General features: G+C 72.5%; 50 protein-coding genes and 2 pseudogenes. 34 read left to right on the top strand and 18 right to left on the bottom strand.

The window, feature by feature from the left end; all coding sequences use genetic code 11:
• Nucleotides 1-192 (top strand): annotated as a pseudogene (locus tag ABZ783_RS32985) (phytochelatin synthase); the annotation flags it as partial.
• Between the two features lie 144 nt (nucleotides 193-336).
• Here the strand turns inward: ABZ783_RS32985 and recQ are convergent.
• Nucleotides 337-2190, bottom strand: coding sequence for a DNA helicase RecQ (recQ, locus tag ABZ783_RS32980; protein ID WP_357445519.1), 1854 nt, complete (start codon nucleotides 2188-2190; stop codon nucleotides 337-339).
• A 384-nt stretch (nucleotides 2191-2574) separates the two neighbouring features.
• On the opposite strand from recQ, the gene rapZ reads away from it, so the two are divergent.
• The 8 genes from rapZ to ABZ783_RS32940 all read left to right on the top strand — a co-directional run bounded on the left by rapZ (nucleotide 2575) and on the right by ABZ783_RS32940 (nucleotide 9684).
• On the top strand, nucleotides 2575-3483 hold the full coding sequence (rapZ, locus tag ABZ783_RS32975; RefSeq protein ID WP_357445516.1) for an RNase adapter RapZ: 909 nt from the start codon (nucleotides 2575-2577) through the stop codon (nucleotides 3481-3483).
• A complete protein-coding gene (gene yvcK, locus ABZ783_RS32970; RefSeq protein ID WP_357445513.1) occupies nucleotides 3480-4454 on the top strand; it encodes a uridine diphosphate-N-acetylglucosamine-binding protein YvcK in 975 nt (324 codons plus the stop codon). The genes rapZ and yvcK overlap by 4 nt, the downstream gene beginning before the upstream one ends.
• 54 nt (nucleotides 4455-4508) lie before the next feature.
• Nucleotides 4509-5489 (top strand): DNA-binding protein WhiA, encoded by a 981-nt coding sequence (gene whiA, locus ABZ783_RS32965; RefSeq protein ID WP_073837989.1) that lies wholly within the window; start codon nucleotides 4509-4511, stop codon nucleotides 5487-5489.
• A 262-nt stretch (nucleotides 5490-5751) separates the two neighbouring features.
• Entirely contained in the window at nucleotides 5752-6756 is a 1005-nt protein-coding gene (gene gap / locus ABZ783_RS32960) for a type I glyceraldehyde-3-phosphate dehydrogenase (protein ID WP_073837988.1), read from the top strand.
• Nucleotides 6757-6865: 109 nt separating this feature from the next.
• Entirely contained in the window at nucleotides 6866-8065 is a 1200-nt protein-coding gene (locus ABZ783_RS32955) for a phosphoglycerate kinase (RefSeq protein ID WP_357445509.1), read from the top strand.
• Nucleotides 8065-8856 carry a triose-phosphate isomerase gene (gene tpiA / locus ABZ783_RS32950; protein ID WP_073837986.1) on the top strand — a complete coding sequence of 264 codons (792 nt, stop codon included), beginning with the start codon at nucleotides 8065-8067 and terminating at the stop codon, nucleotides 8854-8856. The genes ABZ783_RS32955 and tpiA overlap by 1 nt, the downstream gene beginning before the upstream one ends.
• 94 nt (nucleotides 8857-8950) lie before the next feature.
• Nucleotides 8951-9211 (top strand): preprotein translocase subunit SecG, encoded by a 261-nt coding sequence (gene secG, locus ABZ783_RS32945; RefSeq protein WP_073837985.1) that lies wholly within the window; start codon nucleotides 8951-8953, stop codon nucleotides 9209-9211.
• Nucleotides 9212-9342: 131 nt separating this feature from the next.
• Nucleotides 9343-9684 (top strand): RNA polymerase-binding protein RbpA, encoded by a 342-nt coding sequence (locus ABZ783_RS32940; RefSeq protein WP_357445504.1) that lies wholly within the window; start codon nucleotides 9343-9345, stop codon nucleotides 9682-9684.
• Between the two features lie 127 nt (nucleotides 9685-9811).
• Here the strand turns inward: ABZ783_RS32940 and pgl are convergent, their stop codons facing one another.
• From pgl to tkt, 6 genes are all read right to left on the bottom strand, one after another.
• Nucleotides 9812-10582, bottom strand: a complete 771-nt coding sequence (gene pgl / locus ABZ783_RS32935) for a 6-phosphogluconolactonase (RefSeq protein ID WP_357445501.1) — start codon at nucleotides 10580-10582, stop codon at nucleotides 9812-9814.
• Nucleotides 10583-10668: 86 nt separating this feature from the next.
• Nucleotides 10669-11685: a glucose-6-phosphate dehydrogenase assembly protein OpcA gene (locus tag ABZ783_RS32930; protein WP_357445498.1), complete on the bottom strand. Its 1017-nt coding sequence runs from the start codon at nucleotides 11683-11685 to the stop codon at nucleotides 10669-10671.
• A 22-nt stretch (nucleotides 11686-11707) separates the two neighbouring features.
• The gene (zwf, locus tag ABZ783_RS32925) at nucleotides 11708-13222 is read right to left on the bottom strand and encodes a glucose-6-phosphate dehydrogenase (protein ID WP_357445495.1); all 1515 of its coding nucleotides are present in this window, start codon (nucleotides 13220-13222) and stop codon (nucleotides 11708-11710) included.
• A 38-nt stretch (nucleotides 13223-13260) separates the two neighbouring features.
• Nucleotides 13261-14907 (bottom strand): glucose-6-phosphate isomerase, encoded by a 1647-nt coding sequence (locus ABZ783_RS32920; RefSeq protein ID WP_357445492.1) that lies wholly within the window; start codon nucleotides 14905-14907, stop codon nucleotides 13261-13263.
• Nucleotides 14908-14980: 73 nt separating this feature from the next.
• Entirely contained in the window at nucleotides 14981-16159 is a 1179-nt protein-coding gene (gene tal / locus ABZ783_RS32915) for a transaldolase (RefSeq protein WP_357445489.1), read from the bottom strand.
• A gap of 16 nt (nucleotides 16160-16175) precedes the next feature.
• Nucleotides 16176-18314, bottom strand: coding sequence for a transketolase (gene tkt, locus ABZ783_RS32910; RefSeq protein ID WP_357445486.1), 2139 nt, complete (start codon nucleotides 18312-18314; stop codon nucleotides 16176-16178).
• 264 nt (nucleotides 18315-18578) lie between these two features.
• Between tkt and ABZ783_RS32905 the strand changes: the two genes are divergently transcribed.
• The 3 genes from ABZ783_RS32905 (at nucleotide 18579) to ABZ783_RS32895 (ending at nucleotide 21035) form a co-directional block, all read left to right on the top strand.
• Entirely contained in the window at nucleotides 18579-19538 is a 960-nt protein-coding gene (locus ABZ783_RS32905) for a heme o synthase (RefSeq protein ID WP_357445483.1), read from the top strand.
• 245 nt (nucleotides 19539-19783) lie between these two features.
• Entirely contained in the window at nucleotides 19784-20116 is a 333-nt protein-coding gene (locus tag ABZ783_RS32900) for a hypothetical protein (protein WP_357445480.1), read from the top strand.
• 7 nt (nucleotides 20117-20123) lie between these two features.
• On the top strand, nucleotides 20124-21035 hold the full coding sequence (locus tag ABZ783_RS32895) for a hypothetical protein (RefSeq protein ID WP_357445477.1): 912 nt from the start codon (nucleotides 20124-20126) through the stop codon (nucleotides 21033-21035).
• Nucleotides 21036-21258: 223 nt separating this feature from the next.
• Here ABZ783_RS32895 and ABZ783_RS32890 read toward each other — a convergent pair whose 3' ends face one another.
• A complete protein-coding gene (locus tag ABZ783_RS32890; RefSeq protein WP_357445474.1) occupies nucleotides 21259-22221 on the bottom strand; it encodes a COX15/CtaA family protein in 963 nt (320 codons plus the stop codon).
• A 98-nt stretch (nucleotides 22222-22319) separates the two neighbouring features.
• Here ABZ783_RS32890 and ABZ783_RS32885 point away from each other — a divergent pair, with 98 nt between their 5' ends.
• The 11 genes from ABZ783_RS32885 (at nucleotide 22320) to ABZ783_RS32835 (ending at nucleotide 34956) form a co-directional block, all read left to right on the top strand.
• A complete protein-coding gene (locus tag ABZ783_RS32885) occupies nucleotides 22320-23120 on the top strand; it encodes a transcriptional regulator (RefSeq protein ID WP_357445471.1) in 801 nt (266 codons plus the stop codon).
• Nucleotides 23117-24547: a Fe-S cluster assembly protein SufB gene (gene sufB, locus ABZ783_RS32880; RefSeq protein ID WP_357445468.1), complete on the top strand. Its 1431-nt coding sequence runs from the start codon at nucleotides 23117-23119 to the stop codon at nucleotides 24545-24547. Before ABZ783_RS32885 ends, sufB begins: the two co-directional genes overlap by 4 nt.
• Before the next feature lie 139 nt (nucleotides 24548-24686).
• Nucleotides 24687-25829, top strand: coding sequence for a Fe-S cluster assembly protein SufD (sufD, locus tag ABZ783_RS32875; RefSeq protein ID WP_357445465.1), 1143 nt, complete (start codon nucleotides 24687-24689; stop codon nucleotides 25827-25829).
• Entirely contained in the window at nucleotides 25829-26173 is a 345-nt protein-coding gene (locus tag ABZ783_RS32870) for a non-heme iron oxygenase ferredoxin subunit (protein ID WP_357445462.1), read from the top strand. The genes sufD and ABZ783_RS32870 overlap by 1 nt, the downstream gene beginning before the upstream one ends.
• Nucleotides 26173-26946 carry a Fe-S cluster assembly ATPase SufC gene (gene sufC, locus ABZ783_RS32865; protein WP_357445459.1) on the top strand — a complete coding sequence of 258 codons (774 nt, stop codon included), beginning with the start codon at nucleotides 26173-26175 and terminating at the stop codon, nucleotides 26944-26946. Before ABZ783_RS32870 ends, sufC begins: the two co-directional genes overlap by 1 nt.
• Before the next feature lie 20 nt (nucleotides 26947-26966).
• Nucleotides 26967-28271, top strand: coding sequence for a cysteine desulfurase (locus tag ABZ783_RS32860; protein ID WP_357445456.1), 1305 nt, complete (start codon nucleotides 26967-26969; stop codon nucleotides 28269-28271).
• On the top strand, nucleotides 28271-28747 hold the full coding sequence (gene sufU, locus ABZ783_RS32855; protein WP_357445453.1) for a Fe-S cluster assembly sulfur transfer protein SufU: 477 nt from the start codon (nucleotides 28271-28273) through the stop codon (nucleotides 28745-28747). Before ABZ783_RS32860 ends, sufU begins: the two co-directional genes overlap by 1 nt.
• Nucleotides 28744-29160 (top strand): metal-sulfur cluster assembly factor, encoded by a 417-nt coding sequence (locus ABZ783_RS32850; protein ID WP_357445450.1) that lies wholly within the window; start codon nucleotides 28744-28746, stop codon nucleotides 29158-29160. Before sufU ends, ABZ783_RS32850 begins: the two co-directional genes overlap by 4 nt.
• Nucleotides 29161-29498: 338 nt before the next feature.
• Entirely contained in the window at nucleotides 29499-30125 is a 627-nt protein-coding gene (locus ABZ783_RS32845) for a LysE family transporter (RefSeq protein ID WP_357445447.1), read from the top strand.
• 371 nt (nucleotides 30126-30496) lie between these two features.
• Complete coding sequence (locus tag ABZ783_RS32840) at nucleotides 30497-34207, top strand: M12 family metallo-peptidase (RefSeq protein ID WP_357445444.1); 3711 nt, start codon at nucleotides 30497-30499, stop codon at nucleotides 34205-34207.
• A 95-nt stretch (nucleotides 34208-34302) separates the two neighbouring features.
• Entirely contained in the window at nucleotides 34303-34956 is a 654-nt protein-coding gene (locus ABZ783_RS32835) for an acVLRF1 family peptidyl-tRNA hydrolase (protein ID WP_357445441.1), read from the top strand.
• Nucleotides 34957-35078: 122 nt separating this feature from the next.
• On the opposite strand, the gene ABZ783_RS32830 is transcribed toward ABZ783_RS32835, so the two are convergent.
• Nucleotides 35079-35993: a neutral zinc metallopeptidase gene (locus ABZ783_RS32830; RefSeq protein ID WP_357445438.1), complete on the bottom strand. Its 915-nt coding sequence runs from the start codon at nucleotides 35991-35993 to the stop codon at nucleotides 35079-35081.
• A 246-nt stretch (nucleotides 35994-36239) separates the two neighbouring features.
• On the opposite strand from ABZ783_RS32830, the gene ABZ783_RS32825 reads away from it, so the two are divergent.
• The 4 genes from ABZ783_RS32825 to ABZ783_RS32810 all read left to right on the top strand — a co-directional run bounded on the left by ABZ783_RS32825 (nucleotide 36240) and on the right by ABZ783_RS32810 (nucleotide 41233).
• Nucleotides 36240-37847 carry an ABC-F family ATP-binding cassette domain-containing protein gene (locus ABZ783_RS32825; RefSeq protein WP_357445435.1) on the top strand — a complete coding sequence of 536 codons (1608 nt, stop codon included), beginning with the start codon at nucleotides 36240-36242 and terminating at the stop codon, nucleotides 37845-37847.
• A 246-nt stretch (nucleotides 37848-38093) separates the two neighbouring features.
• Nucleotides 38094-38321, top strand: coding sequence for a helix-turn-helix domain-containing protein (locus ABZ783_RS32820; RefSeq protein ID WP_007462679.1), 228 nt, complete (start codon nucleotides 38094-38096; stop codon nucleotides 38319-38321).
• A gap of 46 nt (nucleotides 38322-38367) precedes the next feature.
• Entirely contained in the window at nucleotides 38368-39135 is a 768-nt protein-coding gene (locus ABZ783_RS32815) for an enoyl-CoA hydratase/isomerase family protein (protein ID WP_357445432.1), read from the top strand.
• A 115-nt stretch (nucleotides 39136-39250) separates the two neighbouring features.
• Nucleotides 39251-41233 carry an ABC transporter ATP-binding protein gene (locus ABZ783_RS32810; RefSeq protein ID WP_357445525.1) on the top strand — a complete coding sequence of 661 codons (1983 nt, stop codon included), beginning with the start codon at nucleotides 39251-39253 and terminating at the stop codon, nucleotides 41231-41233.
• A gap of 31 nt (nucleotides 41234-41264) precedes the next feature.
• On the opposite strand, the gene mug is transcribed toward ABZ783_RS32810, so the two are convergent.
• The 6 genes from mug to ABZ783_RS32780 all read right to left on the bottom strand — a co-directional run bounded on the left by mug (nucleotide 41265) and on the right by ABZ783_RS32780 (nucleotide 45726).
• The gene (mug, locus tag ABZ783_RS32805; protein WP_357445429.1) at nucleotides 41265-41948 is read right to left on the bottom strand and encodes a G/U mismatch-specific DNA glycosylase; all 684 of its coding nucleotides are present in this window, start codon (nucleotides 41946-41948) and stop codon (nucleotides 41265-41267) included.
• Nucleotides 41945-42706 (bottom strand): SDR family oxidoreductase, encoded by a 762-nt coding sequence (locus ABZ783_RS32800; protein ID WP_357445426.1) that lies wholly within the window; start codon nucleotides 42704-42706, stop codon nucleotides 41945-41947. Before ABZ783_RS32800 ends, mug begins: the two co-directional genes overlap by 4 nt.
• 32 nt (nucleotides 42707-42738) lie before the next feature.
• Nucleotides 42739-43290, bottom strand: a complete 552-nt coding sequence (locus ABZ783_RS32795) for a hypothetical protein (protein ID WP_357445423.1) — start codon at nucleotides 43288-43290, stop codon at nucleotides 42739-42741.
• Nucleotides 43287-44105, bottom strand: a complete 819-nt coding sequence (locus ABZ783_RS32790; RefSeq protein ID WP_357445522.1) for a DUF692 domain-containing protein — start codon at nucleotides 44103-44105, stop codon at nucleotides 43287-43289. The genes ABZ783_RS32795 and ABZ783_RS32790 overlap by 4 nt, the downstream gene beginning before the upstream one ends.
• Nucleotides 44106-44128: 23 nt before the next feature.
• Nucleotides 44129-45049 carry a TIGR04222 domain-containing membrane protein gene (locus ABZ783_RS32785; protein ID WP_357445420.1) on the bottom strand — a complete coding sequence of 307 codons (921 nt, stop codon included), beginning with the start codon at nucleotides 45047-45049 and terminating at the stop codon, nucleotides 44129-44131.
• Between the two features lie 104 nt (nucleotides 45050-45153).
• A complete protein-coding gene (locus ABZ783_RS32780) occupies nucleotides 45154-45726 on the bottom strand; it encodes a TetR/AcrR family transcriptional regulator (protein WP_073837960.1) in 573 nt (190 codons plus the stop codon).
• Between the two features lie 102 nt (nucleotides 45727-45828).
• Here ABZ783_RS32780 and ABZ783_RS32775 point away from each other — a divergent pair, with 102 nt between their 5' ends.
• From ABZ783_RS32775 to ABZ783_RS32765, 3 genes are all read left to right on the top strand, one after another.
• The gene (locus ABZ783_RS32775; protein WP_357445416.1) at nucleotides 45829-46671 is read left to right on the top strand and encodes a carbon-nitrogen hydrolase family protein; all 843 of its coding nucleotides are present in this window, start codon (nucleotides 45829-45831) and stop codon (nucleotides 46669-46671) included.
• A gap of 57 nt (nucleotides 46672-46728) precedes the next feature.
• Complete coding sequence (locus ABZ783_RS32770) at nucleotides 46729-47373, top strand: HAD family hydrolase (protein WP_357445413.1); 645 nt, start codon at nucleotides 46729-46731, stop codon at nucleotides 47371-47373.
• A 177-nt stretch (nucleotides 47374-47550) separates the two neighbouring features.
• Nucleotides 47551-48480 carry an RIO1 family regulatory kinase/ATPase gene (locus ABZ783_RS32765; protein WP_357445410.1) on the top strand — a complete coding sequence of 310 codons (930 nt, stop codon included), beginning with the start codon at nucleotides 47551-47553 and terminating at the stop codon, nucleotides 48478-48480.
• A 105-nt stretch (nucleotides 48481-48585) separates the two neighbouring features.
• Here ABZ783_RS32765 and ABZ783_RS32760 read toward each other — a convergent pair whose 3' ends face one another.
• On the bottom strand, nucleotides 48586-48834 hold the full coding sequence (locus ABZ783_RS32760; RefSeq protein WP_357445407.1) for a DUF2630 family protein: 249 nt from the start codon (nucleotides 48832-48834) through the stop codon (nucleotides 48586-48588).
• Between the two features lie 363 nt (nucleotides 48835-49197).
• On the opposite strand from ABZ783_RS32760, the gene ABZ783_RS32755 reads away from it, so the two are divergent.
• A complete protein-coding gene (locus ABZ783_RS32755) occupies nucleotides 49198-49362 on the top strand; it encodes a hypothetical protein (RefSeq protein WP_357445404.1) in 165 nt (54 codons plus the stop codon).
• A gap of 66 nt (nucleotides 49363-49428) precedes the next feature.
• The gene (locus tag ABZ783_RS32750) at nucleotides 49429-49854 is read left to right on the top strand and encodes a roadblock/LC7 domain-containing protein (protein WP_357445401.1); all 426 of its coding nucleotides are present in this window, start codon (nucleotides 49429-49431) and stop codon (nucleotides 49852-49854) included.
• Between the two features lie 93 nt (nucleotides 49855-49947).
• On the opposite strand, the gene ABZ783_RS32745 is transcribed toward ABZ783_RS32750, so the two are convergent.
• Nucleotides 49948-52803, bottom strand: a complete 2856-nt coding sequence (locus ABZ783_RS32745; RefSeq protein WP_357445398.1) for an aconitate hydratase — start codon at nucleotides 52801-52803, stop codon at nucleotides 49948-49950.
• Nucleotides 52804-52961: 158 nt separating this feature from the next.
• On the opposite strand from ABZ783_RS32745, the gene ABZ783_RS32740 reads away from it, so the two are divergent.
• Both ABZ783_RS32740 and ABZ783_RS32735 read left to right on the top strand, forming a co-directional pair.
• Nucleotides 52962-53318 (top strand): glyoxalase, encoded by a 357-nt coding sequence (locus ABZ783_RS32740; protein ID WP_073837993.1) that lies wholly within the window; start codon nucleotides 52962-52964, stop codon nucleotides 53316-53318.
• A gap of 221 nt (nucleotides 53319-53539) precedes the next feature.
• Nucleotides 53540-54196, top strand: a complete 657-nt coding sequence (locus ABZ783_RS32735) for a DedA family protein (protein WP_357445396.1) — start codon at nucleotides 53540-53542, stop codon at nucleotides 54194-54196.
• A gap of 106 nt (nucleotides 54197-54302) precedes the next feature.
• On the opposite strand, the pseudogene ABZ783_RS32730 reads toward ABZ783_RS32735, so the two are convergent.
• A pseudogene (locus ABZ783_RS32730) lies at nucleotides 54303-54393 on the bottom strand (phytochelatin synthase); the annotation flags it as partial.

Raw genomic sequence — 54393 nt, 5'->3', positions numbered from 1 at the left:
GGCACCACCACCGACACCGACGGCAACACCCACTCCTTCGAAGGCGGCCACTACATCAGCGTCGTCGGCTACCACGACAACGGCAAGACCGTCACGATCGCCGACTCCGCCAACCCCAACACCGCCTCCTACCGGATCAGCGTCGACAACCTCGCCGACTGGATCGCCACCCGCGGCTACTCGGCCTCCTGACACAAGAGACAACCCGAAGGGCCGGCCCCACCAAAGGGGCCGGCCCTTCGACACACCCAGAAACGGCCGACCCCCAACCAGGGGCCGGCCGTTCGGCGTCTCCCGATGCCGGCCAGTCGAACCGGTGGCGGCGGCGTGTGGCGGTCAGGCAGGTGCGTCGGCCTCGGCGAGTACGGCGAGGATCTGCTCGCCGTACTTCGCGAGCTTGTTCTCGCCGACGCCGTTGATCCGGGACAGCTCGGTCAGCGAGGCCGGCGCCTCGGTGGCGATCTGGCGCAGGGTCGCGTCGTGGAAGATGACGTACGCGGGCACGCCCTGCTCCTTGGCGGTGGCCGCCCGCCAGGCCCGCAGCCGCTCGAACACCGGGGCCGCGGCGGGGGTGAGGTCGGCGACGACGGTGGCCGCGCCCCGCGGTTTCGCCGACCGGGCGGACACCGGCTTCTCCGGCTCCCGCCGCATGGTGACCGTACGCCGGCGGCCCAGCACCTCGGCGCTCGCCTCGGTCAGGGCGAGGGTGCCGTAGTCGCCCTCGACGGCGAGCAGGCCCTCGGCGAGCAGTTGCCGCACCACGCCCCGCCACTCCGCCTCGCGCAGCTCGGTGCCGATGCCGAAGGTGGTCAACGAGTCGTGGCCGTACTGGTCGATCTTGTCGGTGCGTTTGCCGAGCAGGATGTCCACGCAGTGCCCGGCGCCGAACCGCTGGTTGCGTTCCCGGTCCAGCCGGTAGACGGTGGAGAGCAGCTTCTGCGCGGCGACCGTGCCGTCCCAGGACTCCGGTGGTTCGAGGCAGGTGTCGCAGTTGCCGCAGCCGCCCGCGCCGGTCTCGCCGAAATACTCGAGGAGCTGCGCCCGGCGGCAGCGGACCGTCTCGCAGAGGGCCAGCATCGCGTCCAGGTGGGCGGCGAGGTTGCGCCGGTGCGCCAGGTCGCCCTCGGAGGTCTCGATCATCTTGCGCTGCTGGACCACGTCCTGGAGCCCGTACGCCAGCCAGGCCGTCGACGGCAGGCCGTCCCGCCCGGCCCGGCCGGTCTCCTGGTAGTAGCCCTCGACCGACTTCGGCAGGTCGAGGTGGGCGACGAAGCGTACGTCCGGCTTGTCGATGCCCATCCCGAACGCGATGGTGGCGACCATGACCAGCCCGTCCTCGCGCAGGAAGCGCTGCTGGTTGGCGGCCCGGGTCCGGGCGTCCAGCCCGGCGTGGTACGGCAGGGCCGGGATCCCGTTCGCCACCAGGAACTCGGCCGTCTTCTCCACCGACGCACGGGACAGGCAGTAGACGATGCCCGCGTCGCCCGGGTGCTCGTCGCGCAGCAGGCTCAGCAGCTGCCTGCGCGGCTCCCGCTTGGGCACGATCCGGTACTGGATGTTGGGCCGATCGAAGCTGGCCACGAAGTGTCGGGCGTCGGTGAGCTGGAGCCGGGTGGCGATCTCCGTACGGGTGGCCTTGGTCGCGGTGGCGGTGAGCGCGATCCGCGGCACCCCCGGCCAGTGCTCGTGCAGCATCGAGAGGTTGAGGTAGTCGGGGCGGAAGTCGTGCCCCCACTGGGAGACGCAGTGCGCCTCGTCGATGGCGAACAGCCCGATCCGGCCCCGCTCCAGCAGGCCGACCGTGGCGCGGCCGGCCAGGGCTTCCGGGGCGAGGTAGAGCAGGTCCAGCTCGCCGGCGAGGAAGGCGCTCTCCACCCGCCGCCGCTCCGCCGGCTCCTGGGTCGAGTTGAGGAACCCGGCGCGGACGCCGACGGCGGTGAGCGCGTCGACCTGGTCCTGCATGAGGGCGATCAGTGGCGAGACGACCACCGCGACCCCGTCCCGGACCAGCGCGGGGATCTGGTAGCAGAGCGACTTGCCGCCCCCGGTCGGCATCAGCACCAGCGCGTCTCCGCCGGCCACCACGTGCTCGACGACCTCCTGCTGGAAGCCTCGGAAGGCGTCGTAGCCGAACACCCGGCGCAACACCCGCAGCGCGTCCTCGGTCCGCTCATCGGTGGGGGAGACCATCCGCGCAGTCTACGAGCGGCCTCCGACAGCGGCCCGCTCCGGCGAGCGCGTCGCGGGGTCCGCGGGGCCCGGCCGGCCCGGGCCACGTCGGGCCGGCTCGGTCGGGCGGCCAGGGTGGGCACACTCACCGGTGGCGCGCGAGCGGTCACCGACCGTCAGCAGTGGCTGACGGTGTCGGAAGTGCGACCGTCTCCGGCGGGACCTGGGGAAACCGATACCGAGACGACGACAAACCGGACAAGTAGCTGTTCCGGTCGTCACCCCGTGGAATCCCGGGCCGGGTCGCAGCCGTTAGAGTCGCTGACTGACCACGCGCGGCCGAGCGGCCGCGGCGCCACGGCTTGGGGGTAACGGGTGAGCGAGGCGCGGACGCCGGGAGACCTGGTGCCGACAGGTACGGAGACAGCCCTCGGACGGCCGGCGCCGGCCGAGGTGGACACCACCCTGGTGGTGGTGACCGGCCTTTCCGGCGGTGGCCGCAGCACGGTGGCCCGGGCGCTGGAGAACGTGGGCTACTACGTGGTCGACAACCTGCCCCAGGCGCTCATGCTGGACATGGCCGAGCTGGCCTTCAAGGCCGGCGGCGCGGCCCGGCGTACGGCCATGGTGCTGGACGTCCGCTCCCGCGCCTTCTCCACCGACCTGGCCGGCGCGATCCGGGAGCTGCGGGAGCGTGGCTTCCAGCCCCGGGTGGTCTTCGTCGACGCCGACGACGAGGTGCTGATCCGCCGGTTCGAGAGCGTCCGGCGCTCGCACCCGCTGCAGGGTGACGGGCGGCTGGCCGACGGCATCGCCGTCGAGCGCGCGCTGCTGGAGGAGGCCCGGGACCAGGCCGACGTGATCATCGACACCAGCCATCTGAACGTCAACCAGCTCCGGCGCCGGGTCGAGGAGCTGTTCGGCGGGGAGGACTCCCGTCGACTGCGGATCACCGTGCTCTCCTTCGGGTTCAAGTACGGCCTTCCCCCGGACGCCGACTTCGTGATGGACGCCCGGTTCCTGCCCAACCCGTACTGGGTGTCGGAGCTGCGCGAGCACACCGGGCGCGAGGAGGCGGTCAGCGCGTACGTGCTGGGCCAGGAGGGCGCGGAAGCCTTCGTGACCGGCTACGCCGATCTGGTCAACGCCACCACCGCCGGCTTCGAGCGGGAGGGCAAGCGCTACCTGACCGTGGCGGTCGGCTGCACCGGCGGCAAGCACCGCAGCGTCGCGATCGCCGAGGAGTTGGCCGCCCGGCTGCGTCAGTCCGGCATCGCCGCCCACGCGCAGCACCGGGACCTGGGGCGGGAATGATCCCGACCAGGGTGGTCGCCTTCGGCGGCGGGCACGGGCTCTCGGCGTCCCTGCGGGCGCTGCGGCACTGCGTACCCGAGCTGGACCTGGACATCACCGCGGTGGTCACCGTCGGCGACGACGGCGGCTCGAGCGGCCGGCTGCGGGCCGAGCGCGGCGGGCTGCCGCCGGGAGACCTGCGGCAGGCGCTGGTCGCGCTGGCCGGCGATCACCCGGCCACCCGGCGCAGCGCGGCGCTCTTCCAGCACCGCTTCGCCGCCGGCGACGGCGCGGGAGCGGGCGATTCGCTGGCCGGGCACGCGGTCGGCAACCTGCTGCTCAACGGGTTGACGGAGCTGCTCGGCGATCCGGTGGCCGCGCTCGACCACGCCGGTGCGATGCTCGGCGCGGTGGGCCGGGTGCTGCCGATGTCCTGCCAGCCGGTCGACATCGAGGCCCGGGTGCGCGGCGCCGATCCGGGCCACCCCGACGAGGTACGCACGGTGCGCGGCCAGCATCAGGTGGCGGTCACCTCCGGCCGGGTCGAGTCGCTGCGGCTCACCCCGGCCGCGCCGGCGGCCTGCCCGGAGGCGGTCGCCGCGGTACGCGCGGCCGACTGGCTGATCTTCGGGCCGGGCAGCTGGTACACCAGCGTGCTGCCCCACCTGCTGGTGCCGCAGTTGGCCGACGCGATCGTCTCCAGTCCGGCGCGGCGGCTGGTCACGCTCAACCTGGTGGCGGAGAAGGAGACCCACGGGCTCTCCCTGGCCGACCATCTGGACACCCTGCGGCGCTATCTGCCCGAGCTGAAGGTGGACATGGTGCTGGCGGACTCCACGGCGGTGGGTGACCCCGAGGCGGTTGCGGGTGCGGCAGAATCGCTGGGTGCCCGGCTGGTCCTCGCCCCCGTCGCCGTCCTCGACGGCGCGCCCCGTCATGATCCAGCCGCCCTGGGCGCCGCGCTGGTGCCTGTCCTGGGTGCCGATCGTTAGACACGTACGTAATCAACGGCGACACGCCGGAACCGGTCCGTGAGGGGGCGCACTATGGCGATGACGGCGGCGGTCAAAGACGAGCTGAGTCGGGTCGACGTGCCCAAGCCGTGCTGCCGGCGGGCGGAGATGGCGGCCCTGCTGCGTTTCGCGGGCGGCCTGCACATCGTGTCGGGTCGCGTGGTGGTCGAGGCGGAGCTGGACACCGGCGCGGTCGCCCGGCGGCTGCGGCGGGAGATCGCCGAGGTCTACGGCTACCCGAGCGAGATCCACGTGCTCGCCTCCGGCGGGCTGCGCAAGGGCAGTCACTTCATCGTGCGGGTGGTCAAGGACGGCGAGGCGCTGGCGCGCCAGACCGGTCTGCTGGACGTCCGGGGCCGCCCGGTGCGCGGCCTGCCGCCGCACGTCGTCGCGGCCAACGTCTGCTGCGCGGTCTCCGCGTGGCGGGGCGCCTTCATGGCCCACGGCTCGCTCACCGAGCCGGGCCGCTCCAGCGCGCTGGAGATCACCTGCCCCGGCCCCGAGTCGGCCCTCGCCCTGGTCGGCGCGGCCCGACGGATCGGGATCACCGCCAAGAACCGCGAGGTCCGTGGGGTGGACCGGGTGGTGGTCAAGGACGGGGACTCGATCGCCGCCCTGCTCACCCGCATCGGCGCCCACGCCAGCGTGCTGGCCTGGGAGGAGCGCCGGGTGCGCCGGGAGGTCCGGGCGACCGCCAACCGGCTGGCGAACTTCGACGACGCCAACCTGCGCCGCTCGGCCCGCGCCGCGGTGGCCGCCGCCGCCCGGGTCACCCGGGCCCTGGAGATCCTCGCCGACGACGCCCCGCACCACCTCACCTCCGCCGGAAGGCTGCGGCTGGAGCACCGGCAGGCGTCGCTGGAGGAGCTGGGCGCCCTCGCCGATCCGCCGCTGACCAAGGACGCAATCGCCGGCCGGATCCGCCGGCTCCTCGCGCTGGCCGACAAGCGGGCCCGGGACCTGGGCATCCCGGATACGGAAGCGGCCGTCACGCCGGACATGCTCGTGGTCTGATAGGACGGTGAGGCGTCACCTGCCGGCGGGTTCACCACCCGCCGCAGCGCGATGCGGCACGCTCGGATAAGGTCGCTGCGTACGGCAAGGGGGCCGGCACAGGCACCCCTCGCCGTGCTCACCGCCTCGGGCGGTCAGGTCCTCAGGACCGCGGCGGGGTGGCCGAGATGAACCGTCAACGGCCGGCTCCAACGGTCGGCGCACACACCTCCGCCGGCCCTGTTCTGACGCCGGCGGACCAGAACGCGAGGAGATGGGACCTGTGACCATCCGGGTTGGCATCAACGGCTTCGGCCGGATCGGCCGCAACTTCTTCCGGGCAGTGCTGGCGTCCGGCGCTGACGTCGAGGTCGTGGCGGTCAACGACCTGACCGACAACGCGACGCTCGCCCACCTTGTCAAGTACGACAGCATCCTGGGCCGTCTCCCGCACGAGGTGAAGGCCACCGACGACGAGATCAGCGTGGGCGGTCACACCATCAAGGCGTACGCCGAGAAGGACCCGGCCAAGCTGCCGTGGGGCGAGGCCGGCGTCGACGTCGTCATCGAGTCCACCGGTTTCTTCACCGACGCCACCAAGGCGAAGGCGCACATCGACGGTGGCGCCAAGAAGGTCATCATCTCCGCTCCGGCGAAGAACGAGGACGTCACGGTCGTCATGGGCGTCAACCAGGACCAGTACGACCCGGCCAAGCACACCATCATCTCGAACGCCTCGTGCACCACCAACTGCCTCGCCCCGATGGCGAAGGTGCTGCAGGACACGTTCGGCATCCAGCAGGGTCTGATGACCACCATCCACGCGTACACGCAGGACCAGAACCTGCAGGACGCGCCGCACAAGGACCTGCGCCGGGCCCGGGCCGCCGCGCTCAACATCGTGCCGACCTCGACCGGCGCCGCCAAGGCGATCGGCCTGGTCCTGCCGGAGCTCAAGGGCAAGCTGGACGGCTACGCGCTGCGCGTGCCGATCCCGACCGGCTCGACCACCGACCTGACCGTCACGGTCGGCCGGGAGACCACCGTGGACGAGGTCAACGCCGCGATGAAGGCCGCCGCGAACGGTCCGCTCAAGGGCATCCTGGTCTACAACGAGGACCCGATCGTCTCCGCCGACATCGTCACCGACCCGGCGTCCTGCATCTTCGACGCGCCGCTGACCAAGGTGATCGGCAACCAGGTCAAGGTCGTCGGCTGGTACGACAACGAGTGGGGCTACTCGAACCGCCTGGTCGACCTGGTCAAGCTGGTGGGTAGCTCCCTGTGAGTGCGAGGAGTGAGCTTGCGAGCCCCAGTCGCGAGCGCGAGGAGCGAGCGGAGCGAGCCCCGCAGTCGCGAGCTGAGGCAGGCCCAGTCACGAACGGAGGGCTAGCTCTGTGAGCATCCGCAACCTCGACGACCTGCTCGCCGAGGGGGTGTCGGGTCGGCGCGTGCTGGTGCGCGCCGACCTGAACGTCCCACTCGACAAGCAGACCGGTGAGATCACCGACGACGGCCGGATCCGGGCCGTCCTGCCGACGCTGAGCGCGCTGGTCCAGGCCGGCGCGAAGGTGGTCGTCTGCTCGCACCTGGGCCGCCCGAAGGGCGCGCCGGACCCGCAGTTCAGCCTCCGCCCGGTGGCCGGCCGGCTGGGCGAGCTGCTCGGTGCCCCGGTCCAGTTCGCCGAGGACACCGTCGGCGACTCGGCCCGCGCATGCGTGGAGGGCCTCGCCGACGGTCAGGTCGCCGTGCTCGAGAACCTCCGCTTCAACAAGGGTGAGACGAGCAAGGACGACGCCGAGCGGGGCGCCTTCGCCGACCAGCTCGCCGCCCTCGGCGAGGCGTACGTCGACGACGCCTTCGGCGCGGTGCATCGCAAGCATGCCAGCGTCTACGACGTGCCGGCCCGGCTGCCACACTTCGCCGGCCGGCTGGTGCTGCGCGAGGTGGAGGTGCTCAGCAAGCTGACCGGCGACCCGGAGCGGCCGTACGTGGTGGTGCTGGGCGGCTCCAAGGTCTCCGACAAGCTGGCCGTGATCGAGGCGCTGCTGCCGAAGGTCGACCGGCTGCTCATCGGCGGCGGGATGTGCTTCACCTTCCTCAAGGCCCAGGGCCTGGAGGTGGGCAGCTCGCTGCTGGAGGAGGAGATGGTCGAGACCTGCCGCAACCTGATGGAACGCGAGCCGGGCAAGATCATGCTCCCGGTCGACGTGGTGGCCGCGGTCGCCTTCGCGCCGGACGCCGAGCACCACACGGTCCGGGTGGACGGCATCCCGAACAAGCGGGTCGGGCTCGACATCGGCCCGGAGACCGTGGCCGGGTTCGCCGCCGCCCTCAAGCAGGCGCGGACGGTGTTCTGGAACGGCCCGATGGGCGTGTTCGAGATGGCCGCGTTCGCGAACGGGACCCGCGGGGTTGCCGAGGCGATCGCGAAGTCCGGTGCGTTCAGCGTCGTGGGCGGCGGTGACTCGGCGGCGGCGGTGCGGACGCTCGGGCTCGACGAGTCGGCGTTCGATCACATCTCCACCGGCGGCGGCGCCTCCCTGGAGTATCTGGAGGGCAAGACCCTCCCCGGCATCGCGGCCCTGGAGAAGTGATGGCGAGCCCCACCCGCCGGCCCCTGATGGCCGGCAACTGGAAGATGAACCTGAACCACCTCGAGGCCAACCTGCTGGTGCAGAAGCTGGCCGCGAGCCTCACCGAGAAGCAGCTCACCGAGGTCGAGACGGTGGTCCTGCCGCCCTTCACCGACCTGCGGACCGTGCAGACGGCGGTGGACGGCGACAAGCTGCTGATCGGCTACGGCGCGCAGGACCTGTCGCCGTACCAGTCGGGCGCGTACACCGGGGACATCGCCGGGTCGATGCTCGCCAAGCTGGGCTGCACCTACGTGGTGGTCGGCCACTCGGAGCGGCGGCAGTACCACAACGAGGACGACGCACTGGTCAACGACAAGGTGAACGCCGCGTTGGCCAACGGGCTCACCCCGATCCTCTGTATCGGCGAGGGGCTGGAGGTCCGGGAGCAGCTCCGGCACGTGCCGCACTGCTGCGACCAGCTTGACGGCGCGCTCCGCGGGCTCACCGCGGAGCAGGTCACCAAGGTCGTCGTGGCGTACGAGCCGGTCTGGGCGATCGGTACCGGCAAGACGGCGACCCCGGAGGACGCCCAGGAGGTCTGCGGCGAGGTGCGCAAGCGGCTCGGCGACACCTTCGACGAGGCCACCGCCCAGCAGGTCCGGATCCTCTACGGCGGCTCGGTCAAGGCGTCGAACATCGCCGCGATCATGGCCCAGCCGGACGTGGACGGGGCCCTGATCGGCGGTGCCAGCCTGGACGCCGAGGAATTCGCGCAGATCTGCCGGTTCCCGGAGCACATCGCTCGCTGATAGCTCGCTATCCTTGACGCTGCCCGTCCGCCGGTCGGTGCCGCCGTGCCCGACAGGACGGGCAGTGATCGCAACGAGAGGACAAACCCCCGCCATGCCGATCTGGTTCGCCTACACGATGATCGTGTTGCTGGTCATCACGAGCGTCCTGCTCACGCTGCTGATCCTCCTGCACCGCGGCAAGGGCGGCGGGCTGTCGAGCATGTTCGGCGGCGGCGTCAGCTCCAGCCTGGCCGGCTCCTCGGTCGCCGAGAAGAACCTCGACCGCTACACCGTTCTGGTCGGGATCATCTGGTTTGCGTGCATCGTCGGGATCGGGCTCTGGCTCCGGCTCCAGCTGAGCAGCGGCGCCTGAGTCAGCGCGTCGAGCGTACAATCTGCGCGCGGTCCGTCACGGACCGCGCGCAGTTTGTTTTCCCGCTGCACCGCGTCGCCCGCCGTCCACCCCCGTGCGGCGGTCCCCTCCGACGACAGGAGCAAGCAGCAATGCCCGGTGACAACGTCGTCCGCGGCACCCGGATCGGGTCCGCCCCCGAGCGCTTCGACCAGCGGTACGAGCCGGCCCCGCGCCGGCCGGTCACCTACTGGTGCGGCAACGCTCACGAGGTCCGGTTCCTCATCGCCGCCGACGCGGAGGCGCCGGCGGCGTGGGACTGTCCCCGGTGCGGCCAGCCGGCCGGCCCGGACCCGGGAAACCCGCCGGGCCGGCCGCGTTCGGAGCCCTACAAGAGCCACCTGGCGTACGTGCAGGAGCGGCGTACCCCGGAACAGGGGGAGGCCCTCCTCGCCGAGGCCCTGGCCGCGCTACGCCGCCGCCGGGGCGCCTGACCGCGCCGCCTCGCCCTCCGCCCCCTGAGGGGCCTGATTCAGGGACCGAGTGGCTCTCCGCCGCGGCACAGCCCCTCGTTCCGGGAAGCTGCGCGCAGCGGGCGGCGAGGAGTGCCGCGACGGAGGTTCAGCGGAGGCTGCGCAGCCGGGGCGGCACGTCGGCCGCCGCCGCCCGGTCGAGCAGCCAGAGGGTACGGGACACCCCGTGCACCCCGGCCGCGGGAAGCTGCACCGGCCCGGCCCCGGCGAGGGCCATGCCCACCGCCCGGGCCTTGTCCGCGCCGGCGGCCACCAGCCAGACCTCCTCGGCGGTGTTGATCGCCGGCAGGGTCAGCGTGACCCGCACCGGCGGGGGCTTCGGGCTGCCGCGTACCGCGCTGACCGGCCGGCTGTCGTGGTGCACCGGGTGCTCCGGAAAGACCGACGCCACGTGCCCGTCCTCGCCGACGCCGAGCATCAGCACGTCGAAGTGGGGGAGCGCGGCGGTGCCGGGCCGCGCAGCCCGGGCCAGCTCCTGCGCGTATCCGGCGGCGGCCGCCTCCGGGTCGTTGCCGGCCGGCCCGTCCGAGGCCGGCATCGGATGGATCCGCGCCGGGTTCAGCGGCACCGCGTCCAGCAGCGCCGCCCGGGCCTGCGTCTCGTTGCGTTCCGGGTCGCCGGCCGGCAGGAACCGCTCGTCGCCCCACCAGACGTCGACCCGGGACCAGTCGACGGCGTCCCGAGCGGGTAGCTCCGCCACCGCCCGGTACACCGCCGCGGCGATCCGCCCGCCGGTCAGCACCACCGACGCCTGGCCCCGGTCCGCCTGCGCGTCGAGCAGCTTCACCACCAAGCGGGCCGCCACCGCCTGCGCCAGCAGGTCGGGGTCGGCGTGTACGGCGACACTCGCCTCACTCATCCATCGTGCCTTCGTGCTCCGACCGCCCCATGGCGGTCACCGGTGCTGTCCGGCCGCCGGGCAGCCCCTGCCGCCCGGCGGTCCGTTCACTGGTTGGCGGTCGCGCCGGCGTGCGCGCTGATTCCGGCCTCGGCCCGCTGGGCGGTCGCCGGGTCCTTCCACACGTGCACCCGCTGGGTGGGGCGTTCCTCCAGCCCGGAGATGCCGGCGGTCGCGCCGAGCGCCTCCGCGTACACCTGGTCGGCGTCGAGGCGGCGCAGCTCCTCGGCCAGCTCGTCGCCGAGCGGGCGGCGGACCAGCGGCAGTGTCCGGTCCTGCTGGCCGGTACGCCGGAAGGTCGCCACGTTGTCGTCCCGGGTCAGGGTCAGCTGGTCGCCGTTGGCGCAGCGCAGCTGCACCTCGCGCATCCGCGGGAACTCGTCGGTGCGTACCCAGGCCGGGTCGATGTCGAGCCGCGACGCGAGCCAGCCGCGCATCAGCGCCGCCGTCGGATCGGACCCGGGCCCCACCACGGTCGCCTCGGTGACCTTGGCCTGGGCGGTGTCGAACGCCCCGGCCACCAGGGTGCGCCACGGGGTGATCCGGGTCCAGGCCAGGTCGGTGTCGCCCGGGGCGTAGTCCGCGGCCCGCTGCCGCAGCGCCGCGACCGGGTCGGCGGCCTGCGCCGAGTCGGTGATCCGCCGGTCGGCCACCACGCCGAGGAAGTCGGTCGAGATCTCCTCCGGCGGCTCGCCGTGCCACCAGGTCACCACCGGCACGTCCGGCACCAGCAGCGGCAGCACCACCGACTCGGCGTGCAGGGCGAGCCGGCCGTACATCCGCGTGACCACCGCCTCGCACGGGCCGAGCCGGCCGCCGACGACGATCTCCGCGTCCAGGCGGTTGCGGTCCCGCTCGACGTCGGAGCGGACCACCACGAGCAGCCGGCACGGGTGGGCGGCGGCCGCTATGGTCGCCGCGGCCTCCGCCTCCCGGACCCGCTTCTCGTCCACCACCACGATCAGGCTGAGCGCCATGCCGCTGGCCACCCCGCCCGCGCTGCGCCGCTCGGCGGCGAGCGCCTTGACCACCTCGTTACCGGTGGTGTCCCACAGGCCGATCAACGGAACCTCCCGGTGTGCTCGGTCATGCCCGCCGCCAGGAGCGGTCGTCGCGGGCCAGCATCTCGTCCGCCGCCCGGGGCCCCCACTCGCCGGCCCGGTACGACTCCGGCTTGGTGCCCGCCCAGGCGTGCTCCAACGGGTCGATCACCTGCCAGCTCTGCTCCACCTCGGCGGCGTCCGGGAACAGCGTCCGGTCACCGATCAGCACGTCGAGCACCAGCCGCTCGTACGCCTCGGGGCTGGACTCGGTGAACGCCTCGCCGTACTGGAAGTCCATCGCGATGTCCCGGACCTCCATCGCGGTGCCCGGCACCTTGGAGCCGAACTTCAGCACCACACCCTCGTCCGGTTGCACCCGGACGACGAGCTGGTTGTTGCCGAGCGACTCCACGTCGGCCGGGTTGAACGGCAGGTGCGGCGCCTTCTTGAAGATGATCGCCACCTCGGTGACCCGCCGGGGCAGCCGCTTGCCGGCCCGGATGTAGAACGGCACCCCGGCCCAGCGCCGGTTCTGGATGCCCAGCTTCACCGCCACATACGTCTCGGTGGTGGAGTCCGGCGGGATGTCCTTCTCCTCCAGGTAGCCGACCGCGCGTTCGCCGCCGACCCACCCGGGCAGGTACTGGCCCCGGACGGTGTCCCGGGCCGCGTCCTTCGGCACCGTGATGGCCTTGAGCACCTTCAGCTTCTCGGTCCGGATCTCGTCGGCGTCGAAGCTGGTCGGCTCCTCCATGGCCACCAGGGCGAGGAGCTGGAGCAGGTGGTTCTGCAGCACGTCCCGGGCCGCCCCGGCCGAGTCGTAGAACCCGGCCCGGGTGCCGATGCCGACGTCCTCGGCCATGGTGATCTGCACCGAGTCGACGTACTTGCCGTTCCACAGCGGCTCGAAGAGGTTGTTGGCAAAGCGCAGGGCGAGGATGTTCTGGACGGTCTCCTTGCCCAGGTAGTGGTCGATCCGGAAGACGTCCTGGCGGGTGAAGACGTCGTCGACCAGGTCGTTGAGCGCCTTCGCCGAGGGCAGGTCGTTGCCGAACGGCTTCTCCACCACCACCCGGCGCCAGCCACCCGACTTGGCGTTGTCCGCCATGCCGGTACGGGCGAGCTGCTTGAGCACCACGGGGAAGGCTGCCGGGGGGATGGAGAAGTAGAACGCGGCGTTGCCGTCGATGCCGTGCGAGTCGCGCAGTTCGTCCAGGGTGGTGGCGAGCTGGTCGAACGCGGCGTCGTCGTCGAACGAGCCGCCGACGAACTTGATGTTGCCGGCCAGCCGCGCCCACACCTCCTCCCGCCACGGGGTGCGAGCACCCTTCTTCGCCGCCTCGTAGGCCAGCGACTCGAAGTCGCCGTCGCCCCAGTCACGCCGGGCGAAGCCCAGGACCACGAAACCGGGCGGCAGCAGCCCCCGGTTGGCCAGGTCGTAGACCGCCGGCAACAGCTTCTTGCGGGCCAGGTCACCGGTGACCCCGAAGATCACCAGAGCGCACGGCTCCGGGATCCGCGGCAGCCGCCGGTCCTGCGGGTCGCGCAGCGGGTTCATGCCGCCTCCTCGCTCCGCTGATGTCACGTCAATCATCGTCACGTCCCTGTCCGTCCGGCCGCATCCAGTAGCTGGGCGACGCCCGCCGCCCGCTCGGTCAGGTGCAGTCGCAGCACCGGCCGCCCCCGGCCGGCCAGGGCCTGCCGGTCACCGGCGGCCTGGGCCACCTGCAGCGTCCCGAAGGTGTACGGGCGGCCGGGCACCGGCAGATCATCGTTGACCGCGCCGGTCACCTGAAGGTAGCTCCCGACCGGCCGGCCGCCCTTGTGGTACTGGCCGGTGGAGTGCAGGTAGCGCGGCCCCCACCCGAAGGTCACCGGGCGGCGGGTCGCCCGCGCCAGCACGGGTCGCAGCCCGGCCACCGCCGCGTCCCCACGGCGGTCCAGGTATGCCGTCACCGCCAGGAACCCGTCGTCGCCCAACCCGTCGAGGAGCCGGCGCAGCATCCCGGCCAGGTCGGCCGGCGCGCCGGGCGGGGCGTACACCTCGATGGCGCCCTCGGTGAACGACGGCGTCTCCGCCGGCGGCCCGGCGGCGAGGATGCGCTCGGTGTTCTGCTTGCTCTCGGCGACGTCGGGCTGGTCGAACGGGTCGACCCCGAGCACCACCCCGGCGATCGCGGTGGCGTACTCCCAGGTCAGGAAGTGGGCGCCGAGGGGCCCGTTGACCGCCACGTCCGCGCTGCCGGCACCGGGCGCCACCCCGGGGCCGAGCGCGCCGCCGTAGCTGACGGTGAGCACGTCCGGGCCGGCGGCGCCGGGAGCGTCCGGGGATTCCACCACCACCGGCAGCAGGCCCACGCCGGCCTTGCCGGTCGACTCGGCGAGCAGCTGCTCGGCCCAGTCGCCCAGCCCTTCGACGCCGGTGCCGTCGGAGGTCAGGGCGACCACGTCCCGACCGGTGGTGGCCGCCGCGCCGAGGGCCGCGCCGAGCGCCAGGCCGGGGTTGTCCCGGTCCCGGCCCAGCGACTCGGCGAGCGCGTCGGCGTCGTCGAGCAGGTCGGTCACCGGTACCCCGGCCAGCGCCGCGGGGACCAGCCCGAACGCGGTGAGCGCCGAGTACCGGCCGCCCACCTCGGGGTCGGCGGGGATGGTGACCAGCCCCGCCTCCGCGGCGGTCGCCGCCAGCGGCGAGCCCGGGTCGGTGACCACCACGAAGTGCCGGGCCGCCTCCGCCTCGGTCATCCCGGCGTCCAGGAACGCCTGCCAGTACGCCCGCCGGTGGCTGTCGGTCTCCACGGTCGTGCCGGACTTGCTGGAGATCACCACCACGGTCCGCTCCAGCCGGTCGGCCAGGGCCGCCCGGACCTGCCCGGGGTCGGTGGTGTCCAGCACGGTCAGCGGGCGGCCGAGGGTGCGGGCGATCACCTCGGGCGCGAGCGACGAGCCGCCCATCCCGGCGAGCACCACGTGGTCGAGGTCGGCCAGTTCGTCCGTCAACTCGGCGAGCTGGGGGAGGAGCTCCCGGCTGCGGTGGTGGGTGTCCACCCAGCCGAGGCGTACCCGCGCCGTCGCCTCCGCGTCGGAGCCCCACAGGGTCGGATCCTTTGCGGCGAGCCGGGCGGGGACGTCCCGGGCGACCAGGTCCGCGCGCACCGACGCCGGCGCGGACCGGTCGACCGCGTCCGCGCCGTGCACGGCCAGCCCGGCGGCGATGTCCGCCGGGCCGGCCAGCAGGTCGCTCACGGGGCCACCTCTGGGGTGACGACGGCGTGGCGTGTCCCGGGGCGGCGCCCCGGGACACGTCGCACACCGTTCGTCACGCGTTGCCCCCGGCCCGCTCGGCGGCCGTCGCGCTGCTCTTGGCCGCCTTGCCCGGCCGCCCGGTGCCCTTGGCCGCCTCGGCGAGCGACTTCTTCACCCCGTCGAGCAGTTCCAGCCAGCTCGCCTCGAACTTCTCCACGCCCTCGCGCTCGAGGACGGCGACCACGTCGGCCAGGTCCACCCCGACCGCCTGCAGGTCGCTGAAGACCTTGCGGGCGTCGTCGTAGCAGCCGGTGACGGTGTCACCCCGGACCTCGCCGTGGTCGGCGACGGCGTGGATGGTCGACTCCGGCATGGTGTTCACCGTGCCGGGGGCGATCAGCTCCTCGACGTACATGACGTCCCGGTAGTCCGGGTTCTTCGTCGAGGTGGAGGCCCAGAGCGGGCGCTGCGGGTGCGCGCCGGCGTCGGCGAGGGCCTGCCACCGGTCGGAGGAGAACACCTCGCCGTACCGCTCGTAGGCGAGCCGGGCGTTGGCGATGGCGGCCTTGCCGCGCAGCGCCTTGGCCTGGTCCGAGCCGATCTTCTCCAGCCGCTTGTCCACCTCGCTGTCGACCCGGGAGACGAAGAACGACGCGACCGAGCCGATCTTGGACAGGTCGTGCCCGTTCGCCTTCGCCTGCTCCAGACCGGCCAGGAAGGCCTCCATCACCTGCGAGTACCGGTCCAGACTGAAGATCAGCGTGACGTTGACGCTGATCCCCTGGGCCAGGGTGGCGGTGATCGCCGGCAGGCCCGCCTCGGTGGCCGGGATCTTGATGAAGAGGTTGGGCCGGTCGATCAGCCACCACAGCGCCCCGGCCTCGGCGACGGTCCGCTCCGTCTCGTGGGCCAGCCGCGGGTCCACCTCGATCGAGACCCGGCCGTCGACCCCCGCGCTGGCGTCGTACGCGGGGCGCATCACGTCGCAGGCCCACCGCACGTCGTACGTGGTGAGCATGCGGACCGCCTCTTCGACGTCCACCCCACGGATGGCGAGGTCCTTCAGTTGCCAGTTGTACTCGTCCGCGTCGCTCAGCGCCTTCGCGAAGATGGTCGGGTTCGACGTCACCCCGACCAGGTGCTTCTCCCGGCGGAGCTGGTCCAGCCCGCCGGAGCTCAGTCGTACCCGGGAAAGGTCGTCGAGCCAGATCGCCACACCCATGGCGCTCAGCTCGCCCAGCCGGTCCGTCATGCCGTCCACGCTCCCCTCAGTTGCCGGTTGGGTTACCGGTGATGTCGCCCACCCGGGTCAGTGCCGCGTGCGCGGCGGCCACGATCCGGTCGGGGGTGAACCCGAACTGCTCGAAGAGCACCGTGTGCGGGGCACTCGCCCCGTAGTGCTCCAGGCTCACGCTCTCGCCGCAGTCGCCGACGATCCCGCGCCAGGACATGGCGATACCCGCCTCCACGCTCACCCGTGCCTTTACCCCGCGTGGCAGGACCGACTCCCGGTAGGCCTCGTCCTGCGCGAAGAACCACTCCTGGCAGGGCATGGAGACGACCCGGGTGGGGGTGCCGTCCGCTTCCAGCCGCTCCCGGGCGGTCAGGCAGAGCTGCACCTCGGAGCCGGTGCCGACGAGGATCACCTGCGGCTTGCCGGTCGAGGCGTCGGCCAGCACGTAGCCGCCCTTGGTCACGCCCTCGGCGCCGGCCACGGCGGTGCGGTCCAGGGTCGGCAGCGGCTGGCGGCTGAGCGCCAGCGCGGTCGGCCGGTCGCCGTGCTCCAGCGCCTGCCGCCACGCCCACGCGGTCTCGTTGGCGTCCGCGGGGCGGACCACGTCCAGGCCGGGGATGGCGCGCAGCGCGGTCAGGTGCTCCACCGGCTGGTGGGTCGGGCCGTCCTCGCCGAGGCCGATCGAGTCGTGCGTCCAGACGTAGACCACCGGCAGCTTCATCAGCGCGGCGAGCCGCACCGAGGGGCGCATGTAGTCGCTGAACACCAGGAACGTGCCGCCGTACGGGCGGGTGCCGCCGTGCAGGGCGATGCCGTTGAGGATCGCGCCCATGGCGTGCTCGCGGATGCCGAAGTGCAGGGTGCGGCCGTACTCGTGGCCCGGGAAGTCCTTCGTCGCGTGCACCGCGGGGATGAAGGACGGCTCGCCCTTCATGGTGGTGTTGTTGCTCTCCGCCAGGTCGGCCGAGCCGCCCCAGAGCTCGGGCAGCACCGGGGCGAGGGCCTCCAGGACCTTGCCGGAGGCGGCCCGGGTGGCGATGCCCTTGGCGTCCGCCGGGAAGGTCGGCAGCGCGTCGGCCCAGCCCTCGGGGAGCTTGCGGGCGGCCAGCCGGTCCCAGAGCGCCCTTCGCTCGGGGTTGGCCTTCGCCCAGCCGTCGAACGCGGTGTTCCACGCGGCCTGGGCCGCGGCGCCCCGCGCCATCACCTGGCGGGCGTGGTCCAGCACCTCCTCGTCGACCTGGAAGGTCCGCTGCGGGTCGAAGCCGAGGATCTCCTTGGTGGCCTTCACCTCGTCGGCGCCGAGCGCCGAACCGTGGATCTTGCCGGTGTTCTTCTTGTTGGGCGCGGGCCAGCCGATGATGGTGCGCAGCGCGATGAAGGAGGGGCGGGCGGTCTCCGCCTTGGCGGCCAGCAGCGCCCGGTGCAGCGCCTCGACGTCCTCGTGGTAGTCGCCCTGGTCGGCGTCGCCGCGGCGCCAGTCCACCGTCTGCACGTGCCAGCCGTACGCCGCGTAGCGGGCCGCGACGTCCTCGCTCTTGGCGATGCGGGTGTCGTCCTCGATCGAGATCTCGTTGTCGTCGTAGATCACGCAGAGGTTGCCGAGCTGCTGGTGGCCGGCGAGGGCGCTGGCCTCGTGGCTGATGCCCTCCTCGATGTCACCGTCCGAGGCGATGCACCAGATGTCGTGGTCGAAGGGGGAGTCGCCGGCCTCCGACTCCGGGTCGAACAGGCCGCGCTCCCGGCGCGCCGCCATGGCCATGCCGACGGCGTTGCCGAGGCCCTGGCCGAGCGGGCCGGTGGTGGTCTCCACGCCGGGGGTGTGCCCGTGCTCGGGGTGGCCCGGGGTGAGCGAGCCCCACTGGCGCAGCGCCTTGAGGTCGTCCAGGGACAGCGGGTAGCCGGAGAGGAAGAGCTGGATGTAGAGGGTCAGGCTGGAGTGCCCGGCGGAGAGGACGAACCGGTCCCGGCCGGGCCAGTTCGGGTCGGCCGGGTTGTGCCGCATGACCCGGTTGAAGAGCAGGTACGCAGCCGGGGCGAGGCTCATCGCCGTGCCCGGGTGGCCGTTGCCGGATTTCTCCACGGCGTCCATGGCCAGCACGCGGACCGTGTCGACGGCCCTGCGGTCGAGGTCGGACCAGTTGAGAGCGGGAAGCTCAGGTCGGTTGGCAGCCACGTTGGTTGTGCTCCTCGGCAGATGGGCGGAACCCTCACTGATGACCCTATCGAGCGGTCCTAAACGTACGCCCGGGGATCTCCGCATGCTCTTCTGTACTCCTCCGACCGGATCGGTCGGGCACCGCGGACTGTGACGGCCCGCACCGTTGTCGGGTCTCCGGGGCAGCCAAAACGACGACGCGTAGTCTGTGGGTCGGTGTGTGGACCCCGACGGGTCCGGCCCGACCCCGACCTCCCCCGCCAAGCCGGAAGGTGGCAATCCGTGAGCATGATCACCGAGCGCCCCGTCAGCAAATCTGCCGGGCAGCCGCCGGTGGGCGCGGTGGCGGAGGCCTCGGCGGGCGCTCGGCGGGACGTGCGGGCCGTGGTGGCCGCGTACGTGGCCCTGACCAAGCCGCGGATCGTCGAGCTGCTGCTGGTCACCACCGTGCCGGCGATGATGCTCGCCGACGGGGGGCTGCCCTCGCTCTGGCGGATGGCCGTGGTCCTGGTCGGCGGCTCGCTCGCCGCCGGCGCGGCCAGCGTGCTCAACTGCTACATCGACCGGGACATCGACCAGTTGATGCGGCGCACCAAGCGCCGGCCGCTGCCCGCGCACACCGTGTCGCCGCGCAGCGCGTTGATCTTCGGTCTGGTGCTCGCCGTGATCTCGGTCGCGCTGATGGCCGTGTTCACCAACTGGCTGGCGGCCGGGCTCACCCTGGCCGCGATCGCCTACTACGACCTGGTCTACACGCTCTGGCTCAAGCGGACCACGGCGACCAACACCTTCTGGGGTGGTGCCTGCGGCGCCGCGCCGGTGCTGATCGGCTGGGCCGCGGTCACCGGGTCGCTGGCTCCCGCCGCGTGGGGCCTGTTCGCGGTGGTCTTCTTCTGGCAGATGCCGCACTTCTACGCGCTGGCGATCAAGTACAAGGCCGACTACGCGCGGGCCGGCATCCCGATGCTGCCCGTGGTGGCCTCGGTCCGTCGGGTGAACGCCGAGATCCTGATCTTCTCCTGGCTGACCCTGCTCTCCTCGCTGGCCGTCTGGCCGCTCGGGATGAGCCCGATCTACGGGGTGACGGCACTGGTCGTCGGCGGTGTCTTCGTGGTCGAGGCGCACAAGCTCTGCCGCCGCGCGGCGCGGGGCGAGGCGGTCAAGCCGATGCGGCTGTTCCACTGGTCCACCACCTACCTGACCATCCTCTTCGTGGCCGTCGCGCTCGACGCCCTGCTCTGATCCGGCCGTCCGGCGGGGACGGGGATCCCCGGGTCGAGGATTTTTTCCAGAATTTTTTTTCGGGGTTCGCCGGGCGGGTTCAACCGGGACAGATCGGGCCGATTCGGCCCGCCCGCTTCGCCCCTCCTTATCCGACATGTCCGGGCGAAAAACCTGTGGTCTTCCTTAAACCCGTAGGTAATTGGCATCACAATTGGTTCATCGTTCTCGCACATGTGGGTGGAAGTCTGCTTAGGCTTCGCGTCATGGCAGATGGTTCCGATACGACGCTGACGGCTGAACAGACCGCCGAGCAGGCCCCAAACGGCCTGGTCGCGGGCATCAAGTCGTTCGCCGCCGGGCACGGCGGGGCGAGGGCGGTCATCGAGTACGTCGGCAAGCGCGGCGCGCGGATCGTCCTCGTGGGTGAGGACGGTGTGTGGGCCGACCAGTTCGCCGACGACACCGACGTCGCGCGGCAGGCCTGCGCCAAGGCCGGGGTCGCCGTCGAGAACGCCTGGGAGCGTGAACTGATGGACCAGATGCGTCCGAGCAACGACCTCTGGCGGTCGATGGCCCGGCGCACGATGGCCCGTTGATCGATAGATGACCCACCACCACCAGTCGACCCGGGGGGAACCCCGGGTCGCTCTCGTCACCTGCACCGCGCTGACCGACCTCGACCCGGACGACCGGCTCGTGCTCGCCCCGCTGGCCGCCCGCGGCATCACCGCCGAGGTGGTGGTCTGGGACGACCCGGCCGCCGACTGGTCGGCGTACGACCTGGTCGTGCTCCGCTCGCCGTGGGACTACGCGCTGCGCCGCGACGAGTTCGTCGCCTGGGCGCAGACCGTCCCGCGCCTGGTCAACCCGGCCGACGTGGTCGCCTGGAACACCGACAAGCGCTACCTGGCCGAGCTGTCCGCCGCCGGCGTGCCGACCGTCCCGACCACCTGGGTGGAGCCGGGGCGGGACTGGACGCCGCCCGCCGACACCGGCGAGTACGTGATCAAGCCGGCGGTCAGCGCCGGCAGCCAGGACACCGGCCGGTACGACCTGGCCGAGCCGGAGCACCGGGAACTGGCCGTGGCGCACGTGCGGCGGCTCTCCGACGCCGGCCGGGTCGCCATGGTCCAGCCGTACCTGGACGCGGTGGACACCGCCGGGGAGACCGCGCTGCTCTTCCTGGCCGGGCCCGGCGGCCTGGCGTTCAGCCACGCGATCCGCAAGGGTCCCATGCTGGTCGGCCCGGACCTGGGCGTCGCGGAGCTCTACAAGCGCGAGGAGATCGCCGCCCGGACGGCCACGCCCGAGCAACTCGCCGTGGCGGAGAAGACCCTGGCCGTGCTGCCCGGCGGCCCCGGGCGGCTGCTCTACGCCCGGGTGGACCTCATCCCGGGCCCGGACGGGTCGCCCGTCCTGGTCGAGTTGGAGCTCACCGAGCCCAGCCTGTTCATCGGGTACGCCGACGGCGCCCCCGGCCGCCTCGCCGAGGCGATCGCCACCCACCTGAGCTGACCGCCTTCGGGTGCGTTTGTCGTCGCCACGGCGACGACAAACGCACCCGTTCCTTTGTCGCCCCGTCCGCTTACCGACCCCGCCGGCCCCGCCCCGCCCGGCGCGGTCGAGATCCGCACAACTCCAGGGAAGTAGTGGCCACCACGCGCGCGGAGGCCACTCCATCAGGGAAATTGCGCGGAACTTGAGCGCGGGGAGCGCGGCCGCCAGGAAGGCGGGCGGGTCAGGCGGCGGCGGTGGCGGGCTCGGGGGCCCGGGTGGGCTGCGGTGCCGGGGCGACCAGGCGGCGCTCCCGGGTCGACCAGAGCACGGCCAGGGTGGCCAGCAGCACCAGGCAGGAACCGAGCATGTGGGCGGCGACCAGCACCGCCGGCAGGTGGGTGAAGTACTGCACGAAGCCGATCAGGCCCTGACCCAGTTCGACGGCGACCAGCACCACGGCGGCCCGGGTGGCCCGCCCGGCCCCCACCGCGCGGAACGCGAAGACCAGCGCGACCGAGAGGCCGATCAGCAGGAAGACCCCGTCGGCGTGCACCTGCGAGATCGACTCCGGGTCGAGCCCGTTGCGCGCCGCGCCCTGGTCGCCGGCGTGCGGGCCACTGCCGGTCACCCAGGTGCCGATCACCAGCACCGCCGCGCTCACCAGCGTGGTGAGCACGGCGAGGGTGCGCAGCGGCGCCGGCACGGTGGGGGTCGCCGGGACGTCCGGTTCGCCGGTACGCCGCCAGAGGGCGTACGCGGCGGCGATCACCACCATCGAGGCGAGGAAGTGCAGCCCGACCACCCACGGGTTGAGGTTGGTCAGCACGGTGAACCCGCCGATCACCGCCTGGGCGGGGATGCCGAACAGCACGCCGACCGCGAGCGGCAGCAGCCCGCGCCGGCGGGGCCGCTGAGCCAGCACCGCGAGCACCACGGCGAGCGCGATGACGCCCACCGCGAAGGTGAGCAGCCGGTTGCCGAACTCGATCACCCCGTGCACGCCCATCTCCGGCGTGGTGGTGTACGACTCGTCCGTGCACCGGGGCCAGGTGGGGCAGCCGAGACCGGAGGCGGTGAGCCGGACCGCCCCGCCGGTGACCACGATCGCCACGTTCGCGATGATCGAGGCGTACGCGAGGCGGCGCAGCAGCACGGGGGAGACCGGGAACCGGACGGAAGGCTTCACGGAGCGAATCCTACGCACCGTAGTGGTCCCCGATCGGGTGACTCCGGTACCCCGGTGTCGGGAATCACCGGGGTACCGGTTTGCAGGCCACCCGCGAATTACGTAACGTTGCCGTTGTGAAAAACGCGGCGGCGCTCTCCGGGCAACCGCCGGCGACCGGGCCGGTCGCCGGCGACGGCCCCAGGTCGCGTCGCGGCCTCGGGCGCGCCGAGCTGGAGCCGTCGCAGGCCGCGTCCACCGATCTCTCCACCCGCGACCGGGTCACCCAGCTGCTGCTGGAGCAGGGCGCGACCACCGCCGCCCAGCTCGGCTCGGCGCTCGGGTTGAGCCCGGCGGCGATCCGGCGGCACCTGGACGCGATGCTCGCCGACGGCGACGTGGTCGCCCGGGAGCAGGTCGTCCGGGGCAGCCGGGGGCGGGGTCGCCCGGCCAAGGTCTTCGCGCTGACCGAGTCGGCCCGGGTGCGTTGCGGCACCCACCACTACGACAACATGGCCACCGCCGCGCTGCGCTGGATCGCCCGCACCGGCGGCCCGGAGGCGGTCGAGGCGTTCGCCGCCGAGCAGGTCTCCGCGCTGGAGGCCCGTTGCCGGGCCGCCATGGAGGACGCCGGCGACGGCCCGCTCGCGCGGGCGGAGGCGCTCGCGGGGGCGCTCACCGCCGAGGGCTACGCTGCCAACGCGTCCACGATCGCCTCCGGCGGCCAGCTCTGCCAGCACCACTGCCCGGTGGCGCACGTGGCCGCCGAGTTTCCGCAGCTGTGCGAGGCCGAGACGGCGGTGATCTCCCGTCTGGTCGGCACCCACGTGCAGCGCCTGGCCACCATCGCACACGGCGACGGGGTGTGCACCACGCACATCCCGGCTCAGCCGCGTAAGTCCGGTAACACCGTCACCACTGTGAGGACAGATAGATGACCGAGCAGATCGTCCAGCCCCTGACCCAGGAGGAGCAGCTCGCCGCCCTCGGTCGCTACGAGTACGGCTGGGCCGACCCCGACGTCGCCGGGGCGTCCGCCCAGCGCGGCCTCAACGAGGCGGTGGTGCGGGACATCTCGGCCAAGAAGAACGAGCCGGCCTGGATGCTCGACCTGCGCCTGAAGGGCCTGCGGCTGTTCGAGCGCAAGCCGATGCCGGCCTGGGGCGCCGACCTCACCGGGATCGACTTCGACAACATCAAGTACTTCGTCCGGTCCACGGAGAAGCAGGCCGCCTCCTGGGAGGACCTGCCCGAGGACATCAAGAACACCTACGACAAGCTGGGCATCCCCGAGGCGGAGAAGCAGCGGCTGATCGCCGGTGTCGCGGCGCAGTACGAGTCCGAGGTCGTCTACCACAAGATCCGTGAGGACCTCGAGGAGCAGGGTGTCCTCTTCCTCGACACCGACACCGCACTGCGCGAGCACGAGGACCTGTTCAAGGAGTACTTCGGCACGGTCATCCCGGTCGGCGACAACAAGTTCGCCGCGCTGAACACCTCCGTCTGGTCCGGTGGCTCGTTCATCTACGTGCCGAAGGGCGTGCACGTGGAGATCCCGCTGCAGGCCTACTTCCGGATCAACACGGAGAACATGGGCCAGTTCGAGCGGACGCTGATCATCGTCGACGAGGGCGCGTACGTGCACTACGTCGAGGGCTGCACCGCGCCCATCTACTCCTCGGACTCGCTGCACAGCGCCGTGGTCGAGATCATCGTCAAGAAGAACGCGCGCTGCCGCTACACGACGATCCAGAACTGGTCGAACAACGTCTACAACCTGGTCACCAAGCGCGCCGTCTGCCACGAGGGCGCGACCATGGAGTGGATCGACGGCAACATCGGCTCCAAGGTCACCATGAAGTACCCGGCGGTCTACATGACCGGCGAGCACGCCAAGGGCGAGGTGCTCTCGGTGGCCATGGCCGGCGAGGGCCAGCACCAGGACGCCGGCGCCAAGATGGTGCACGCCGCGCCGCACACCTCCTCGACCATCGTGTCGAAGTCGATCGCCCGGGGCGGCGGCCGCACCTCGTACCGCGGCCTGGTGCAGGTGCTGGAGGGTTCGCACAGCAGCCGCAGCACGGTCAAGTGCGACGCGCTGCTGGTCGACACCATCTCCCGCTCGGACACCTACCCGTACGTCGACATCCGTGAGGACGACGTGTCGATGGGTCACGAGGCGACCGTCTCCAAGGTCAGCGAGGACCAGCTCTTCTACCTGATGAGCCGGGGCCTGAGCGAGGACGAGGCGATGGCGATGATCGTGCGCGGCTTCATCGAGCCGATCGCCAAGGAGCTGCCGATGGAGTACGCCCTGGAGCTCAACCGCCTGATCGAGCTCCAGATGGAGGGCGCGGTCGGCTGACCCCGGCCACCCCGACGACTGCTCCGGGTCGCGGCGCGGCGGAAGACGCGCCGAGCCGGAGTGGTCGCCCGGCGGGCCGGTCACACCGGCCCGCCGGACCCAGCACGAAACACCGCCGTCGCAGAACAGCAAGGAAGAGATGACTACCCAGGCTTCCGCGCCGCCCGCCACCAAGTCGCAGGCGCTCCGCTCGTACGACGTCGCCGACTTCCCGGCCCTCACCGGCCTGGAGGAGGAGTGGCGTTTCACCCCGCTCAAGCGCCTGCGCGGCCTGGTCGGCGGGGCACCGGTCGCGACCGGCACGGTCCGCCACGAGTACGCCGACCTGCCCGAGGGCGTCACCGTCAGCCGGATCGGCAAGGACGACCCGCGGGTGGGCAGCGTGCTCACCCCGTTCGACCGGGTCAGCGCGCTGGCGTACGGCGCGGCCGAGCAGGCGCTGCTGGTGCAGGTCGCCCGGGACGCGGTGGTGACCGCGCCGGCGCGCCTGCGGGTGGTCGGCGAGGGCACCGACAAGCTTGCCTTCGGCCACACCTTCGTCGAGGTGGGCCGGTTCGCCGAGGTGACCCTGGTGCTGGAGCACGCGGGTTCCGCCGCCCTCGCCGACAACGTCGAGGTGGCGGTGGCCGACGGCGCGAAGCTGACCCTGGTCACCGTCGCCGACTGGGCCGACGACGCCGTCCAGGCGCAGCACCTCAAGGTGCGGCTGGGCCGCGACGCCAAGGTGATCCACGTGCAGGTGAGCCTCGGCGGCGACCTGGTCCGGCAGTACACCTCGGTGGAGTACGGCGACCGGGGCGGCGAGGCCGAGCTGTACGGCGTCTACTTCGCCGACTCCGGCCAGCACCTGGAGCACCGGCAGCTGGTCGACCACACGGTGCCGGACTGCCGCAGCTACGTCGGCTACCGGGGCGCCCTGCAGGGCGACAGCGCGCACACGGTCTGGGTCGGTGACGTGCTGATCCGGGCCGAGGCGACCGGCACCGACACGTACGAGATCAACCGGAACCTGCTGCTCACCGACGGCGCCCGGGCGGACTCCGTACCCAACCTGGAGATCGAGACCGGCGAGATCGCGGGCGCCGGTCACGCCAGCGCGACCGGCCGCTTCGACGACGAGCAGCTCTTCTACCTGATGGCCCGCGGCATCCCGGAGGAGGAGGCCCGCCGCCTGGTGGTCCGCGGCTTCTTCGCCGAGCTGATCAACAAGATCCCGGTCGAGGAGCTGCGCGAGCGGCTCGGCGACGCGATCGAGGCCCGCCTTACCAAGGCCGGCGCCTGATGATCAGGATCTGCGCGACCGAGGACGTGCCGAAGGGCACCGCGATCAGCGCCGACGTCGACGGCACCCAGATCGCGATCGTGCACGGCGAGGACGACAACTTCTACGCCGTGTACGACGAGTGCTCGCACGCCGCGGTGGCCCTCTCCGAGGGCGAGATCGAGGGGTGCACGCTGGAATGCTGGCTGCACGGATCCCGTTTCGACCTGCGTACCGGTGAGCCGACCGGGCTGCCCGCGACCGAACCCGTTCCCGTCTATCCCGTCGAAGTCCGCGACGGCGACATCTACCTTCCTGTGGGCGACGACGGCCGCCCGAAGCCGAGCAATGGAGTGACCCGATAATGAGCACCCTGGAGATCCGCGACCTGAAGGTGTCGGTCAAGCTGCCCGAGGGTGAGCTCAAGCCGATCCTGCACGGGGTCGACCTGACGGTGAGGTCGGGCGAGACCCACGCGATCATGGGCCCGAACGGCTCCGGCAAGTCGACCCTGGCGTACTCGATCGCCGGCCACCCCAAGTACGAGATCACCGGCGGTTCGGTGACCCTCGACGGCGAGGACGTGCTGGCCATGTCCGTCGACGAGCGGGCCCGCGCCGGCCTCTTCCTGGCCATGCAGTACCCGGTCGAGGTCCCTGGCGTCTCCGTCGCCAACTTCCTGCGTACCGCCAAGACCGCGATCGACGGCGAGGCGCCGAAGCTGCGCACCTGGGCCGGCGAGCTGCGCGGCGCCATGGAGAAGCTGCAGATGGACCCGGCGTTCGCCCAGCGCAACGTCAACGAGGGCTTCTCCGGCGGCGAGAAGAAGCGGCACGAGATCGTGCAGCTGGAGCTGCTCAAGCCGAAGATGGCGATCCTCGACGAGACCGACTCCGGCCTCGACGTGGACGCGCTGCGCGTGGTCAGCGAGGGCGTGAACCGGGTCCGCGACACCGGCGACACCGGCCTGCTGCTGATCACCCACTACACCCGGATCCTGCGCTACATCAAGCCCGACTTCGTGCACGTCTTCGTGGCCGGCCGGATCGTCGAGCAGGGCGGCTCGGAGCTGGCCGACAAGCTCGAGGAAGAGGGCTACGAGCGGTACGTCGCCGGGGCCGGTTCGGCACGGGCCTGAGAGCCGGAAGGACCGCGGATATGACCACCATCGCCATCCCGCCGGGAATGCCGCAGTACGACGACGTGCCACGTTACGACGTGGACGCGGTGCGCGCCGACTTCCCGATCCTGGACCGGGAGATCAACGGGCACCGGCTGGTCTATCTCGACAGCGCCAACACCTCGCACAAGCCGCGGCAGGTGCTCGACGTGCTCGCCGAGCACTACGCGCGGCACAACGCCAACGTGTCGCGCTCGGTGCACACCCTGGGCACCGAGGCGACCGAGGCGTACGAGGGGGCCCGCGCGAAGATCGCCGCGTTCATCAACGCGCCGAGCGTGGACGAGGTGGTGTTCACCAAGAACTCCACCGAGGCGATCAACATCGTGGCGTACGCGTTCTCCAACGCCTCGCTGCGCGCCGACGCCGACCCACGCTTCCGGCTCGGCCCGGGCGACGAGATCGTGATCTCCGAGATGGAGCACCACTCGAACATCGTCCCGTGGCAGCTCCTGGCGGAGCGGACCGGTGCCACCCTGCGCTGGTTCCCGGTCACCGACCACGGCCGGCTCGACGAGTCCGGGCTGGCGGACCTCGTCACCGAGCGGACGAAGATCGTCTCGCTGGTGCACACCTCCAACATCCTGGGCACGGTCAACGCCACCGCGCGGATCACCCAGCGGGTTCGCGAGGTGGGTGCCCTGCTGCTGCTCGACTGCTCGCAGTCGGTACCGCACATGCCGGTGGACGTGGTCGACCACGACGCGGACTTCATCGTCTTCACCGGGCACAAGATGTGCGGCCCGACCGGCATCGGCGTGCTCTGGGGCCGGTCGGAGCTGCTCGCCGCGATGCCGCCGGTGCTCGGCGGCGGCTCGATGATCGAGACGGTGACGATGGCCCAGTCGACGTTCGCCGCGCCGCCGGCCCGGTTCGAGGCGGGCACCCCGCCGATCGCCGAGGCCGTCGCGCTCGGCGCGGCCGTGGACTACCTCAGCGGGATCGGCATGCGCGCTGTCCAGTGGCACGAGAAGGAGCTGACGGCGTACGCGCTGGACGCCCTCGCCACCGTGCCGGGGCTGCGCATCTTCGGCCCGAACGTGCCGGTCGGCCGGGGCGGGACGATCTCGTTCGCGCTCGGCGACGTGCACCCGCACGACGTCGGGCAGGTGCTCGACTCGCTCGGCGTGCAGGTCCGGGTAGGGCACCACTGCGCGAAGCCGGTGTGCACCCGGTTCGGGGTGCCGGCCATGACGCGGGCGTCGTTCTACCTGTACACCACGACGGAGGAGATCGACGCGCTGGTGGCCGGTCTCGAGCAGGTGCGGAAGGTGTTCGACTGATGCAGCTCGACCAGCTCTACCAGGAGATCATCCTGGACCACTACAAGCACCCGCACGGCCGCGGCCTGCGAGAGGCGGCGGACCCGGACGCCCGGGTCGGCGAGGCGCACCACGTCAACCCGACCTGCGGCGACGAGATCACCGTGCGGGTGACCACCGACGGCAAGGTGTTCACCGACATCTCGTACGACGGGATGGGCTGCTCGATCAGCCAGGCGTCGGCGAGCGTGCTGCACGAGCTGCTGCGCGGCCGGGCCGCGGACGACGCGGTCGTGGTGCACGAGGCGTTCGTGGCGTTGATGTCCGGGCGTGGCCAGGTCACGCCGGACGAGGAAGTGCTCGGTGACGGGGTGGCGTTCGCGGGTGTCGCGCGCTACCCGGCGCGGGTGAAGTGCGCGTTGCTGTCGTGGATGGCGTTCAAGGACGCCGCGGCACGCGCCGGGGTGGGCGTGAGCCCGACGGAGGTGAAGGCATGAGCAGCGACGAGACCACCACGCCGGAGGCCGGCGCCGTGGCGACCGACGGCGCGGCGACGCCGGCCACCGGCGGGGCAGCCCCGACCGGCAAGGCCGCCATCGCCGACATCGAGGAGGCGATGAAGGACGTCGTCGACCCGGAGTTGGGCATCAACGTGGTCGACCTGGGTCTGGTGTACGGCGTCCACGTCGACGACGAGAACGTCGCCACCCTGGACATGACGCTGACCTCGGCGGCCTGCCCGCTCACCGACGTGATCGAGGACCAGGCCCGGCAGGCGCTGACCACCGGCCCGGGCGGCGGACTGGTCAACGACATCCGGATCAACTGGGTGTGGCTGCCGCCGTGGGGCCCCGACAAGATCACCGACGAGGGCCGGGACCAGCTCCGCTCCCTCGGCTTCAACGTCTGACCCGACCGATACCGATATCGAGCGCGGCGCCCTCCGGGGGCGTCGCGCTCGACGCGTTCTCGCCGCCTGTCCACCCGGCCCGCCAAAGTCACGCTCGATCCTGGCTGTGGTGGCCTCGGGGCGATGACCAGGCCACTACATCCAGGAATTAGCGCGATCTCGGGTGCCGGGGGCGCGGTGGAGTGTGGGGGCGGAAATCGGGTGGCGGAGCCGGCGGGGTGGACGCAGGATGGCGGGGTGATCGAGGCGTACCCGAAGCAGGTTCCTGTCCGCGCGGCGACCGTCGCGCTTCGACAGCGCACCGCGCCCGGGTCCGCCTCGACCCGCCCCCGACCGTCGTGAGCGGGGCGTTCCTCGCCGGCCTGGTCGCCGGCTACGGCGTCGCCATACCGGTCGGCGCGATCGCGATCCTCATCCTCGGGCTCAGCGCGCGTACCGGGTTCCGGGTCGGCGCGGCGGCGGCGCTCGGGGTGGCCACCGCCGACGGCCTCTACGCCGCGGTGGCGGCCCTCGGCGGCGCGGCGGTGGCCGGCTGGCTCGCGCCGTTCGGCGGGCCGCTGCGGTGGGTCGCCGCCGGGGTGCTGCTCGCCCTCGCCGGGCACGGGGCCTGGCGAGCGCTGCGCCCCGCTGTCCCGGCCCGGGCGGCCGTCGGACGGGGTGGCCTGGACACCCCGGTGCGGGCGTTCACCGCGATCCTCGCGCTGACCCTGCTCAACCCGGCCACCGTGGTCTACTTCGCGGCCCTGATCCTCGGTCGCGGCGATGTGAGCGGTTCGGGCCCGCGTGCCGCCCTGCTCTTCGTCCTCGGGGCGTTCCTCGCCTCGGGCAGCTGGCAGTTGGTGATCGCCGGGGGTGGCACGCTGATCGGCCGGGCGCTCACCGGTGCGCGTGGGCGCCGGGTGACCGCGTTGCTGTCCAGCGCCATCATCGCGGCGCTCGCCGTCGCCACGCTGCTCAGCGGGTGACGAGTCACCGACCATCATGGACGGTTGGAATATGACAGTCTCATGACGGAACCCCTGCGGGTCTGTGACACGGGCATCGGTCGAACCGGCGGTTCAGCCGACCGAAAGCACGGTTTTTGCTCCCGTCTCCGACCGCCGGTGCTCAGTCGTCGGGTCGCCCGCCCCGGCGCGGGGTGACGGTGACCTGCGCCGATACCCGCCCGCCGGGCGGGCACCGGACGCCGTCCTGGCAGAGCCACATCCGCTTTCCGGGTGATGTTCGGAGTCCGTCGTGCGCCTAGGGTCTCTGACCAATTCGTAAATCACTCGCGTACGCCCGGTCACCCCCGGGGCGCGGGTCGGTTCCACCCTCCACTGAGCTGGGAGACGACTTGAGGATCACTCTGGTACGTCCGCCGCGCGACCGGAAACCGGACAGCCGGTCGCGGCGCGGGCGGATCGCTGCCCTCCTGGTCGCCGTGCTGGCCGCGGCGGCGCTGCCCGCCCTCGCGGCAACCGCGCCGGCCTCCGCGGCACCGTCCGGCAACGGTCCGTGGCACAAGGTCGACGGCAAGCCGGCGTCGACCAAGGCGGGCCGGAAGGCCAACGTCAACGCGAAGCGGCTGACGGCGTACACGTTGGACCGCGGCAGCATGAAGAGTCTGCTGGACAAGGCACCGGCGGAGCAGCGCCGCGGCCTGGCGCGCGCCGCGCGGCAGGTGGTGTCGCTGCCGGCGCCCGACGGGACGTTCCAGCGCTTCGAGCTGGTCGACTCGCCGGTGATGGAAGGCGGCCTGGCCGCGGCGCACCCCGAGATCACCACGTACGCCGGCAAGGGCCTGGACGACCCGAGCGCGACCATCCGGGCGGACCTGACCCCGCTCGGCTTCCACGCCTCGGTCCGCTCGGTGACCGGCAACTGGTACATCGACCCCTACTACCACCTCGACCAGAGCCTGTACGCGAGCTACTTCGCCCGTGACCTGGAGAACCCGCACGGCGAGTTCGTCGAGCGGGAGGACGTGGAGTCCGCGGCGCACGCGCTCGAGGACGAGGTCGCCGCGGCCCAGGCGGAGGTCCCCGCCGGACCACTGGTGAAGCTGCGCACCTACCGGGTGGCGCTGGTGACCGACCCCTCCTACGCCACTTTCTTCGGCGCGGAGAACGTCACCGCCGCCAAGGTCACCCTGATGAACCGGGTCACCCAGATCTACGAGGACGAGACCGCGATCCGGCTCGTCCTGATCAACGACACCGACAAGACCAACCTGAACACCCCGGCGCTGGCCACCGAGCCGAATGGCCCGTGCGGTGCGGCGGCCTGCTTCACCACGGCGCAGCTCAGCTCGTGCGGCAGCAGCACGCTGAGCCGCAACCGGATCGTGCTCGGCCAGCTCGTCGGCGCCAGCAACTACGACGTGGGCCACATCGGCCTGGGCGTGAACGGCGGCGGCGTGGCCAGCCTCGGCGTGATCGGCGGCAACAGCAAGGCGCAGGGCTGCACCGGCCTGCCGACGCCGATCGGCGATTTCTACGCGGTGGACTACGTGTCGCACGAGATGGGTCACCAGTTCGCCGGCAACCACACCTTCAACGGCACCCAGTACAACTGCTCGGGCGGCAACCGCAGCGCGGCGAACTCGTACGAGCCGGGCAGCGGCTCGTCCATCATGGCGTACGCCGGCATCTGCCAGCAGGACAACCTCCAGCCGCACAGCGACCCGTACTGGTCGCACCGCAGCTACACCGAGATCACCACGTACGTCACGTCGAGCCGTCCGGCGATCAGCGAGGTGCAGACCGTCTCGCTGTACGACTACGACACCAACGGTGACTCGTTCACCGTCAACTACGCCGGCAACGACTCGGCGCCGATCGTGCGGGGAGTCAACTACACCACCGCCGGCATCAAGGCCGCCATCGAGGGGATCGCCGGCTGGCCGGCCGGCGCGACCGCCACGGTGGCCGCCTTCGGCGGCAGCGGCACGCTGAACGACACCGGTTTCCAGGTGACCTTCGGCGGCACGCTGGCCAACACCAACGTGGCCTCGCTCGCGCTCACCAACTTCTCCGGTGCCTCCGGTTTCGTCGGTGAGACGGCCAAGGGCGGCGCCATCGACAACGGCGGCCACGTGGTCGAGGAGACCGCCAACCACGCCCCGGTGGTGACCGTGCCGGGCACCGTCACCATCCCGGTGCGTACCCCGTTCGCGCTGACCGGCAGCGCCACCGACTCCGACGGCGACACGGTGACGTACCTGTGGGAGCAGAACGACCGGGGCGCCAGCGCCGGCACCGCGCTGGTGAACAACACCAAGACCAACGGTCCGCTGTTCCGGGTGTTCGGCGAGGCGGCGTACGTGTCGCCGAGCGACACCCTGAAGTACCACTCGCCGGGCCTGAACGCGGTGACCACCAACTCGACCCGGGTGTTCCCCGACCTGAAGCAGATCCTGGCGGGCAACACCAACGCCAAGACGGGCGCCTGCCCGGCCGCTCCGGCGCCGCCGCCCACCGGGGGCGCCTCGAACGTGCCGGCCGAGCTCGTCGACTGCTACTCCGAGTTCCTGCCCACCCGGGACTGGGTCGGCTTCACCAACGACCGGACCATGCACTTCAAGCTCACCGCCCGGGACGGGCGGCTGGGTGGCGGCGGTGTCGGCAGCGCTGACGTCGCGGTCGTGCTGGCGCCGAACGCCGGTCCCTTCCTGGTCACCTCGCAGGGCACCGCCGCCGTCCTGGATGGTGGCTCGACCCAGACGGTGACCTGGGACGTGGCCGGCACCGACGGGGCGCCGGTGAACGCCAGCCAGGTGAAGATCTCGCTCTCCGCCGACGGCGGGCTGACCTTCCCGTACGTGCTGGCCGGGCAGACCGCGAACACCGGCACCGCGACGGTGACCCTGCCGAACGTGGCGACCAAGCAGGCCCGGATCAAGATCGAGGCGATCGGCAACATCTTCTTCGATGTCAACGACGCCGACTTCACCATCCGGTCCGCCCCGGTGGTCTCGAACGACGCCCCGGCCAGTGGCGCCCGCGTCCAGTACAGTGACGCGCTCTCGCCGACGGTCACCGTCACCGCGACCGACGGCGACACCGCCGGCGCGGCGCTGACCGCGTCCGCCGCGGGGCTGCCCGCCGGCCTGTCCCTGGCCGTGTCGGGCACCTCCGCGGCGGACGCCCTTCCCGGTACCCGGAGCTGGACGGTCACCGGCACCACCACGGCGGCCCCGGGTGACTACCCGGTCACCGTTACGGTGTCCGACGACGCCGGCCTGGCCGGCAGCACCTCGTTCACCGTCACGGTCACCGCCGAGGACGCGGCGGCGACCTGGGCCGGCGACACGCTGGTGACCACCGCTACCAGCGGTGCCGCCGGCAAGGCCCTGCTGCGGGCCGTCGTCCAGGACGGCTCGGTGCTGCCCGCGGCGACGGACGCCACCGCGGGTGACATCCGCACCGCCACGGTCACCTTCACCGAGGGTGGCGTGCCGCTCTGCACCGGCGTGCTGGACCTGCTCGGCACGGACACCACCAGCGCATCCGCGGCGTGCGAGGCCACCCTTTCGGAGGGCGCGCACACCGTCACCGCGACGGTCGGGGGCAACTACACCGGCAGCACCACCGCGCAGGTGACGGTTGCCGCCTCCGACGGCGGGTTCCTGACCGGTGACGGCGAGATCACCGTCACCCGCTCGGCGGGGGCGTACCCGGCCGACGCGCAGTCGAAGGTCGCGGTGGACCTGACCGGGAAGCCCGCCACGGCCAACAAGGCCGCCTCGGGCCAGGCTGAGATCGCGTTCCGCTCCGGCGGAAAGTCCTACACGATCAAGGCCGGCACGGTTGACGGGCTCGGCGTCACCTCGGCCGGCAAGGTGGCCCAGGTGCGCTACCAGGCCAGCCTGTACGACAGCAACGGCAAGCTGGTGGCCGGCGGTCTGACGCTGGCGGTGTCGGTGACCGACCGGGGCGCCCCGGGCCGGGACGACACCGTCGCGGTCACCCTGTGGAACGGCGGTGCCCTGCTCTTCTCGTCCGACTGGGCGGGGAACGGGACCGCCGAGGTCAACCTGACGAGTGGCAACCTCACCGTCCACTGACCGACCGGTAGCGCGGGAGGACGCCGACCTCGGTGTCCTCCCGCGTTCCATTTCCCGCCGTGCTGGGACGATGTCCGATGCCGTACCGTCGTCGCATGAGCAGTCGACCCGCGGCCGGGGGCGGCCGGTGGGTTGAGCTGGACCCGACCCGCGTCGCCCGCTGGGTCGAGGGCTTCGCCGACCGGCACGGCCCACCCACCACCACCGTCCAGGGGTACGGCCTGCTGCTCGCCGCCCCGGACGGCGCGACCGCCGAGCTGCACACCCCGCCCGGCGCCCCGCCGGGCGCCGACGTACCCGGGTTCGTGGCCGCCGTCGGCGCGCCTCGCCGGCTCGGCCTGCTGCTGGCCCGCAAGGGCGCGGTGGCGGTCGGCGTCGCCGAGGGGACCGAGCTGGTCGTCTCCAAGGTGGACACCCGCTACGTGCAGGGCCGCACCGCCGCGGGTGGCTGGTCGCAGCAGCGCTTCGCCCGGCGGCGGGACAACCAGGCCAAGGCGGCCCTGGGCGATGCGGTGGAGCTGGCGGTACGCCTGCTGCTGCCGGAGGCGGCGACCCTGGCCGCCCTGGTCGGCGGTGGTGACCGCCGGGCGGTGGACACGGTGCTGGCCGACCGCCGGCTGGCCCCGCTCGCGGCGCTGCGCGCCGACCGGCTGCTCGACGTGCCGGAACCCCGGCACGCGGTGCTGGTCAACGCGATCGCCGCGGCCCGCGCGGTGCACGTCCTGGTCCGCGACCCCGACCGCGACTAACCTGAGCCCGCACCTCGCCGCGCCGGCTACAAGATCGTGCTGAATCCGGGACGTAGTGGCCTCAGCGCGATGCCGAGGCCACTACATCCCGGATCGAGGGTGATCTGGCTCGGGTGCCGACGTCAGAGGGTGCCGCCGAAGGTGTCGCAGGCCTTCGGGTCGCCGGTGGAGTAGCCCTTGGTGAACCACTGCTGGCGCTGCGCGGAGGTGCCGTGGGTGAACTCGTCCGGGTTCACCGGCCGCCCGGCCCGCTTCTGGATCGCGTCGTCGCCGATCTTCTCGGCGGTGTCGATCGCCTGCCGGATGTCCTGCTCGGTGATGCTCTTGAAGATCTTCTGGCCCTGCGCGTCCGAGGTGCCGGTGGCGTTCTTCGCCCAGGCGCCCGCGTAGCAGTCCGCCTGCAGCTCCAACTTCACCGAGAGCGCGTTGGCGTTGTTCGGGTCGCGCTGCTGCTGGCGGCGCATCTGCGCCTCGGTGCCGAGCAGGTCCTGCACGTGGTGCCCGTACTCGTGGGCCAGCACGTACGGCTGGGCGAACTCGCCCTCCGCGCCGAGTTGGTCGGCCAGTAGGCGGTAGAAGGTGAGGTCGATGTAGACCAGGTCGTCGGCCGGGCAGTAGAACGGTCCGACGCCGGAGTCGGCCCGGCCGCAGCCGGTGCTCACCGCCTGGCTGAAGAAGACCGTCCTGGAGGGCTGGTACTGCTCGCCGAAGACCTCCGGCATGGCCGTGCGCCAGTACGCCTGGATCGAGTTGACGTAGAGGGTGTTGCGGCAGTCGAGCTGCTTGAGCGCGTCCTGCGCCGAGCACTTCTGCTCCAGCGCGGTGTTGTCGCCCTGGTCCGAGCCGCCGCCGCTGGTCGCCGCGTTGAGGCCGAAGCCGCCGCCGACCAGGGCCACGAGGACGGCGATGATGATGCCCACGATCCCGCCCCGGCCGCCGCCGATCGGGATCGGAATGCCCATCCCGCCGCCTCCGCCGGACCCTCGCCGATCCTCCACCTGGCTGGTGTCGATCCGCGCGTTCTCATTCAGCTCCATGTTGACCCCGATCACCGATCGTCCGTGTGTGGTGGTTGCGGTACCGGAATGGGTCCGGACGGCGTTTCCGCTACCCGATGATCTTGCCCGGTAATCCGGCGGGACGGGAGCGCCACGCCCGGTACACTTGCCCCGTGCTGCGCTGCGAAGGCTGAACGGCCCCGCGCCGACGGGAACTGATGACCCGCCGGCGCTTTCGCGTGCCCTGAGTCAGCCCTTCCGGACCCCGAGAGCGAGTACCTCGAAATGATCACTGCCACCGGCCTGGAACTGCGCGCCGGTTCCCGGATCCTGCTGTCCGACACCACGCTGCGGGTGCAGCCGGGTGACCGGATCGGCCTGGTCGGCCGCAACGGCGCCGGCAAGACCACCACGCTCAAGGTGCTGGCCGGGGAGGGGCAGCCGTACGCCGGGCAGATCGACCGGCGCAGCGCGATCGGCTACCTGCCGCAGGACCCGCGTACCGGCGACCTGGACGTCACCGGGCGGGACCGGGTGCTCTCCGCCCGCGGCCTGGACGTGCTGATGGCGCAGATGAAGGAGCTGGAGGCGAAGCTCGCCGAGGGCGCCGACGACGAGCGCCTGGTCCGCCGCTACGGCGCGCTGGAGGACCAGTTCGCCTCGCTCGGCGGCTACGCGGCCGAGGCCGAGGCGGCCCGGATCTGCGCCAACCTCGGGCTGCCCGACCGGGCCCTGGCGCAGACCATCGGCACCCTCTCCGGCGGTCAGCGGCGCCGCATCGAACTGGCCCGGATCCTGTTCCGGGACGCGGGCGAGAACGGCGGCGGCATCCTGCTGCTCGACGAGCCCACCAACCACCTGGACGCCGACTCGATCACCTGGCTGCGCGGCTTCCTGGCCAACCACAAGGGCGGCCTGATCGTGATCTCCCACGACGCCTCGCTGCTCGAGGCGGTGGTCAACAAGGTCTGGTTCCTGGACGCCACCCGGTCCGTGGTCGACGTCTACAACCTGGGCTGGAAGGCGTACCTGGAGGCGCGGGAGACCGACGAGCGGCGCCGCCGCCGGGAGCGGGCCAACGCCGAGAAGAAGGCCGGCGCGCTGATGGCCCAGGCCGACAAGATGCGGGCCAAGGCGACCAAGACGGTGGCCGCGCAGAACATGGCCCGCCGGGCCGAGAAGCTGCTGAGCGGCCTGGAGGAGGTACGCGTCGCGGACAAGGTGGCGAAGGTGCGGTTCCCCACCCCGGCGCCGTGCGGCAAGACCCCGCTGACCGCGACCGGCCTGTCCAAGTCGTACGGGTCGTTGGAGATCTTCACCGACGTCAACGTCGCGGTGGACCGCGGCTCCCGGGTGGCCATCCTCGGCCTCAACGGCGCCGGCAAGACCACCCTGCTGCGGATGCTCGGCGGCCTGCTGGAGCCGGACACCGGCGAGGTGCGCCCCGGCCACGGGCTGCGGCTCGGCTACTACGCCCAGGAGCACGAGACCCTGGACGTGGAGCGGACGATCCTGGATCACATGCGCAGCGCCGCCCCGGAGCAGAGCGACACCGACCTGCGCAAGATCCTCGGCGCGTTCCTCTTCTCCGGCGAGGACGTCGACAAGCCGGCCGGGGTGCTCTCCGGCGGCGAGAAGACCCGGCTGGCCCTGGCCACCCTGGTCTGCTCCGGCGCCAACGTGCTGCTGCTCGACGAGCCGACCAACAACCTCGACCCGGTCAGCCGGGAGCAGGTGCTCGACGCGATCGCCCGCTATCCCGGCGCGATCGTGCTGGTCACCCACGACCCCGGCGCGGTGACGGCGCTGAAGCCCGACCGCGCCATCCTGCTGCCCGACGGCGACGAGGACGCGTGGAGCGACGACCTTCTCGAACTCGTCGAACTGGCCTGATCCGACCCCGGGGCAGCCGAGCAGACCGGTCACCCGAGGGAGTGGACGGATCGGCCGGCCGGACGGCTCACCATGATCCAGCCGGGCGGAGCCACCTGACCGGTCAGTAGCATCACTCTATCGGGAAGCTGACATTGCATAGCGTGTCGGTTGGCGATTAGTTGATATCTGGCGCATGATCGTTCGAGGCGGTCTAATAGGTGGGACCGTATCCGAACCGCACAGTCTGGGACGTGAGGGATCAGCATGGCAGCCACCGGCACAGCCACCAGCACTGAGAAAGGTCGCCGGATCGTCGGAGCCGAGCGCCAGACGCTCGCCAAGGACCTGGTAAAGCGGTACACCTCGGGTGAGAGTATCCGTGCGCTCGCGGCCTCGACCGGCCGTTCCTACGGGTTCATTCACCGGGTGCTCACCGAGTCCGGGGTGCAGCTGCGGCAGCGTGGCGGTGCCCGGCGTCGCAAGAAGGCGTGACCCGCTCACCAGCGTCGTCCATCAGCGTTGTACTCCGGATGGTCCCGTGACCTCCGCAACGACCGGAGTGCGACTCGACTGCGACGGGCCGGTTGCGACGGTGACGTTGTGCCGGCCCGACGTGCTCAACGCGCAGACCCCGGCGATGTGGCGCGCGATGAGCGACTTCTCCCGCGATCTGCCCGGCGACGTCCGGGTCGTGGTCGTACGCGGCGAGGGGCGGGCCTTCTCCGCCGGTCTCGACCTGTCGGTGGCCGGCGCCGCCGGCCCGGGCTCCTTCGCCGAGCTCGCCACGCTGCCGGAGCAGGAGTGCGCGGACCGGATCGCCGATTTCCAGGCCGGCTTCACCTGGCTGCACCGCCCGGACGTGATCTCCATCGCGGCCGTGCAGGGGTACGCGATCGGCGCCGGGTTCCAGCTCGCCCTCGCCTGTGACCTGCGGGTGCTCGCCGAGGACGCCGTGCTCTCGATGGCCGAGGTGACCCTCGGCCTGGTGCCCGACCTGGCCGGCACCAAGCGCCTCCTCGATCTGGTCGGCTACTCCCGGGCCCTCGAGGTCTGCGCCACCGGTCGCCGGATGGACGCCGCCGAGGCGGACCGGATCGGGCTGGCCACCCTCGTGGTGCCGACCGCTGAGTTGGACGCCACCGTGCGGGACCTGGCCGCCGGCCTGCTGGCCAACAACCGGGACGCGATCGTGGAGATCAAGGCGCTGCTCGCCGGCGCCGCCGAGCGCAGCCACGCGGAGCAGCAGCGGGCCGAACGGGAGGCGCAGACCCGCCGACTGCGCGACCTGGCCGGGCGGGGAGAATAAGTAAGGACCGTACGGGAAGATCCGGGTTACTCACGAGGTTGTCGTAGTCGTCGGGAGAATTGACCCGACGGTTCAGGGCTGCTCGACGACCCGGAGGTGACGAGTGTCCAACCCGATGGCCGGTGGCGGCATGGGCGGCTGGAGCATGCTCCGGTCGATGCGTGACCGCGATCAGGTTTCCACCCACCAGCTCAAGCACGGCACCGCCAAGCGGATCGTCGCGTTCGCCCGGCCGTACCGGCGCGACATCGTCATCTTCCTGCTCACCGTGGTGATCGCCGCGGTGGTCGGGGTGGCCACCCCGCTGCTCGCCGGTGACGTCATCGACGCGATCGCCAAGGGCGGTCCCGACGCGCGCTCGACGGTGGTCCGGCTCGCCCTGATCATCGCCGCGCTGGCCGTCGCCGACGCGCTCTTCTCCCTGGCCCAGCGCTGGTATTCGGCCCGGATCGGCGAGGGCATCATCCTCGACCTGCGGACCCGGGTCTACGACCACGTCCAGCGGATGCCGCTGCAGTTCTTCACCCGCACCCAGACCGGTGCGCTGGTCAGCCGGCTCAACAACGACGTGCTCGGCGCCCAGCGGGCGTTCACCTCCACCCTGTCCGGGGTGGTCAGCAACGTCATCCAGCTGGTGCTCACCGCCGGCGCGATGCTCATCCTCTCCTGGCAGATCACCCTGCTGGCGCTGGTGCTGCTGCCGATCTTCATCATCCCGGCCCGCCGGGTCGGCCGGCGGCTCGCCGAGATCACGCGCGAGTCGTACAACCTCGACGCGAAGATGAACGCGACGATGACCGAGCGGTTCGGGGTGGCCGGCGCGCTGCTGGTCAAGCTCTTCGGCTCGCCCGAGGAGGAGGCACGCCGGTTCGCCGGCCGCGCGGAGCGGGTCCGGGACATCGGCATCCAGTCCGCCATGTACTCGCGGACCTTCTTCGTGGCCATGCTGCTGGTCGCCTCCCTCGCGCAGGCCCTCACGTACGGCCTGGGCGGGTGGCTCGCCGTCACCGGCGCGGTCAGCGCCGGCACCGTGGTCAAGCTCGCGCTGCTGCTCACCCGGCTCTACGGGCCGCTCACCGCGCTCTCCAACGTCCGGGTCGACGTGATGAGCGCGCTGGTCTCCTTCGACCGGGTCTTCGAGGTGCTCGACCTGCGGCCCGGCATCGAGGAGAAGCCCGCCGCGGTGCCGGTGCCCCGGGGCAGCGGCCGGGTCGAGTTCCGGGATGTGCGGTTCCGCTACCCGAGCGCCGCCGAAGTGTCGCTGGCCTCGCTGGAAGAGGTCGCCACGCTGGACCGGACGGTCAACGAGCCGGTGCTCAAGGGCGTCTCGTTCAGCGTCGAGCCCGGGCAGATGGTGGCCCTGGTCGGTCCCTCCGGCGCCGGCAAGTCGACGCTGTCCATGCTGATCTCCCGGATCTACGACGTCTCCGACGGGCAGGTGCTGGTCGGCGGCGTCGACGTCCGGGACGCCACCCTCGCCTCGCTGCGCGACGAGATCGGCGTGGTCACCCAGGACTCCCACCTGTTCCACGAGACCATCCGGGAGAACCTGCGGTACGCCAAGCCGGACGCCACCGACGACGAGATCTGGGCGGCCCTGGCCGGCGCGCAGGTGGCCGACCTGGTCCGCTCCCTGCCCGACGGGCTCGACACCACGGTCGGTGAGCGCGGCTACCGCTTCTCCGGCGGCGAGAAGCAGCGCATCGCCATCGCTCGGCTGCTGCTCAAGGCCCCGTCGATCGTCATCCTCGACGAGGCCACCGCCCACCTCGACTCGGAGAGCGAGGCGGCGGTGCAGCGGGCGCTGTCCGTGGCGCTGACCGGGCGTACCGCCCTGGTGATCGCGCACCGGCTCTCCACCGTCCGGGACGCCGACCAGATCCTCGTCCTCGACGAGGGGCGGATCGTCGAGCGCGGCCGGCACGAGGAACTGGTCGCCGTGGGCGGCCTCTACGCCGAGCTCTACCGCACCCAGTTCGCGGTGGCCGACTCGCCGGCCCCGTACGCCGAGCCGGACCAGCCGGAGCCGGTGGTCACCACCGTGCCGCTCGGCACGTACGTGGCGCAGGAGGCGCTGCCGCCGGCCGCGGCCAACTAGCCGGAGACTCGGCGCCGACCAGAGCGGCTCCTCAGGCGTTCGTCGCCGCGTGCAGCTCGCCGAAGGCGGCGCCGAGCGTCTCCGGCGTGAAGTGCGCGTTCAACCCGCTGGGGTTGGGCAGCACCCACAGCCGGGCGCCGCCGAGTGGCTCCGGCTGCGGGCCGAAGCCGGCCTTCGGCCGCGCGAACCCCACCCGGTACGCGGTCACCCCGACCACCGCCACCCAGCGCGGCCGGTACCGCTCGACCTTGCCGGTCAGCACCTCCGCGCCGCGTACCAGCTCCTCGGCGGTCAGCTCGTCGGCGCGGGCGGTGGCGCGGGCCACCATGTTGGTGATGCCCAGGCCGAGGGCGGGCAGCGCCTCCTGCTCGCTGGGGTGCAGCTGGCGCGGGGTGAAGCCGCCCCGGTGCAGCGCCGGCCAGAACCGGTTGCCCGGCCGGGCGAAGTGCCAGCCGGTGGCCGCCGACCAGAGCCCCGGGTTGATTCCGACGAAGAGCACGTCCAGGCCGGGCGCGATCAGGTCCGGCAATAGCCTGCCGGCGGCCGCCGCGAGCTGCTCCTTCGTCGGGCGGGGATACGGCGGTGCGGCCGGCGGCTCGGCTGTCCGGCCCGGGCTGTCCCCGCCGGCGCGGGATGCCCCCGCCCGGCGCGCACCGGCCGCGGTCCGGGCCCCGTCCGGCGGGCCCGCCCCGGGCCGGCGTCGCCCTGCCGTCACAGCCCGCGCAGCGCGCCGCCGTCGACCGGCACGGTCACCCCGGTCACGTAGCTGGCGGCCGGGGAGAGCAGGAACGCCGCGACCCGGCCGAACTCGGCCGGATCGCCGAGCCGGCGCAGCGGGATGTCGGCCTCCGCCTCGGCCCGGGCGCGCTCCGGGTTGCCGCTGGCCGCCATGAGTTCCTTGTTGCGGTCGGTCATGATCCGCCCCGGTAGCAGCGAGACCACCCGTACCCCGCGCGGTCCGTACTCGTCGGCGATGTCCTTGGCCACGCCGGCCAGACCGGGGCGCAGGCCGTTGGAGATGCCGAGACCGGGCAGCGGGCTCCGCGCCGAGGTGGAGAGGACCAGCGCGATCACGCCTCCGTCGGGGAGGGCGGCGGCGACCTTACGGGCGGTGCGGACACTGCCCAGGAAGATCGTCTCGAAGGACTCCCGCCACTGTTCGTCGGTCACCCGGGCGGCGCTGCCCGGCGGGGGCCCGCCCACCGAGATCAGTGCCCCGTCGAGCTGGCCGAACCGCTCGCACGCCAGCGCGACCAACCGCTCCGGGGCACCCGGGTCGGTCAGGTCGGCAACCAGGCCGATCGCCCGCTCCGGCCCGCCGAGCGCTTCGACCGCTGCGGTCACCCGTTCCGGGGTGCGGGCGGAGATCACCACCCGTGCCCCGTCGGCGACGAGTTGCTCGGCGGTGGCGAAGCCGAGGCCACGGGAGGCGCCGGTCAGCACGTACACCCGGTCGGCGAGTCCGAGATCCATGTGTCCGATCCTGCCGTACCCGGGACCGGCTGTCAGCGGTGGGCCGGGCGGAGCAGGCGTACCCGACCGGCGAGCTGCACCGCGACGGCGCCGCCGGCCCGGGCGACGGCCGGCAGCCGGCGGGGGCGGGGGGTGGTGCGGCCGTCGTAGCGGGTGGCGGCCTCGCGGCTGGCCAGCTCCTCCGCGCCCAGCGCCGGCAGCCTGTCGTGGTCGCGCAGCTCCCGGGCCAGGTCCCAGCCGTCGCGCAGCGACCCGTTGGTCGGCCGGCCGGCCGCCCATTCGGCGAACGTGGCCGACCAGCCGGCGCCGAGGCCGGCGGCGAGCAGCGGCCAGTGCCGGGCCACGTCGCCCGCGCGTTTGCGCAGCAGGGCCTGGCGGGCCGCCGCCACCGGCCCGGGGGCGAACCCGGGCGGCAGCGGCCCACCGGCGACCAGCGCCGCGACCAGCTCCGCCTGCCGCGCGGCCAGGCCCTCGCCCGCATCGGCCGGGGCGGCACCGGGCGCGGCCGGGGGAGCGGCGGGTCGCGTCGCGCCCGGGGCGGCCGGATCCGCCCCGGCGGCGCGGTCGCGGCGGGTGCGGGTCATGTGACCACCGGGTACCCGGAGGCGGCGGCGAGCGCGTCCAGCTCGCCGCGCAGCTCGGCGGCGGGCGGGTAGTGGCCGTCGCGTTCCAGCAGCAGCGCCGGGGGCCGGCGCCGGGCGCACAGCTCACCGACCAGATCGAGCACCTCGACGGGGACGGGGTCGGTGTGCGTGTCGTGGTAGAAGCCGCCCTGCTCGGCGCCGCCGGCCACGTGGACGTAGGCGACCCGGTCCAGCGGCAGCCGGTCCAGCAGCGCGCGGGGGTCGCCGCCCCGGTTACGGGCGTTGGCGTGCACGTTGGCGAGGTCGAGCAGCAGCAGCGCCCCGGTGGCGTCGAGGATCTCGGTGAGGAAGTCGGCCTCGTCCAGCTCGTCGTCCGGCCAGTCGAAGAGCGCGGCGATCGGCTCGAGGGCGAGCGGCACCGGCAGCTCAGCCTGCGCCCGCCGCACGTTCGCCACCACCGCGGCGACCGCCTCCCGGCTGCGCGGCAGCGGCAGCAGGTGACCGGCCTCCAGACCGCCGGCCCGGACGAACGCGATGTGCTCGCTGACCAGCGGGGCGTTCACCGCCGCGGCCACGCCGGCCAGGTGCGCCAGCCGGGCCCGGTCGACCGGCTCCGCACCGCCGAGGGAGAGCTTCACCCCGTGGGGTACGACGGTGACCCCGCGCTCGCACAGCTCGGCGAGGCCGTCGGAAAGCGGGCCGGCCGGGTTGACCGTCTCCGCCACCACCTCGACGAAGCGCAGCCCGGGCAGGCCGGCCACGAATCCGGCGATCTCCGGTCGCCACCCGACGCCGACCCCGTACGGCCCGGTCAGGGTGGGGGCCGGCGAAGCGCGGGTCATCCGCCGCACCCGCCGCCACCGCACCCGCCGCCGCCCCCGCAGGAACTGCCCCCGCCGCACGAGCTCCCGCTGCTGCAGGAGCTGCTCGAACCGGCCGAGCCGGCGCCGCTCGCGCCGAGCGCCTGGCGCTGGATCTCGGCCTGGTCGGCGAAGCCCGGATCCATGGCCCAGATGGTGGCGGTGCCGAACAGCGCCACGCCCATCGCCGCGGCAGACGGGCCGTACGTGGCGTACGCGGGTGCGGCGGAAGGTCGCAGCCAGGTGTGCCGGTTGCGCAGCTCGTGCAGCGCCCGGTCGGCGGCGCGGGTCCGCCGGGGCGCCCGGGCGAGCAGCAGGAAGGCGATGAACAGCGGTACCAGGCTGAGCAGGAGGAAGCCGGCCGGCCGGCCGTTGGACAGGCCGACGAACGCCCGGATCACCCCGAGCGCCAGGAGGGCGGCGATCAGCATCGGCCCGCGCCGCAGGGCGTTCCGCTGCTCCGGTCCGAGCGCCAGGCCGCGCTGCTGGAGGCCGTCGCGGAGCTGCTCCAGGGCGCGGGTGACCCACTCGTCGTGGCGTAGCTCCCGGGAGTGCACGCCGCGCGCGGCGGCGTTGTAGATGGCCTGGTCGAGCGGGGTGACCCCGGCCGGCAGTGAGCCGGCGGTGGTGAGCCGCCGGTCGGGGGTCACGGTCACCACGCCGGCGTGGCGCAGCCCGCCGAGCGCCGTCCAGACCGCCAGCTGGTCGCCGCCGTTGAGGTGCGCGGCCTGTTGCGGCCCGAGCTGCGCGGCGCCCCCGTCGACCGGAGTGCCGGCCAGGGCGCGGAACCGGTGCACCAGGGTCCCCACGACCAGCACGGCCGCGGCGAGGAGGTACCAGCGCAGGAAGACGGGGCCGGCGATGCCCCAGGTGTCGCCCGGTGCGGCGAGGATGGTCATCTCTGCTCCTGTCGCGAGGGGGTCGCGGCCCATTGTGGAGCAGACCCGCCAGGAGGCAGCCGGCCCGTCGACCGAGTTACCGGACCGAGATACGGCGCGGGCGGTCAGTGGCGGCGGACCGCCTCCTCGACCAGGTCGAGCACCCGCCCCAGGTCGCCGGCCGGGCGGCCCATCGCCAGGTGCAGCACCAACCCGTCGTACGCCAGCTCCAGGAACTGGGCCAGCACGTCGATCGGCACGTCGTCGCGGAGCACCCCCGCCTCCCGCTGGCGGAGCAGGCGTTCCCGGGTGGCCTCCGCGATCGCCGCCGAGCGTTCCGCCCAGCGCTTGGCGAACGCCGGGTCGGTCCGCAGCCGCCGGGAGACCTCCAGCTGGCTGCCGAGCCAGCCGGTGGTGTCCGGGGAGACCGCCCGGGCCAGCAGGTCCCGCATCACCTGGACCAGGCCGTTGCGGGCGACCGTCTCCACCATGACCGCCGCGTCGTCCTCGGCGACGGCGAGGAAGAGCGAGTCTTTGTCGCGGAAGTGGTGGAAGATGGCACCGCGGGACAGCCCAGTGGCCTCCTCCAGGCGGCGGACCGTGGCGCCCTCGTAGCCGTGCCGGGCGAAACAGGCGCGCGCGGCGGCGAGGATCTCCTGCCGGCGCGCGTCGAGCTGGTCCTGGCTTACTCTGGGCACGGACCGATCGTCCCAGGTGGGTCCCGCCGATGCAAACCGTACGTACGGCTTGAGATGCGCCTCCGCATGATCGTTCCGGGGCCCCGCCCGTAGGATCGGCCCATGACCGTGCCCGCCCACCCGCTGACCGTGGCCGCCGTGCAGGCCGAGCCGGTCCCCGGCGACGTCGCCGGCAACGCCGCCACCGCCGCCCGCCTCGTCGGCCGGGCCGCCGGCACCCGGATCGTCGTGCTGCCGGAGCTGTTCCTGCCCGCCTACCACCCGCCGACCCTCGCGGCCGACCCGACCGGCACCCACGTGGCGGCCGACGCGGACGGCCGGGTCGACGACCCGCGGCTCGACCCGCTGCGCCAGGCCGCCCGGGACGGCGGGACGACCGTGGTGGTCGGGGCGGCGGTCCGGCACCCCGACGGGCGGCGCACCATCTCCTCGCTGGTGGTCGACCCGGCCGGCGCGGTGCGGGCGGCGTACGACAAGCAGCAGCTCTGGGGCGGCGAACGCGAGCTGTTCGACCCCGGCCGGCGCGGCGCCACCCTGCTGGTCGACGACTGGCGGTTCGGTCTCGGCATCTGCTACGACGGCTGCTTCCCCGAGCACGGCCGGGCCGCCGCCGCCGACGACGCACACGGCTACCTCTGCCCGAGCGGCTACCTGGCCGGCTCAGAGCACCGCCGCGACCTCTACTACGCCGCCCGGGCCCTGGACAACACCATGTACGTGGTCTTCGCCAACGCGGTCGACGGCGCCGACCCGTGGCGGTTCAACGGCGGCGCCGCGGTGTACGACCCGGAGGGCCGACCTCTCGCCCGGGGCGCGGACACCGGGGAGGACGTGCTGGTGGCCACTCTCGACCCGGCCGCGCTGGCGGCCACCCGCGCCGCGCACACCATGCTCACCGACCGCCCCGCGGACCAGGGGCTTCCGCGGGTGGCCCTGCGCGCCTGACAAGGCGCGGTCGCCGGGCCCTGTCGGCCGGACACCTTGGTCCCGTAAGGTCTCCGCGTGCCGTTGCTCCTGCTCGATCTGGACAACACCGTGCTGGACCGGGATGGGCCGTTCCGCGCCTGGGGTAAGCGCTTCCTGGACGGCATCGGCGCCCCGCCCACCGACCTCGACTGGCTGGTCTCCGTCGACGCGGACGGACTGACCGACCGGTGGGATGTCGCCGACGCCATCCGCGACCGGTACGAGCTGCGGATCCCCTCCATCGACCTGGTCGAGGAGCTGCACGAGGGGGTGGTGGCCCACACCCGGCTGGACCCGCTGGTCGCCTGTGCGCTGCGGATCGCCGACGACGCCGGCTGGGTGCCGGTGGTGGTCACCAACGGCGCGGTACGCCAGCAGGACGCGAAGATCCGCCGCACCGGCCTCGACCGGTACGTCGCCGACTGGGTGATCTCCGAGGAGGCCGGGGTCAGCAAGCCCAACCCGAGGATCTTCGCGCTCGCCGCCCAGCGGGCCCGGATGCCGCTGCGCGGCGCCTGGGTGGTCGGGGACAGCCCGGAGGCGGACATCGGCGGGGCGACCTCGGTCGGCCTGCCCAGCGTCTGGCTGCACCGCGGCCGCCGCTGGTCGGACAACCGGTTCGCCCCCACCCGCACGGTGGACGGGCTGATCGCCGCGGTGGCCGCCGTACTGGCGGGCTGACCGCCGTCACCCGCGCGGCGTAAATCGGTTGACCCGCCCGCGTCCGGTGGTGAGCATGGTGCCGCGCGAGGGCGCAGCCGGGCGGTGCCCGGTCGAGGAGAGGAGGTCGGTCATGGCCGTCTTTGCAGGGTCGTTCCACCTGCCTCCACCAGCCTCGATCGAAGGATCAACCCACCCGTGCGTGATAACGACTTCCCGGCGCCGCAGCGCCGTGGCCGCGGCAAGAGCCGCTTCGACGACGACGAACCGTACTTCCTGAAGCGGGGCCGGCACGCCGAGCCGGCCCTCGCCGAACCCGAGGACGAGCCCGACCCTGAGGACCGCTGGTCCTCCTGGGACGAGGCCGTGCACGGGCCCGAGCCGTATCCCGCGTGGCTGGTCACTGAGCTGGCCGCGAAGGATACCGAACTCGGCGTGCTGAAGACCGGCAAGGAGGCGGACGTCCATCTGGTCCGCCGTGCGGTGCCTGGTACCGACCGCTCCTGCCTGCTGGCGGCCAAGCGCTACCGGGACGCCCAGCACCGGCTCTTCCACCGTGATGCCGGCTATCTGGAGGGGCGCCGGGTCCGGCGGTCCCGGGAGAACCGGGCGATGGCCGGGCGGACCGCGTTCGGCCGGCAGATGATCGCCGGGCAGTGGGCGGCGGCCGAGTTCGCCGCCCTGGCCCGGCTCTGGGAGATCGGCGCCGCCTCCGGGCGGATCGCCGTGCCGTACCCGGTCCAGCTGCTGGGCACCGAACTGATGCTGGAGTTCGTCGGGGACGCCGAGGAGGGGCAGGCCGCGTCGCGGCTGGCCCAGCTCCGTCCCGAGGGCGCCGAGCTGCGCGACCTGTGGGAGCAACTGGTTGACGCCCTGGTCGTGCTGGCCCGGGCCGGGTACGCGCACGGCGACCTGTCCCCGTACAACCTGCTGGTGCACCGGGGGCGGCTGGTCATGATCGACCTGCCGCAGGTGGTCGACGTGGTGGCCAACCCGCAGGGGCCGGAGTTCCTGGCCCGGGACGTCCGGGTGGTCGGCAGCTGGTTCACCGCCCGGGGCCTGCCCGCCGCGGACACCGACCCGGTCGAGCTGACCGAGTTGCTGCTGCAGGAGGCGGGGATCCGCTGAGCGCGCCGCGTCCCGGGCGGGTGCTGTCCCGCCCGGGACGCCGGTGCGTGGTCCGTCGGTCCGGCCGCCGGCGCTGCCACTGCCAGGCGCCGCCGGGACCGCCGATCACTGGAGGTAGCGCTCGACCTCCGGGACCGGGCGTGCGCCCTGGGCGTCCGGGTCACCGTGCGCCTGGCGGGCCGCCCGGCGGCGGCGCAGCAGGTCCCAGCACTGGTCGAGGGACTCCTCCAGGGCCCGCAGCCGCTCCCGGGCCGTGTCGTCGGTGCCGGCCTCGTTCTCCTGCGCGGCCGCGCGCAGCCGGTGCTCCTCGTCGACGAGTTCGGAGATCCGGTTCAGGATGGTCTTGTCGTCCATGCCCCGAAGCTTGGCACAGGGGGCGGTGCCGCGCCCGGGTTCTCCTCGCTGCGCGCCGCCGGGCCGGCTCCCAGCGCCATGATCAGGTTCGCTTGAGCGAAGGTCCGGACGCTGCTACCGTGCGCCGGTGTCGATCGGATGGGTCGATGTACGCCATCGGGCACGTGACCGAAATGGCCCGCCAGGATGGTGTGATGGGTTCCCGTGGTAGGAGTCTCCGTACCAGGTTGTTCGCCCTGCTCGCGTCGCCGGCCGCGCCTCGGGCCTGCCCAGACTCGGCCGGGACAGCGTCGACGTGCTCGGCGCCCGGGCATCCGGGTACGACGCGGTGACCGTGACGCAGGCGCTGGCGGGACCGCGGCCGTGTCCGAACTGCCGGCGGGTGACCGGGAGCGACTGCCGGCGCGGCTGTCGCCGGCCGTCCGCATGGGACGCAGCACGGTGGACGCGCCGTTGACGGTCACCCGCCAGGCCGAGACCGGCGCGGTGGGCCGTGGGCCGGGCATCGCGCACGAGCAGGCGACCTGACGGGAACGCCGCACCGGCGCATCCCAGACGAGCACGGCACACCAGCAGGGGAAAAGAGGACGACGAGTGGGGCAGCAGACGGCTTCGAGCGCGGATCTGACGTGGCTGCTGGATGACCTGGTCGGCCGGGTCAAGCAGGCGGAACATGCCGTGGCGCTCTCCACCGACGGCCTGTTGATGGCCGCGTCCCGGGGGCTGAGCCGGGACGACGGCGAGCACCTGGCGGCGATGGCGGCCGGCATCCAGAGCCTGGCCCGGGGCGCGGGCAAGCGCTTCGGCGGCGGCCAGGTGCAGCAGACGATCATCGAGATGCAGTCGTCGTTCCTCTTCGTCACGGCGGCCGGGCGCAACGCCTGCCTGGCCGTGCTGGCCGCCGAGGACGCCGACGTCGGCCTGATCGCGTACGAGATGGCGATGCTGGTCACCCGGGTGGGCCGGTTCGTCGCCACGCCGACCCGGGAACCGGCCACGGGGGAGAGCCCGGCGCGATGACCGGTCGGACCGCAGCCGACTGACGAGTCCCCGTACGACGTCGACGGGCCCCTCCCCGCACGCGCGGGAAGGGGCCCGTTCTGGGGTACGTCGTCAGCTGGCGATCATGCGACGCAGCACGTACTGCAGGATGCCGCCGTGTCGGTAGTAGTCCGCCTCACCGGGGGTGTCGATCCGGACCACGGCGTCGAACTCCACGCCGGTGTCGGTGGTTACCTTCACCGTACGCGGGGTCTCGCCGTCGTTCAGCGCGGTCACGCCGGCGATGGAGAAGGTCTCCGTGCCGGTGAGCCCCAGCGACTCGGCGGTGGTGTCGACCGGGAACTGCAGCGGCAGCACCCCCATGCCGATCAGGTTCGAGCGGTGGATCCGCTCGTACGACTCGGCGATGACCGCCCTGACCCCGAGCAGCATGGTGCCCTTGGCCGCCCAGTCGCGGGACGAGCCGGAGCCGTACTCCTTGCCGGCCAGGATGACCAGCGGGACGCCCGCCTCCTGGTAGGCCATCGCGGCGTCGTAGATCGAGGTCTGCTCGCCGGTCAGGTGGTTGACCGTGAAGCCGCCCTCGACGCCGGGGACGAGCTGGTTGCGCAGCCGGATGTTGGCGAAGGTGCCCCGGATCATCACCTCGTGGTTGCCCCGGCGGGAGCCGTACGAGTTGAACTCGTGCCGCGGCACGCCGTGCTCGGCCAGGTACTTGCCGGCGGGGGAGTCCGCCTTGATCGAACCGGCCGGGGAGATGTGGTCGGTGGTCACGGAGTCGCCCAGCTTGGCCAGCACTCGGGCGTCGGCGATGTCCCGCACCGGCTTCGGGTCCTTCGCCATGCCCTCGAAGTACGGGGGCTTGCGGACGTAGGTGGACTCGCCGGCCCAGGCGAAGGTGTCACCGGTCGGGGTCGGCAGCGACTGCCACCGCTCGTCGCCGGCGAAGACGTCGGCGTACGCGGAGCTGAAGCCGGTGGCGCCGATCGCCGAGGCGATGACGTCCTGGATCTCGGCGCTGTTCGGCCAGATGTCCCGCAGGAACACCGGGTTGCCCTGGCTGTCCTCGCCGATCGGCTCGTTGGCCAGGTCGATGTCCATGGTGCCGGCGAGCGCGTACGCGACCACCAGCGGCGGGGACGCCAGGTAGTTCATCTTGACGTCCGGGTTGATCCGGCCCTCGAAGTTCCGGTTGCCGGACAGCACCGAGACGACGGCGAGGTCACCCTCGTTGACCGCGGCGGAGACCTCCTCCGGCAGCGGGCCGGAGTTGCCGATGCACGTGGTGCAGCCGTAGCCGACCAGGTTGAAGCCGAGCTTCTCCAGGTAAGGGGTGAGGCCGGCCCGGTCGTAGTAGTCCATGACGACCTTGGAGCCCGGTGCCAGGGTGGTCTTCACCCACGGCTTGCGGGACAGGCCCTTCTCCACGGCGTTACGGGCCAGCAGCGCGGCGCCGATCATGACCTGCGGGTTGGAGGTGTTGGTGCAGGAGGTGATCGCCGCGATCACCACGGCGCCGTGGTCCAGCTCGTACTCGACGCCGTCGGCGCCGGTGACCCGGATCGGGTTGGTGGCGCGGCCACCGGCACCCGCCGCGGCGGTCTCCAGGTCGCGCGGCTCGTCGGCCGGGTCGCTGAACTCGTTGGCCGGCGGGTCGCTGGCCGGGAACGACTCGGCGCTGGCCTCGTCGGCCGGGCCGGCGGCGCCGCGGGGCAGCTGCTCGCGCGCCACGCCCGGCCTGAGCTCCTTCGCCACGCCGGCGGCCTCCTCGGCCACGTAGTCGGTCAGCGCGGAGCGGAACAGCGTCTTGGCGCTGCCCAGCGGCACCCGGTCCTGCGGGCGCCGGGGACCGGCCAGGGACGGCTCGATGGTGCCGAGGTCCAGCTCCAGGCGCTCCGAGTACTCCGGCTCGCGGGCCGGGTCGTGCCAGAGGCCCTGCTCCTTGGCGTACGCCTCGACGAGCGCGACCTGCTGCGGGTCGCGGCCGGTCAGCTCCAGGTAGCGGACGGTCTCGGCGTCGATCGGGAAGATCGCCACGGTGGAGCCGTACTCCGGGGACATGTTGCCGATGGTGGCCCGGTTGGCCAGCGGCACCGCGCTCACGCCCGGGCCGTAGAACTCGACGAACTTGCCGACCACGCCGTGCTTGCGCAGCATCTCGGTGATGGTGAGCACCAGGTCGGTGGCGGTGGTGCCGGCCGGCATCTCACCGGAGAGCTTGAAGCCGACGACCCGCGGGATCAGCATGCTGACCGGCTGGCCGAGCATCGCCGCCTCGGCCTCGATGCCGCCGACGCCCCAGCCCAGCACGCCCAGGCCGTTGACCATGGTGGTGTGCGAGTCGGTGCCGACGACCGTGTCCGGGTACGCCTGGCCGTTGCGCTCCATGACCGTACGGGCCAGGTACTCGATGTTGACCTGGTGCACGATGCCGGTGCCCGGCGGGACGACCTTGAACTCGTTGAACGCGGTCTGGCCCCAGCGCAGGAACTGGTACCGCTCCTTGTTGCGCTCGTACTCCAGCTCGACGTTGCGCTGGAAGGCGTCCTCGCGGCCGAACAGGTCGGCGATGACGGAGTGGTCGATGACCAGCTCGGCCGGGGCGAGCGGGTTCACCTTGGTGGCGTCGCCGCCGAGGTCGCGGACCGCCTCTCGCATGGTGGCCAGGTCCACGACGCAGGGCACGCCGGTGAAGTCCTGCATCAGCACCCGGGCCGGGGTGAACTGGATCTCCACGCTCGGGTCGGCGGTGGGGTCCCAGGCGCCGAGCTGCCGGATGTGGTCGGCGGTGATGTTCGCGCCGTCCTCCGTCCGCAGCAGGTTCTCCAGCAGGATCTTCAAGCTGTAGGGCAGCCGGTCGTGGCCCTCCACCTTGCCGATCTTGAAAATCTCGTAGCTCGCGTCTCCGACGCGTAGCTGGGTCTTCGCACCGAAGGTGTCGAGGCTCGCCACGTCGTACTCCTTCACACCAGCGACCGTGAGTAGTCCTGAGCAGTCTGTCGCACCGGCCCAGGTGTTGCCGTGGTTAGGCGACACTTACCTGCGCCCGGCGCTCAACAAAACCGTACGTCCGTCTTGCTATTCGCGCAACCTCGTGCCAGGGTTCGGGACGAGGAGGTGCCATCATGATCCATCACGTCCTGCTCGCCTGCCCACGGGGCTCCGAGGAGACGTCCCGGGCCTTCTACGTCGGCCTGCTCGGCCTCGTCGAGAAGGCCAAGCCGCCCGTTCTCGCCGCCCGCGGTGGTTGCTGGTTCACCGGGTACGGCGCGGAGCTGCACCTCGGCGTCGAGGACGACTTCCGGCCCGCCCGCAAGGCGCACCCGGCCCTGCTCCGCCCCGACCTCGACGCGCTCGCCGCCCGGCTGGTCGCCGCCGGCCACCCCGTGTTCTGGGGCGACGAGGAGATCCCCGGCATGCGCCGGTTCCACACCCACGACCCGCACGGCAACCGCCTGGAGTTCCTCGCCCCCGCCGCCTGACACGCCCACCGCCCATCGCCGACCGCCCTGCCCGAGCGGACGCGGGTCGGTGGAACGTCATGGCTGTCACAGCGGTCCGGCGACCTCGACGGCACGTCACCGACGAGCGGTGCCCTGCGGCGTCGGGCCGGGTGGCCCGGCCGGGTGGTGGCCGGCTGAGCGGACCGCCGACACCTGGCACCCGGGGGTAGGGTTCGAGGCCGGACCGGAAGGGGTGGCGGGTGCTCGACGTACAACACTGGCTGTCCGCGCTTCCCCCGGGCGTGGTCTACCTGATCGTCGCCGGAGTGATCGGCGTCGAGAGCATGGGCGTTCCGCTGCCCGGCGAGATCGTGCTGGTCAGCTCCGCACTGCTCGCCGCCACCGGGGTGGTGGAGCCGCACTGGGTGGCCACCGCCGCCGCGGCCGGCGCCATCGTCGGGGACTCCGTCGGGTACGCGGTGGGCCGGCGCGGTGGACGCCCCCTGCTCGAACGGCTGGGCCGGCGCTTCCCCCGCCATCTCGGCCCGGCGCACCTCGCCCGCGCCGAGCAGAGCTTCGCCCGGCACGGCGTCTGGGCGGTCTTCTTCGGCCGGTTCGTGGCGCTGCTGCGGATCCTCGCCGGCCCCCTGGCCGGCGCGCTGCACGTGCCGTACCGCCGGTTCCTGCTGGCCAACGCGGCCGGCGGTCTGGTCTGGGCGTTCGGCACCACGTACCTGCTGTTCACCGTGGGCCGGGCGGCCGAGCACTGGCTCAAGGACATCTCCTGGGCGGGCCTGGCGCTCGCCGTGCTCGCCGGCGTGGCCAGCACCTGGTGGCTGCGGCGCCGGGCCCACCGGCTGCAGTCGGCGGAGCCGGCCGCCGAGGCCGCGCCGGTACGCGCTGGCAGCGACCACTGACCCGGAGACGCCGAAGGGCCGGCCCTGTTGTTGGGGGTCGGCCGTTTCTGGGTGTGTCGAAGGGCCGGCCCCTGGTGGGGGCCGGCCCTTCGGGTTATCTCATGTGTCAGGAGGCCGAGTAGCCGCGGGTGGCGATCCAGTCGGCGAGGTTGTCGACGGTGATCCGGTAGGAGGCGGTGTTCGGGTTGGCGGAGTCG

Origin of the sequence: Micromonospora sp. NPDC047738, assembly GCF_040642675.1 — a bacterium.
Lineage (GTDB): Bacteria > Actinomycetota > Actinomycetes > Mycobacteriales > Micromonosporaceae > Micromonospora.
This window is presented reverse-complemented; position numbering and strand designations above follow the sequence as displayed.

Coding starts and splice junctions, on each gene's coding strand:
- recQ (WP_357445519.1), bottom strand. CDS start 2,190: ATGGTCTCCCCCACCGATGAGCGGACCGAGGACGCGCTGCGGGTGTTG.
- yvcK (WP_357445513.1), top strand. CDS start 3,480: ATGATCCCGACCAGGGTGGTCGCCTTCGGCGGCGGGCACGGGCTCTCG.
- whiA (WP_073837989.1), top strand. CDS start 4,509: ATGGCGATGACGGCGGCGGTCAAAGACGAGCTGAGTCGGGTCGACGTG.
- tpiA (WP_073837986.1), top strand. CDS start 8,065: ATGGCGAGCCCCACCCGCCGGCCCCTGATGGCCGGCAACTGGAAGATG.
- secG (WP_073837985.1), top strand. CDS start 8,951: ATGCCGATCTGGTTCGCCTACACGATGATCGTGTTGCTGGTCATCACG.
- ABZ783_RS32940 (WP_357445504.1), top strand. CDS start 9,343: ATGCCCGGTGACAACGTCGTCCGCGGCACCCGGATCGGGTCCGCCCCC.
- pgl (WP_357445501.1), bottom strand. CDS start 10,582: ATGAGTGAGGCGAGTGTCGCCGTACACGCCGACCCCGACCTGCTGGCG.
- zwf (WP_357445495.1), bottom strand. CDS start 13,222: ATGAACCCGCTGCGCGACCCGCAGGACCGGCGGCTGCCGCGGATCCCG.
- tal (WP_357445489.1), bottom strand. CDS start 16,159: ATGACGGACCGGCTGGGCGAGCTGAGCGCCATGGGTGTGGCGATCTGG.
- ABZ783_RS32900 (WP_357445480.1), top strand. CDS start 19,784: ATGGCAGATGGTTCCGATACGACGCTGACGGCTGAACAGACCGCCGAG.
- ABZ783_RS32895 (WP_357445477.1), top strand. CDS start 20,124: ATGACCCACCACCACCAGTCGACCCGGGGGGAACCCCGGGTCGCTCTC.
- sufB (WP_357445468.1), top strand. CDS start 23,117: ATGACCGAGCAGATCGTCCAGCCCCTGACCCAGGAGGAGCAGCTCGCC.
- sufD (WP_357445465.1), top strand. CDS start 24,687: ATGACTACCCAGGCTTCCGCGCCGCCCGCCACCAAGTCGCAGGCGCTC.
- ABZ783_RS32870 (WP_357445462.1), top strand. CDS start 25,829: ATGATCAGGATCTGCGCGACCGAGGACGTGCCGAAGGGCACCGCGATC.
- sufC (WP_357445459.1), top strand. CDS start 26,173: ATGAGCACCCTGGAGATCCGCGACCTGAAGGTGTCGGTCAAGCTGCCC.
- ABZ783_RS32860 (WP_357445456.1), top strand. CDS start 26,967: ATGACCACCATCGCCATCCCGCCGGGAATGCCGCAGTACGACGACGTG.
- sufU (WP_357445453.1), top strand. CDS start 28,271: ATGCAGCTCGACCAGCTCTACCAGGAGATCATCCTGGACCACTACAAG.
- ABZ783_RS32850 (WP_357445450.1), top strand. CDS start 28,744: ATGAGCAGCGACGAGACCACCACGCCGGAGGCCGGCGCCGTGGCGACC.
- ABZ783_RS32835 (WP_357445441.1), top strand. CDS start 34,303: ATGAGCAGTCGACCCGCGGCCGGGGGCGGCCGGTGGGTTGAGCTGGAC.
- ABZ783_RS32830 (WP_357445438.1), bottom strand. CDS start 35,993: ATGGAGCTGAATGAGAACGCGCGGATCGACACCAGCCAGGTGGAGGAT.
- ABZ783_RS32825 (WP_357445435.1), top strand. CDS start 36,240: ATGATCACTGCCACCGGCCTGGAACTGCGCGCCGGTTCCCGGATCCTG.
- ABZ783_RS32820 (WP_007462679.1), top strand. CDS start 38,094: ATGGCAGCCACCGGCACAGCCACCAGCACTGAGAAAGGTCGCCGGATC.
- ABZ783_RS32810 (WP_357445525.1), top strand. CDS start 39,251: ATGGCCGGTGGCGGCATGGGCGGCTGGAGCATGCTCCGGTCGATGCGT.
- ABZ783_RS32800 (WP_357445426.1), bottom strand. CDS start 42,706: ATGGATCTCGGACTCGCCGACCGGGTGTACGTGCTGACCGGCGCCTCC.
- ABZ783_RS32795 (WP_357445423.1), bottom strand. CDS start 43,290: ATGACCCGCACCCGCCGCGACCGCGCCGCCGGGGCGGATCCGGCCGCC.
- ABZ783_RS32785 (WP_357445420.1), bottom strand. CDS start 45,049: ATGACCATCCTCGCCGCACCGGGCGACACCTGGGGCATCGCCGGCCCC.
- ABZ783_RS32775 (WP_357445416.1), top strand. CDS start 45,829: ATGACCGTGCCCGCCCACCCGCTGACCGTGGCCGCCGTGCAGGCCGAG.
- ABZ783_RS32760 (WP_357445407.1), bottom strand. CDS start 48,834: ATGGACGACAAGACCATCCTGAACCGGATCTCCGAACTCGTCGACGAG.
- ABZ783_RS32740 (WP_073837993.1), top strand. CDS start 52,962: ATGATCCATCACGTCCTGCTCGCCTGCCCACGGGGCTCCGAGGAGACG.